General features: G+C 68.5%; 47 protein-coding genes (2 of these 47 running past the window's edge). 18 read left to right on the top strand and 29 right to left on the bottom strand.

Annotated elements, in window-relative coordinates; all coding sequences use genetic code 11:
* On the top strand, nucleotides 1-85 hold the end of the coding sequence (locus tag HLH27_RS10720) for an alpha/beta hydrolase family protein (RefSeq protein ID WP_182950016.1). The gene continues 830 nt to the left of window position 1, outside the view; the window shows 85 of its 915 coding nt (coding positions 831-915); its start codon lies beyond the left edge, outside the window; its stop codon occupies nucleotides 83-85.
* Nucleotides 86-115: 30 nt separating this feature from the next.
* Here the strand turns inward: HLH27_RS10720 and HLH27_RS10715 are convergent, their stop codons facing one another.
* From HLH27_RS10715 to HLH27_RS10700, 4 genes are all read right to left on the bottom strand, one after another.
* Entirely contained in the window at nucleotides 116-1,648 is a 1,533-nt protein-coding gene (locus HLH27_RS10715; RefSeq protein WP_275943905.1) for a globin-coupled sensor protein, read from the bottom strand.
* 440 nt (nucleotides 1,649-2,088) lie between these two features.
* Nucleotides 2,089-2,952 carry a polyphosphate kinase 2 gene (ppk2, locus tag HLH27_RS10710; RefSeq protein WP_408870830.1) on the bottom strand — a complete coding sequence of 288 codons (864 nt, stop codon included), beginning with the start codon at nucleotides 2,950-2,952 and terminating at the stop codon, nucleotides 2,089-2,091.
* Nucleotides 2,953-3,440: 488 nt separating this feature from the next.
* On the bottom strand, nucleotides 3,441-4,976 hold the full coding sequence (locus HLH27_RS10705; RefSeq protein ID WP_246375755.1) for a carbohydrate porin: 1,536 nt from the start codon (nucleotides 4,974-4,976) through the stop codon (nucleotides 3,441-3,443).
* Nucleotides 4,977-4,985: 9 nt separating this feature from the next.
* On the bottom strand, nucleotides 4,986-6,551 hold the full coding sequence (locus HLH27_RS10700) for an inorganic phosphate transporter (RefSeq protein WP_182950096.1): 1,566 nt from the start codon (nucleotides 6,549-6,551) through the stop codon (nucleotides 4,986-4,988).
* 215 nt (nucleotides 6,552-6,766) lie between these two features.
* Between HLH27_RS10700 and HLH27_RS10695 the strand changes: the two genes are divergently transcribed.
* Entirely contained in the window at nucleotides 6,767-7,297 is a 531-nt protein-coding gene (locus HLH27_RS10695; protein WP_182950013.1) for a GNAT family N-acetyltransferase, read from the top strand.
* A gap of 13 nt (nucleotides 7,298-7,310) precedes the next feature.
* Here the strand turns inward: HLH27_RS10695 and treY are convergent, their stop codons facing one another.
* The 6 genes from treY to glgA all read right to left on the bottom strand — a co-directional run bounded on the left by treY (nucleotide 7,311) and on the right by glgA (nucleotide 19,896).
* Nucleotides 7,311-10,010, bottom strand: a complete 2,700-nt coding sequence (gene treY, locus HLH27_RS10690) for a malto-oligosyltrehalose synthase (RefSeq protein WP_182950012.1) — start codon at nucleotides 10,008-10,010, stop codon at nucleotides 7,311-7,313.
* Nucleotides 10,007-12,043 (bottom strand): 4-alpha-glucanotransferase, encoded by a 2,037-nt coding sequence (gene malQ / locus HLH27_RS10685; protein WP_182950095.1) that lies wholly within the window; start codon nucleotides 12,041-12,043, stop codon nucleotides 10,007-10,009. The genes treY and malQ overlap by 4 nt, the downstream gene beginning before the upstream one ends.
* Entirely contained in the window at nucleotides 12,036-13,814 is a 1,779-nt protein-coding gene (treZ, locus tag HLH27_RS10680; protein ID WP_182950011.1) for a malto-oligosyltrehalose trehalohydrolase, read from the bottom strand. The genes malQ and treZ overlap by 8 nt, the downstream gene beginning before the upstream one ends.
* Nucleotides 13,807-15,936 (bottom strand): glycogen debranching protein GlgX, encoded by a 2,130-nt coding sequence (gene glgX / locus HLH27_RS10675; protein WP_408870828.1) that lies wholly within the window; start codon nucleotides 15,934-15,936, stop codon nucleotides 13,807-13,809. Before glgX ends, treZ begins: the two co-directional genes overlap by 8 nt.
* Before the next feature lie 3 nt (nucleotides 15,937-15,939).
* Nucleotides 15,940-18,162, bottom strand: coding sequence for a 1,4-alpha-glucan branching protein GlgB (glgB, locus tag HLH27_RS10670; RefSeq protein ID WP_182950010.1), 2,223 nt, complete (start codon nucleotides 18,160-18,162; stop codon nucleotides 15,940-15,942).
* Between the two features lie 102 nt (nucleotides 18,163-18,264).
* The gene (glgA, locus tag HLH27_RS10665) at nucleotides 18,265-19,896 is read right to left on the bottom strand and encodes a glycogen synthase GlgA (protein ID WP_182950009.1); all 1,632 of its coding nucleotides are present in this window, start codon (nucleotides 19,894-19,896) and stop codon (nucleotides 18,265-18,267) included.
* A gap of 290 nt (nucleotides 19,897-20,186) precedes the next feature.
* On the opposite strand from glgA, the gene HLH27_RS10660 reads away from it, so the two are divergent.
* Nucleotides 20,187-21,443 (top strand): MFS transporter, encoded by a 1,257-nt coding sequence (locus HLH27_RS10660; RefSeq protein ID WP_182950008.1) that lies wholly within the window; start codon nucleotides 20,187-20,189, stop codon nucleotides 21,441-21,443.
* A 237-nt stretch (nucleotides 21,444-21,680) separates the two neighbouring features.
* On the opposite strand, the gene acuI is transcribed toward HLH27_RS10660, so the two are convergent.
* Nucleotides 21,681-22,664, bottom strand: coding sequence for an acrylyl-CoA reductase (NADPH) (gene acuI, locus HLH27_RS10655; RefSeq protein WP_182950007.1), 984 nt, complete (start codon nucleotides 22,662-22,664; stop codon nucleotides 21,681-21,683).
* A gap of 29 nt (nucleotides 22,665-22,693) precedes the next feature.
* On the bottom strand, nucleotides 22,694-23,308 hold the full coding sequence (gene acuR / locus HLH27_RS10650) for an acrylate utilization transcriptional regulator AcuR (RefSeq protein WP_182950006.1): 615 nt from the start codon (nucleotides 23,306-23,308) through the stop codon (nucleotides 22,694-22,696).
* A gap of 154 nt (nucleotides 23,309-23,462) precedes the next feature.
* Here acuR and HLH27_RS10645 point away from each other — a divergent pair, with 154 nt between their 5' ends.
* Together HLH27_RS10645 and HLH27_RS10640 are read left to right on the top strand one after the other, a co-directional pair.
* Nucleotides 23,463-23,840 (top strand): hypothetical protein, encoded by a 378-nt coding sequence (locus HLH27_RS10645; protein WP_182950005.1) that lies wholly within the window; start codon nucleotides 23,463-23,465, stop codon nucleotides 23,838-23,840.
* The gene (locus tag HLH27_RS10640) at nucleotides 23,837-24,049 is read left to right on the top strand and encodes a helix-turn-helix domain-containing protein (RefSeq protein ID WP_182950004.1); all 213 of its coding nucleotides are present in this window, start codon (nucleotides 23,837-23,839) and stop codon (nucleotides 24,047-24,049) included. The genes HLH27_RS10645 and HLH27_RS10640 overlap by 4 nt, the downstream gene beginning before the upstream one ends.
* A 16-nt stretch (nucleotides 24,050-24,065) precedes the next feature.
* Here HLH27_RS10640 and HLH27_RS10635 read toward each other — a convergent pair whose 3' ends face one another.
* Nucleotides 24,066-24,956 (bottom strand): LysR family transcriptional regulator, encoded by an 891-nt coding sequence (locus tag HLH27_RS10635; protein WP_182950003.1) that lies wholly within the window; start codon nucleotides 24,954-24,956, stop codon nucleotides 24,066-24,068.
* 102 nt (nucleotides 24,957-25,058) lie between these two features.
* Here HLH27_RS10635 and HLH27_RS10630 point away from each other — a divergent pair, with 102 nt between their 5' ends.
* From HLH27_RS10630 to HLH27_RS10620, 3 genes are all read left to right on the top strand, one after another.
* Nucleotides 25,059-25,928 (top strand): SDR family oxidoreductase, encoded by an 870-nt coding sequence (locus HLH27_RS10630; RefSeq protein WP_182950002.1) that lies wholly within the window; start codon nucleotides 25,059-25,061, stop codon nucleotides 25,926-25,928.
* Between the two features lie 139 nt (nucleotides 25,929-26,067).
* Complete coding sequence (locus HLH27_RS10625; RefSeq protein ID WP_182950001.1) at nucleotides 26,068-26,322, top strand: type II toxin-antitoxin system HicA family toxin; 255 nt, start codon at nucleotides 26,068-26,070, stop codon at nucleotides 26,320-26,322.
* Nucleotides 26,319-26,666, top strand: coding sequence for a type II toxin-antitoxin system HicB family antitoxin (locus HLH27_RS10620; protein ID WP_182950000.1), 348 nt, complete (start codon nucleotides 26,319-26,321; stop codon nucleotides 26,664-26,666). Before HLH27_RS10625 ends, HLH27_RS10620 begins: the two co-directional genes overlap by 4 nt.
* Nucleotides 26,667-26,698: 32 nt before the next feature.
* Here the strand turns inward: HLH27_RS10620 and HLH27_RS10615 are convergent, their stop codons facing one another.
* Nucleotides 26,699-27,274, bottom strand: coding sequence for an SbtR family transcriptional regulator (locus HLH27_RS10615; RefSeq protein WP_182949999.1), 576 nt, complete (start codon nucleotides 27,272-27,274; stop codon nucleotides 26,699-26,701).
* A 92-nt stretch (nucleotides 27,275-27,366) separates the two neighbouring features.
* Here HLH27_RS10615 and HLH27_RS10610 point away from each other — a divergent pair, with 92 nt between their 5' ends.
* Entirely contained in the window at nucleotides 27,367-28,347 is a 981-nt protein-coding gene (locus HLH27_RS10610) for an SDR family NAD(P)-dependent oxidoreductase (protein WP_182950093.1), read from the top strand.
* Between the two features lie 226 nt (nucleotides 28,348-28,573).
* On the opposite strand, the gene HLH27_RS10605 is transcribed toward HLH27_RS10610, so the two are convergent.
* From HLH27_RS10605 to HLH27_RS10585, 5 genes are all read right to left on the bottom strand, one after another.
* A complete protein-coding gene (locus HLH27_RS10605; protein WP_182949998.1) occupies nucleotides 28,574-28,921 on the bottom strand; it encodes a hypothetical protein in 348 nt (115 codons plus the stop codon).
* A 63-nt stretch (nucleotides 28,922-28,984) separates the two neighbouring features.
* Complete coding sequence (locus HLH27_RS10600; RefSeq protein ID WP_182949997.1) at nucleotides 28,985-29,176, bottom strand: hypothetical protein; 192 nt, start codon at nucleotides 29,174-29,176, stop codon at nucleotides 28,985-28,987.
* A gap of 114 nt (nucleotides 29,177-29,290) precedes the next feature.
* The gene (locus tag HLH27_RS10595; protein ID WP_246375753.1) at nucleotides 29,291-29,971 is read right to left on the bottom strand and encodes a copper resistance protein B; all 681 of its coding nucleotides are present in this window, start codon (nucleotides 29,969-29,971) and stop codon (nucleotides 29,291-29,293) included.
* A gap of 158 nt (nucleotides 29,972-30,129) precedes the next feature.
* Nucleotides 30,130-31,941 carry a copper resistance system multicopper oxidase gene (locus HLH27_RS10590; RefSeq protein ID WP_182949996.1) on the bottom strand — a complete coding sequence of 604 codons (1,812 nt, stop codon included), beginning with the start codon at nucleotides 31,939-31,941 and terminating at the stop codon, nucleotides 30,130-30,132.
* A gap of 278 nt (nucleotides 31,942-32,219) precedes the next feature.
* Nucleotides 32,220-32,609, bottom strand: coding sequence for a hypothetical protein (locus tag HLH27_RS10585; RefSeq protein WP_182949995.1), 390 nt, complete (start codon nucleotides 32,607-32,609; stop codon nucleotides 32,220-32,222).
* A gap of 167 nt (nucleotides 32,610-32,776) precedes the next feature.
* Here HLH27_RS10585 and HLH27_RS10580 point away from each other — a divergent pair, with 167 nt between their 5' ends.
* On the top strand, nucleotides 32,777-33,487 hold the full coding sequence (locus HLH27_RS10580) for a CBS domain-containing protein (protein WP_182949994.1): 711 nt from the start codon (nucleotides 32,777-32,779) through the stop codon (nucleotides 33,485-33,487).
* Nucleotides 33,488-33,616: 129 nt separating this feature from the next.
* On the opposite strand, the gene HLH27_RS10575 is transcribed toward HLH27_RS10580, so the two are convergent.
* The 3 genes from HLH27_RS10575 to HLH27_RS10565 all read right to left on the bottom strand — a co-directional run bounded on the left by HLH27_RS10575 (nucleotide 33,617) and on the right by HLH27_RS10565 (nucleotide 37,870).
* Complete coding sequence (locus HLH27_RS10575; protein WP_182949993.1) at nucleotides 33,617-35,971, bottom strand: TonB-dependent receptor; 2,355 nt, start codon at nucleotides 35,969-35,971, stop codon at nucleotides 33,617-33,619.
* A gap of 151 nt (nucleotides 35,972-36,122) precedes the next feature.
* A complete protein-coding gene (locus HLH27_RS10570; protein WP_182949992.1) occupies nucleotides 36,123-36,935 on the bottom strand; it encodes a phosphate/phosphite/phosphonate ABC transporter substrate-binding protein in 813 nt (270 codons plus the stop codon).
* Nucleotides 36,932-37,870, bottom strand: a complete 939-nt coding sequence (locus tag HLH27_RS10565) for a fatty acid desaturase (protein WP_182949991.1) — start codon at nucleotides 37,868-37,870, stop codon at nucleotides 36,932-36,934. The genes HLH27_RS10570 and HLH27_RS10565 overlap by 4 nt, the downstream gene beginning before the upstream one ends.
* Nucleotides 37,871-37,973: 103 nt before the next feature.
* Between HLH27_RS10565 and HLH27_RS10560 the strand changes: the two genes are divergently transcribed.
* Entirely contained in the window at nucleotides 37,974-38,813 is an 840-nt protein-coding gene (locus HLH27_RS10560) for a helix-turn-helix domain-containing protein (protein WP_182949990.1), read from the top strand.
* Nucleotides 38,814-38,839: 26 nt separating this feature from the next.
* Nucleotides 38,840-40,084, top strand: coding sequence for an MFS transporter (locus HLH27_RS10555; RefSeq protein ID WP_182949989.1), 1,245 nt, complete (start codon nucleotides 38,840-38,842; stop codon nucleotides 40,082-40,084).
* 120 nt (nucleotides 40,085-40,204) lie between these two features.
* Here the strand turns inward: HLH27_RS10555 and HLH27_RS10550 are convergent, their stop codons facing one another.
* Nucleotides 40,205-40,576, bottom strand: coding sequence for a winged helix-turn-helix transcriptional regulator (locus tag HLH27_RS10550; RefSeq protein WP_182949988.1), 372 nt, complete (start codon nucleotides 40,574-40,576; stop codon nucleotides 40,205-40,207).
* A gap of 100 nt (nucleotides 40,577-40,676) precedes the next feature.
* Between HLH27_RS10550 and HLH27_RS10545 the strand changes: the two genes are divergently transcribed.
* The 3 genes from HLH27_RS10545 (at nucleotide 40,677) to HLH27_RS10535 (ending at nucleotide 45,970) form a co-directional block, all read left to right on the top strand.
* The gene (locus HLH27_RS10545) at nucleotides 40,677-41,798 is read left to right on the top strand and encodes an NADH:flavin oxidoreductase (protein WP_182949987.1); all 1,122 of its coding nucleotides are present in this window, start codon (nucleotides 40,677-40,679) and stop codon (nucleotides 41,796-41,798) included.
* 81 nt (nucleotides 41,799-41,879) lie between these two features.
* Nucleotides 41,880-42,386, top strand: coding sequence for a DUF523 domain-containing protein (locus HLH27_RS10540; protein WP_182949986.1), 507 nt, complete (start codon nucleotides 41,880-41,882; stop codon nucleotides 42,384-42,386).
* 257 nt (nucleotides 42,387-42,643) lie between these two features.
* The gene (locus HLH27_RS10535) at nucleotides 42,644-45,970 is read left to right on the top strand and encodes a GH92 family glycosyl hydrolase (RefSeq protein ID WP_182949985.1); all 3,327 of its coding nucleotides are present in this window, start codon (nucleotides 42,644-42,646) and stop codon (nucleotides 45,968-45,970) included.
* A 122-nt stretch (nucleotides 45,971-46,092) separates the two neighbouring features.
* Here the strand turns inward: HLH27_RS10535 and HLH27_RS10530 are convergent, their stop codons facing one another.
* The gene (locus HLH27_RS10530) at nucleotides 46,093-46,470 is read right to left on the bottom strand and encodes a PRC-barrel domain-containing protein (RefSeq protein WP_182949984.1); all 378 of its coding nucleotides are present in this window, start codon (nucleotides 46,468-46,470) and stop codon (nucleotides 46,093-46,095) included.
* Nucleotides 46,471-46,818: 348 nt separating this feature from the next.
* On the opposite strand from HLH27_RS10530, the gene HLH27_RS10525 reads away from it, so the two are divergent.
* Both HLH27_RS10525 and HLH27_RS10520 read left to right on the top strand, forming a co-directional pair.
* Nucleotides 46,819-47,667, top strand: a complete 849-nt coding sequence (locus tag HLH27_RS10525) for an aldo/keto reductase (protein WP_182949983.1) — start codon at nucleotides 46,819-46,821, stop codon at nucleotides 47,665-47,667.
* 70 nt (nucleotides 47,668-47,737) lie between these two features.
* The gene (locus tag HLH27_RS10520; protein ID WP_182949982.1) at nucleotides 47,738-48,214 is read left to right on the top strand and encodes a cupin domain-containing protein; all 477 of its coding nucleotides are present in this window, start codon (nucleotides 47,738-47,740) and stop codon (nucleotides 48,212-48,214) included.
* A gap of 244 nt (nucleotides 48,215-48,458) precedes the next feature.
* Here the strand turns inward: HLH27_RS10520 and HLH27_RS10515 are convergent, their stop codons facing one another.
* From HLH27_RS10515 to HLH27_RS10495, 5 genes are all read right to left on the bottom strand, one after another.
* A complete protein-coding gene (locus tag HLH27_RS10515; RefSeq protein ID WP_182949981.1) occupies nucleotides 48,459-48,623 on the bottom strand; it encodes a hypothetical protein in 165 nt (54 codons plus the stop codon).
* 240 nt (nucleotides 48,624-48,863) lie between these two features.
* Entirely contained in the window at nucleotides 48,864-50,015 is a 1,152-nt protein-coding gene (locus HLH27_RS10510; protein ID WP_182949980.1) for a PepSY domain-containing protein, read from the bottom strand.
* Nucleotides 50,016-50,177: 162 nt separating this feature from the next.
* A complete protein-coding gene (locus HLH27_RS10505; protein ID WP_182949979.1) occupies nucleotides 50,178-51,119 on the bottom strand; it encodes a helix-turn-helix domain-containing protein in 942 nt (313 codons plus the stop codon).
* A 766-nt stretch (nucleotides 51,120-51,885) separates the two neighbouring features.
* Nucleotides 51,886-52,779: a transporter gene (locus HLH27_RS10500; protein WP_182949978.1), complete on the bottom strand. Its 894-nt coding sequence runs from the start codon at nucleotides 52,777-52,779 to the stop codon at nucleotides 51,886-51,888.
* A 77-nt stretch (nucleotides 52,780-52,856) separates the two neighbouring features.
* Entirely contained in the window at nucleotides 52,857-55,310 is a 2,454-nt protein-coding gene (locus HLH27_RS10495) for a membrane-bound PQQ-dependent dehydrogenase, glucose/quinate/shikimate family (RefSeq protein WP_182949977.1), read from the bottom strand.
* 317 nt (nucleotides 55,311-55,627) lie between these two features.
* Between HLH27_RS10495 and HLH27_RS10490 the strand changes: the two genes are divergently transcribed.
* On the top strand, nucleotides 55,628-56,144 hold the 5' end (the start) of the coding sequence (locus HLH27_RS10490; RefSeq protein ID WP_182949976.1) for a Na+/H+ antiporter. 1,064 nt of this gene lie beyond the right edge of the window; only the first 517 of its 1,581 coding nucleotides appear in the window; its start codon is at nucleotides 55,628-55,630; the stop codon falls past the right edge of the window.

The following is a 56,144-nucleotide window of genomic DNA, read 5'->3' as shown; positions in this document are numbered from 1 at the left end:
GGGCTTCGACCGCGCCGCCTTCCAGCCCGTCATGGCCGAGGAGATCGGCGCCTTTCTGCACCGGACGATGGCCGGCCCCGCGTGAGGGGCGCGGGGGTGCCGCGCCGGGGGGCGTTCAATCGGTGTGGATCAGGGCCAGTTTGGGCTTCTTGCGTGCCGGTGTGGCCCGGCTGTCCCGGCCCGAGAGGGTGAAGCCCGCGACCATGCGCGTCAGCTCGTCGGAGGTTGCGACCAGGTTGCGCACCGCCGAGGCGCTCTGCTCGGCCACGATGGCGTTTTTCTGGGTCGTCTGTTCCAGGCCGCCCATGGCGATGTTCAGCTGGCTGATGCTGGCCGACTGTTCCTGCGTCGAGGCCGAGATGGTCGTCACCACGTCGTTGATCTGCATGACCTGCGACATGATGCGTTGCAGGGCCTCGCCGGCCTCGTGCACCAGTGCCACGCCGGACTTGACCTGGCCGCCCGAGAGGTTGATCAGCGCCGAGATTTCCCGCCCCGCATCGGCGGAGCGCTGCGCCAGGGCGCGGACCTCGCTGGCCACCACGGCGAAGCCGCGGCCGACGCTGCCGGCCCGCGCGGCCTCGACACTGGCATTGAGGGCCAGGATGTTGGTCTGGAACGAGATCTCGTTGATGATGCCGATGATGCCCGCCATTTCGCGGGAGGATTTCTCGATTTCCGCGATGGCCGCGATCGTGCCGTGGACGACGCTGCCCGCGTGCTCGGCATCGCTGCGGGCCATGTTGGCCATCTGGTCGGCCTTGCGCGTTTCCTCGGCCGTCCTGGTGACGCGCTGCGTGATCTGGCCCAGGGCGGCGGACATTTCCTCCTGCGTTGCGGCCTGCTGCTCGCTGCGGCGGGAGAGGTTTTCGGCGCCCTGGCGGATGCCGTCGGCGTTGACGACGATATCGCCCGCGTTGACCGCGATATTGCCCAGGCTGTGTTCCAGCGTTTCGGCCGTCTGGTTGAAATGCTGCTTGAGCGCGTGCAGGCGCTCGGGGATGCCGTCGCCCTCGATGCGATGGGTGAGGTCGCCCTTGGCCAGCGCCGTCAGGGCGTTGCCGATGGTTTCGATCACCGCGCGGTCTTCCTCGGCGCGGCGGTCCTGTTCCGCCTGCATCGCCAGGCGGGCCTTGTTGATGTCGTCCATGTAGGAGGACACCGTGAGGTCGATTTCGACCAGCACCGCCTTGCACAGGCTGCCGACCACGTCGGCCACGTTGCGCGCCGTGCGCGACGAGGTGCGCGACAGGAAGCCGCCGGACAGGAGGTCGCCGATGACGGAATGCAGCAGATGGTCGAGGATGATTCCGTAGCCGCCGATATAGGGGCTGGGTTCCAGCCCGATGCGGGCGTGGACGGAGCCGATCCCGCGGACCTTGTTGACGTATTCGTTATCGAAACGGGCGCTGGAGATGCGCTTCCAGTGCGTCTCCTGCGCGTGTTTCGCGTGGTCGATCTGGGTTTCGGAGGAAAAGAAGCCGCGTGTCCGCGGGCTGCGGCGGATCTGGGCGTAGAATTTATCCAGCGCCGCGGGCATTTCCCGGTCGATGAGAGCCTGAACAGATCGGAGGGCGCTACAGTCGCGTTCGCCCATTCCGATAAAATCTTGCCTGGATTTGAGGTCAGACAGATCGTGATTGTTCATAGTGAATCTCTCTTATACCTGACTGAGAGGTGCCGATGGGGGAGCATTTTTATTTTGGCTACCATAAATTTAATATTCGGATAATGAAAATTGCTTCGATGGCCTGTCGGCCGGATAGTAAACAAGAACCGTTCGCAGGAACTGTGCCCTGGCCGGCATCCGATTATGGCGGGTTGATCTTTCTGCCGGCTGGAAGGCACCCTTCCCTCCCCCGTTCATCGAGGACCCGCCATGTTATTGATTAATGGCTTTCTTCAAAACCCGTTCGTCTCAGGACCCTGTTCTGCATCCTGAAGGCAGCAGCCCCTGCCCCCAACGCCGGAGGGGCGCGGGTGGTTCGCCCGGTGCCGGGCGGAAGGCGGGCGTGGGGTGCCGGAGTGTCGGGGCCGGGGTGGCGGCCCCGTGGGCGCGGGGGCGCCGGGGGGCCGCGTGCGGCGCGGCTAATAGCGCGCGGGGACGATCATGGCATCCGGGGTCGGCTGCCGTTCGTAGTCGGGGTGGTGGACGCGGTCGGGCAGTACGACCTCGGGCCTGGGGACCGGGCCGTAGGGCACCAGCGAGAGCAGGTGGGCGATGCAGTTGAGGCGCGCGCGCTTCTTGTCGACGGCCTGCACCACCCACCAGGGGGCCTCGTCGATGCTGGAGCGTTCGAGCATCGTTTCCTTGGCGCGGGTATAGTCCTCCCACCTGCGGCGGCTTTCCAGGTCCATCGGGCTGAGCTTCCACTGTTTCAGCGGGTCTTCGATCCGCGCGCGGAAGCGGGCCTCCTGCTCGTCATCGGTGATGGAGAACCAGAACTTGACGATCTGGATGCCGCTGCGGGCGAGCATGCGTTCGAATTCGGGCACCGAGCGGAAGAATTCCTCGTATTCCGCTTCGGTGCAGAAGCCCATGACGCGTTCGACGCCGGCGCGGTTGTACCAGCTGCGGTCGAACAGGACGATTTCGCCGGCTGCCGGCAGGTGGGCCACGTAGCGCTGGAAATACCATTGCGTGCGCTCGCGGTCGTTGGGGGCCGGGAGGGCGGCGACGCGGCAGATGCGCGGGTTCAGCCGCTGGGTGATGCGCTTGATCGCGCCGCCCTTGCCGGCGGCGTCGCGGCCTTCGAAGATCACGACCAGGCGGTGGCCGGTTGCCTTGACCCAGTCCTGCAACTTGATCAGTTCGCCCTGGAGGCGGACCAGTTCGCGGAAATAGACGCGGCGGAATGCGCGGTCGGCGGCATCGAGCCTGCCGCCGATTGCTTCTTCCTCCAGGGAGAGTTCGAATTCCTCGTCCAGGTCGTCGATCAGTTCGCGGCGCATCTGCACGCGCTCGCGCTCTTCCGCCGACAGGCTGCCCAGATCCTCGTCATCCATCGTCGCACTCTCTCTCTTCCGCCCGCGCCCATGCGCCCACCGCCCGGAATAGGGTTTTCCAAAGCCCCGCGCCTTGAAATTTTCATGAAATCCCAGCCCGTGCCGCGATGAGCCTGTCCGGAAATGGGGGCTGGTGAGCGAGAGCGGCCCAACGGGCCGCGCCCGTCGTGTGTTCCCGAGCACCGGAGCGGAGCGGCCTGAATGGCCGTGAGCACCGGAGCACAGGGAACGCGCGTCGGATCGCCGCCAGCGCCCATTTACGGACAGGCGAGATGAGCCTGCCTGGAAATGGGGGTTGGTAAGCGAGAGTAGCCCGAAGGGCTGCGCCCGTCGTGTGTTCCCGAGCACCGGAGCGGAGCGGCCTATATGGCCGTGAGCACCGGAGCACAGGGAACGCGCGTCGGATCGCCACCAACGCCCATTTACAGGCAGGCTCAGAAGGTGGTGGTCAGGTTTAGGCCTAGCACGACACCGTTGGCGATGGGGTGGCCGGTCTGGGGGTCGAAACTGGTGCCGCCGACATGCCAGAAATACTGAAAATCGGGCTGGAGGATGAGGTAGGGGGTGACGGCGGCCTGGTAGGTGACTTCGACATGCTGTTCGGGCTTGAGCGCGCCGGCCAGGCTGGTGCCGAGGCGCATGGCGTCGCGCGCGTTTCCGATGGCGCGGCTGCCGTAGAAGCCGGTGCCCCAGGCGACGCCGATCGTGTCGTCGCCGCGGCCGGGGACCAGCCCGTCGAAGGTCACGCCGCCCTGGATTTCGGTCGCGAAGCGGTTGCGCGAGCCGTCGTTGGTGGTGGCGCGCATGAAGACATTGATGGTCTCGTTCGACCCTTTCGCGGCGCGCCAGATCATCTGGTCGGCCACCACGTACAGCATCCAGTTGTCGTGATGGTAGAGGGGCTGGCCCGTGCTGTCGGGGGAGGCCAGCAGGCCGCCGCGGCTGTCGTAGCGCTGGTCGGGGAAGCGGCCGGTGTCGTAGAGGCCGCCGACCTTCCATGTGCCGGGCAGGCTGGGGGCGTCCTTGCCGGCGGTCCAGCGGGCGACGTCGCCGGAGAACTGGGCCTCGCCGATGAAGAGGGTGCCGCCGCTGGTGGAGAAGGCGGTGCCCGAGGGGTCGCGCTGGGTGGGGGCGATGGTGCTGTAGAACGGGCCGCGCGTCGGGTTGTCGTCGGTGATGGCGCCCATCAGCACCAGCTGGTCGATGGGCATCCATTTCGCCCGGGCCCCCAGGGCCGAGAAGGGCCAGGACGGGCCGCCGGAATAGAGGTTGCTGGAGGTGGAGAGCGGCCAGCCGAAACTGGCATTGAGGAAGAACGAGGCGTTCTGGCTGACCAGGAATTCGGTATCGAGGTCGATCGACCCCACGCGGATATCCAGCCGGTCGTTGAAGAAGCCCTGGCCGTACCAGAGTTCGAACAGGCGGGTCGAGCGGCCGGCATCGTAGCCGCTGGCGGTGTTGAGGGCGCCGAGGCGCTCGCCCGTCAGGGAGCGGCCGCGGATCTGGAGCGCGCTGATGTTGAGCAGCCCGTCGCGCCAGCCCAGGCTGCGCTCGGTATCGACCATCAGGGTGACGGCCGTCATGCCGTCATAGGTGGGGCCGGGATGCAGGCCGCCGGCGGCGAGGCCCCAGAGTTCCTCGACATCCTGCACGTTGATGCGGATGCCGTGGCGCGCGAGCCACGGCCGGACGCCGCCGGCATTGCCCAGCAGTTCGGTGGTGGGGTCGTCGGAGGGCTGGACTTCCACCGGGGTCGGCGGGGGGAGCGGCACGCCGGAGGGCAGGATGTCGGTGACCTGCGGCGTGGTGGCGGACCGGGCGGCGCCGGGTGCCAGGGGGGAGAGCATGGCCAGGAGGGCCGCCGCCCGGCACAGGGCCCGGGCGGCATTGCGGGCCGTGGGGGCCGGGGCATGGAGGACATGCCCCGGGTCGCCGGCGGAGCGGCGTTGCGCACGGCTTTTCGCCGTCATGGCCTCGGATCAGAAGACATGCCTCAGGATAAAGAACAGCACGCCGCTGATCAACATCGCGGCCGGCAGGGTGATGACCCAGGCCATGGCCATGGTGCGCAGCGTGCGCCATTGCAGGCCCGAGCCCGCCGCCGCCATGGTGCCGGCCACGCCGCTGGAGAGGATATGGGTGGTGGAGACCGGCAGGCCGTAGCCCTCGGCCAGGCCGATCGTGCCCATTGCCACCAGTTCGGCCGAGGCGCCCTGGGCGTAGTTGAGGTGCGTCTTGCCGATTTTCTCGCCCACCGTGACGACGATGCGCTTCCAGCCCACCATCGTGCCCAGCCCCAGTGCCACCGCGACGGCGACCTTGACCCAGGTGGGGATGAAGCGCGTGCCGGCGTTCAGCTGCGCCATGAAATGCGTGAGGCCGGCGGCCTCGGTGCCTTCGAAGGCGCTGGTCTTGCCCAGCACGCGGATTGCGTCGGACACCAGGTACATGTCGGTGCGGACGTTGGGCACCTGGGCGGCGGGGATGGCGTCGAGGCTGCGATAGCCCTTGACCGCGCCCGCGATGTCGTCGGACAGCACGGCCAGCGCGGCGTAGACTTGGCCGTCGGCCACCTTGCGGTCGCGCAGGGCCGCCGTCACGCGCGCGCGGGCTGCCGCGACATCGTCGGTGCCGGGGCCCGTCATGTGATGGCGGAAGATGCCCGCCGCGTCGCCGGCCGACTGGACGAAGGCCGGCATGGCGGATTCCGGCATCGCGCGGTTGAGCGCGTAGGCGGTGGGGGCCGCGCCGATGAGGATGAGCATGATCAGGCCCATGCCCTTCTGCCCGTCATTGCCGCCGTGGAAATAGGAGACGCCGGTGCAGGTGCCGATCAGCAGGCCGCGAATCCATAGCGGCGGGGGGGTGTGGCCCTCGGGCGTTTCGAACAGGGTCCGGTTGCGCACCAGGACGCGGAACAGCCAGAACAGGGCCATGGACAGCACGAAGCCGCAGAGCGGGCTGAACAGCAGGGCGCTGAAGACCTTGGATACCTGCGACCAGTCGACGCCGTAGGTCGCGGCGCCGGCGGGGGCCATGAGCTGGTTGGCGATGCCCACCCCCATGATCGAGCCGATCAGGGCGTGCGAGGAGCTGTTGGGCACGCCCATGGCCCAGGTTGCGAGGTTCCAGACGATGGCGGCGACCAGCAGCGCGAAGATCATGGCGTAGCCCGCGCCGCTGCCGACCTGGAGGATGAGTTCGACCGGCAGCAGCGTGACCACGCTGTAGGCGACGGCGCCGGACGAGACCAGGACGCCCAGCAGGTTCCACAGGCCCGACCACACCACCGCCACCATGGGCGGCATGCTGTTGGTGTAGATCACGGTCGCGACGGCGTTGGCCGTGTCGTGGAAGCCGTTGACGAATTCGAAGCCCAGCGCGATCAGCAGCGCCAGCGCCAGCAGGGCGAACGCCCCGACGGCCAGCCCGTGCCCGCCCGCCGCCCGCAGGTCGGCCAGGACGCTGTAGCCGACGAAGCCCAGCGCGCAGGCCAGCACGGCCAGGAAGAAGATCCTGAACGCGGGGGTTCCCCCACTGTCCATTCTGGGGCGCAGAAAATGACTGCGCGGTGCGGTTGTGTCGGACAAGGTGATCCCCTTTTTGGCCGAAAGCGCCGTGATTGCGCGACATTCGGCGGAAAATCGGGGGCAGAAACAGTGAAGTTATTTTGAAAGGGGAACCCCCTGCCCGTGCCCGGTGCGGCCTTTCCGTGCAATATCCGCGGGATGATCGCCGCGTGCCGCATGGAAGGATGACGATGCCCGAGCCCTCCCGCCCCATGGTCGAGACCGACCGGCTGCGCCTAGCGCTGCACGAAAGCGCCGATTTCGGGCCGCTGGCCGAGATGTGGGCCGACCCGGCCGTGGTGCGCCATATCAGCGGCAAGCCGGCCACCGCGCAGGAAAGCTGGGCGCGGCTGCTGCGCTATCGCGGCCTGTGGGCGGTGCTGGGGTTTGGCTACTGGTGCGTGCGTACCCGCGACGGGGACCGGTATGTGGGCGATGTGGGGTTTGCCGATTTCAGGCGCGATACCGACCCGGTGCTGGGCGGCGTGCCCGAGGCCGGCTGGGTGCTGGCGCCGTGGGCCCATGGCCGGGGCTATGCGACCGAGGCCCTGCGCGGCGCGCTGGACTGGCTGGACCGCATGACGCCGCATCGGCGGGCGGTGTGCCTGGTGGACCCGGAGAACGGGCCCTCGCTCCGCGTGGCGGAGAAGACGGGGTTTCTGCCGGCCGGGCCGATCCGCGTGGGGGCGGAGCAGGCGCTGCTGCTGGAACGCCGGTGGTGAGGCCCCCGACAGGTCAGGCCGTGACGAGAACATCGAGCGGGGCGCTGCCGGCGAGCATGGCGAGGTCCAGTACTGCCGCGCGGTCGAGCGTGCGGCCGGGGTGGAGGAGCGAGCGCCAGGGGCCGGGGGGGGCGTCGGGCCAGTCCAGGGTCGTGCTGCGCCAGAGCATGGCGGGGCAGGACAGGTCGGTCGGGTCGGGCATCAGGGCGGCGGGGAGGCGCGGGGCGATGACCAGCATCGTGATGCCGGGCATGACGCGGGCGAAGGCGAGCAGGTGTTGGCGCCGTGTGCCCAGGACCCGGACGGGGCGGTAGGCGCCCGTCGCGAACAGGTCGGGGTGGGTGGCGCGAAAGCGCAGGATTGCGGCGATGAGGGCCTGTTTCACGCGGCCGTCGCGCCAGTGCGGGAGCAGCGTGCCGATATCCGCGCCCTGGGCCAGGGCCGCGATGCGGGCCGGGAAATCGACCGGGCGGCGATTGTCGGGGTCGACCAGGCTGAAATCCCAGAATTCGCAGCCCTGGTAGAGGTCGGGCATGCCGGGGCTGGTCAGGCGCAGCAGCGTTTGCGCCAGGCCGTTGAGCGCGCCGGGGGGGGCGATCCGGCCGGCGAAGGCGTCCATCATCCGGGGGAAGCGGTTTTCGGGGTCCGGGGAGAGCAGGCCGGCGAGGAAGGCGGCGCAGGCTTGCTCGTAGGCCGGGTTGGGGTCGATCCAGCTTGTGTGGCGCTTGGCCTCGCGCAGCGCCTTGAGCTGCCAGGCGGCCACGCGATCGTGGAAGTCCGGCGTCATACGCTGTTCCAGCGGGCGGTCCCCGACCGGCCAGGCGCCGAGCAGGGTCTGGTAGAGGATCAGCTCGTCGGCGCGGTCGGGGCTGGCGCGGTGGCGGAGCGGGGCGTTGAAATCGCGCCAGCGGGTGGCGACGCGCACCCATTCCTGCGCCAGTTCGGACAGGACGGCCAGGCGGGCGCGGGCGTCCTCGCCGCGCTTGTGGTCGTGGGTGGCGGTGGCGAGCATGGCGCGGGGCCAGTCGCGCCGGCGCGCGGCATTGGCGGCGTGGAAGGCGGCGACCGTGCCGCCGAACCGGCCGGGATGGGTGCCGACATCGTTGCGCGAGAGCAGGCGGCCATAGCGGTAGAAGCCCGTATCTTCCACCGCCTTTGCGGCCAGCGGGGCGGTGAGGTGCACGAGGCAGGCGATGGCCTGGGCCGGGCCGCCGGGGCCGAGCTGGCGCGCCAGCCAGTCCAGCACCGGCTGCTGGGCGGCCACCAGCGCGGGGCGGACGGACTGGCAGACCTCGTGCAGCAGCTTGCCGCCGTCATGGTCGTAGGTCCGGTAGACGGGAAACTGGATCAGGATGCGGCGCAGTACGCGGTCCAGCGCGGCGGGCGTGAAATCGCGGGCGTGCGGGTCGCGCCGGGCCACGCCGGACAGGACGTGGACCAGGCGGGCGAGGTCGGCGGCCAGCGTGCCGTCGAGCATGGCCGCGCGGGTGGCCTGTTCCTCGGCATGGAAGCTGGTGGCGCCGCCCGCGCCCCAGACCCACAGATCGTCCAGCGCGTCGGCGCCGCGCTGGTCGTGGAGCAGCACGTCGACCTGTTCGAGGAAATCGTAGCCGGTGGTGCCGTCGACGGGCCAGTCGGCGGGCAGGGTTTCGTCCGCCGCCAGGATCTTCTCGACATAGAGGGGCGCGCCCGGGGGGGCGTGGGGAGGACGGCGCGGGGCCGCGTCGGCCAGCGCGCGGTGCAGGCGGGTGCAGTAGGCGTGGGGATTGGTCAGCCCGTCGACATGGTCGACGCGCACGCCGTCGATCAGGCCCTCGGCATAGAGGGCGATGACGGTGCGGTGCACGGCGTCGAACACGTCCGGATGTTCGACGGCGAGGCCGGCCAGGCCGGTGATGTCGAAGAAGCGGCGCCAGTTGATCAGGTCCGAGGCCGTGCGCCACCAGGCCAGCCGGTAATGCTGGCGTTCCAGCAGCGCGTGCAGGCGGGCGCGGCCGGCGGGGTGGGCCGGGGCCATCCAGGCCAGGGCGCGGGCGATGGCGTCGGTGCCGTCGGGCGTGCGGGCCCAGCCGGCCAGCCGGGCCAGGGCGGGGGCCGCCGTATCGGGGGTGGCGGTGCGCAGTGCCTCCAGCAGGTCCGCGATCGGGGCGGGGGTGTCGTCGGGGTCGAAGAGGTCGGCATAGTGGCGGGGGCAGATCGGGAAGCGGTGTTCGTAATGCCAGCAGGCGAAGGTGCCGTCGGGCGCGTGCCGCAGTTCCAGCGTCCCGCCGTCCAGGCAGTCGCCATAGGGTTCGGCCAGGAAGGGCAGCAGCACGCGGTCGCGCAGGCTGTCGTCGGGCGGGGACCAGTCGATGTCGAACATATGGGCGCACGGGCTGGTGCGGCCCCAGGCCAGCACGTCCTCCCACCACGCATTGCCGCTGCCGCCGACCGCCATGTGGTTGGGGACGATATCGAGGATCAGCCCCATGCCGCGTGCGCGCAGGCGCGCCACCAGCCGGGCCAGGGCCGCGTGGCCGCCGAGTTCGGGGTTGATGCGGCTGTAGTCCAGCGTGTCGTAGCCGTGGGTCGAGCCCGGGCGGGCGGCCAGCAGCGGCGAGGCGTAGAGGTGGCTGACCCCCAGCGACGCGAAATAATCGACCAGCGGCACTGCGTCGTCCAGCGTGAAGCCGGCGTGGAATTGCAGGCGGACGGTGGCGCGCGGGCCGGTCATGCCGGGCCCCGCGCGGTGCGCAGCAGGTCGAGCCTGCGGGCGGCGTCGGGCCGCGAGAGCAGCGGCGGGCCGGCCGGATAGCGCTGCTGCCAGTTGGGGTGGCCGGAGGTCGTGCCCGGCAGGTTGGGCTGTTCGGCCAGGCCCAGCACGTCTTCCAGCGGCAGGATCGCCAGCGGGGATGCGGCGGCGGCGACGAAGCCGGTGGCCGCGTCGACCACCCTGGCCGCGCCCTCCGGCGTGACGGGGGGTGGGTCGGGTTCCCGGGGCGGGTGGACCGCCGCCCACAGGGCGTCGCGGTCGCGCGCGCGGGCGGCCAGCGCGTCTTCGGCGCGGGTGCCGCGGGCGAACTGGCGCAGGCTCCTGCGCCATGCGATGTCGGTGGCCTGCCACCAGCCGGCGACCGTGGGCAGGTCGTGGGTCGTCGTCATGGCCACGTCGTTGGTCCCCCATTTTTCGGGTGGCAGGAACGCGCCCTGGGCGTCGCGCTGGAACCACAGCACGTTCATGCCCATGATCGCGCGCCGGGCCGCGCGGGCGCGGAAGCCGGTGGGGACCGTGCCCAGGTCCTCGCCGATCACCACCGCCTGATGACGATGCGATTCCAGCGCCACCAGGCGCATCAGCTCCTGCCCCGGGAAGGAGAGATAGGCGCCGTCGGCGGCCGAGGCGCCCTCGGGGATCACCCACAGCCGTTCCAGCCCCATCACATGGTCGATGCGGATGCCGCCCTGCCGCGTGAGCGTGGCGCGCAGCGTGTCGAGGAAGGCGCGGTAGCCGTGGGCGCGCAGGGCCGAGGGGGAGAAGGTGGTCAGCCCCCAGTTCTGCCCCAGCGGGCCCAGCGGGTCGGGCGGGGCGCCGACCGAGCCGCCGATCAGGAAATCGTCCTGGCTGGTCCAGCACTGGCTGCCCGCCGGGTCGGTGCCCACGGCGAGGTCCGCGATCAGGCCGATGCGCATGCCGGCGTCGCGCGCGGCCTGGCCCGCGCCGTGCAGGCCGCGGGCCGCCAGCCATTGCAGGAACAGGTGGAAGCCGACCTCGTGATGGCGTTCGGCGGCGAAGCGGGCGACCTCGGGGCTGGCGGGGTTGCGCAGGGGGGCGGGCCAGGCGCGCCAGTTGCCGCCGCGCGGGCCGCGGGCGAGCTGGTGCGCCTGCAAGGCCTCGAACACCGCGTGGCAATGCAGGGCGCGGCCGTGCGCGGCGACGAAGGCCGTCAGCTCGGCCGGGGGGGTGGCGCGGATATGCTCGTCGTACAGGCCGCGCAGCATGCGCAGGCGCAGGGCGGCGGCCTGGGGCCAGTCGATCAGCGGCGCGTCCTCCAGCGCATGGGTGGCCTGGGGCTGGATGCGCAGGCGGCGCATCGCGGCCCCGATATCCTGGGTGGAAAACCAGCTGCGCATGTCGGCCAGCAGCACGTTGAGGAACAGGCGACTGGAGGGGGAATAGGGGCTGAACTGGGCGGTACGGGCGCTGAACATGGCGTGGACCGGGCTGATGGCCAGCGCGTCGGCCCCTGCCCCCGCCGCCTGGCGCGCCAGGTCGGCCAGCGCGCCGAAATGGCCGATGCCGCCATCGTGCCGGGCGCGCAGGCCCGGGATCTGGACCGCCAGGCCCCAGGCGCGCGCGCCGCCCGTGGCGTCGGCCACCGTGCGGCAGCGGGGCGGTGCGATGGCCAGCACCGTGCGCCGGCCCGCGATGTCCAGCCGGTGATAGCCCGGCTGCGCGATGGCGGGCAGGCGGACGGAGCCGTCGCGCGCGCGGGTGGCGTGGCCGGAGAGCGTGCCGCCATCCTCGTATTCCAGCCGGAAGGCCAACCGGTCGGAGGGGGCGCGCAGGGGCAGCAGCGTGGCCTGGCCCGCCTGCCCCACCACCATCGGCGGCAATGCACCCTCCCCCACGCCCGGGCCGCCTTCCAGCACCCGCAGCAGGCTGCGCAGCGTATCGACCCCGACGCGGTGCGAGACCCCGGCGGCGTCGCGCCATGCGGTGGACAGCCCCGCCTGGCGCGCCCGCGCGCGCAGGGTGCGGTCATCCACCATGGGCGGGCTCCGCCAGGTGGATCGTGACCGAATGGGGCGCCAGGAGGCCGCCCGTGCCGGCTGCCGGCGGGTCCTGGAACAGGACCGGGCCGGCGACCCAGTCCGGCAGGGCGACCGTTTCCGCCCCCAGGTTGAGGGCGAGCGACAGGATGGCGCCGTCGCCCATGCGCCAGCGCGCGGCCACGGCACCGGGGCCCGCGACCAGTGCCCCCAGCGACCGGGCGCCGCGCAGGCGGGGGGTGATGCGGGCATGGCGCAGGTGCAGCAGGGTGGCGGTGTAGGCCAGCCAGGCGCGGCCTTCGGTCGATGTGGCCTCCTGCGCATCGGGGATCGAGGCGGCGAACGTGTCGGGGTGGTTGGGGTCGGGGATCGTCTCGCGCCGGGCCGGGTCGCTGAAATGGGCGAAGGCCGCGAATTCGCGCCTGCGGCCGTCGCGCACGATGTCGCCCAGGATCGGCGGGTGGCTGGTGAAATAGAGGAACGGGCGGCGGGAGCCCCAGTCCTCGCCCATGAACAGCATCGGGATCTGCGGCGACAGCAGCAGGAGCGCGTAGGCCGCGCGCAGGGCCTGCCGGGGGGCCAGGACGCCGAGACGCTCGCCCATCGCGCGGTTGCCGATCTGGTCGTGATTTTGCAGGAACAGGACGAAGGCGCTGGGCGGCAGGCCGGCCGTCGGCATGCCGCGCGGGCGGCCCAGGGTGGGAAACTCTTCGCCCTGGAAGGCGAAGCCTTCGGCCAGCACGCGGGCCAGTTGCGTGGTGGGGTCGGGGGCGAAATTCGCGTAATAGCCCTCGCTCTCGCCCGTCAGCAGGACGTGCAGGGCGTTGTGGCCGTCATCGTTCCATTGCGCGTCGAAGCCCGCGCGGAGCAGGCCGGCATCGTTGTTCTCGTTTTCCAGGATCAAATGGATGTGGCGGCCGGGTTCGATGCGCGCGCGGACATGGGCGGCGAGGTCGACCAGCCAGTCGCGCTCGCCGATGGCCTGCACCGCGTCCAGCCTCAGCCCGTCGAAACGGTATTCCATGAGCCAGTACAGGGCATTTTCGGTGAAATAGGCCTGCACCGCCGGCTGGCGGAAATCGATGGCGTCGCCCCATGGGGTCGGGCGGCCGGCATGGAAGAACGGGGCGGCGTAGGCGGCGAGGAAATTGCCCTCCGGCCCGAAATGATTGTAGACGACATCGAGAAAGATCATCATGCCCAGCGCGTGGGCGTGGTCGACCAGCGCCTTCAGCTCGTCGGGCGTGCCGTAGGCGGATTCGGGCGCGTAGGGCAGCACGCCGTCATAGCCCCAGTTGCGGCCGCCGGGGAATTCGGACAGCGGCATCAGCTCGACCGCCGTGATGCCCATTGCCGCCAGCCGGGCCAGCTGGTCGCGCACGCCGCGAAACCCGCCGGCGGCGCCGACATGGATTTCGTAGATGACCGCCTGTTCCCACGGCAGGCCGCGCCAGTCATTGGCCTGCCAGTCGTACGCGCGGGGGTCGACCACCTGGCTGGGGCCGGACACGTCGTGCGGCTGGGCGCGGGAGGCCGGGTCGGGCACCGCCAGGTGGGGGTTGAGCCGGTAGCGGTAGAGCGCGCCCGCGCCGCAGGGGGCCGTGGCCTGGAACCAGCCGTCGGGGTGGCGGTCCATCGGTACCGGGGGCTGGCCCTCGATTTCCACTGCGACCGAGGACACGGAAGGCGCCCAGAAGCGGAAGCGTGTCTGGTGCGGCGCGACCAGGGTGGCGCCGAAACTGCCGGCGAACGCATGGGTCTTACGCATCGACCGTTCCCTTTGCATGCCGTGCGTCGGGGGTGAACCCCAGCAGGACGACGCCGTGGGCGCCGACCGTCCAGCGGGCCAGCCTGTCGGACAGCGCGCCGGTCCGGGCGGGGTCGACACTGTCGAGCAGCAGCGTCCATGCGCCGGGAATCGGCGGCAGGATGCAGTCCGTGTCGGTATCGCCCGCGTTCATGAGCAGATAGGTGGTATCGGCGGCGGCGCCGTCATCGGCGCAGGAGCGCAGGAGCCCCAATATTCTTCCATGTTCGTCGTTCCACGCATCGGATGTCATCGGGTGGCCCTCGGCGTCGTACCAGGCGATGTCGAGCACGCCGGGTACGGTTTCGCGCTTGCCGTACAGGTAGGTGCGGCCGCGCAGCGACGGGTGGGCGGCGCGCAGGGCGGCCAGGCGGGCGACATAGGCGATCATGGCCTGGCCCGCCGGGGAGGCCGCCAGCGGCCAGTCCAGCCAGGTCGTGGAATTGTCCTGGCAATAGGCGTTGTTGTTGCCGCCCTGGGTCTGGCCGAATTCGTCGCCCGCCAGCAGCATCGGCGTGCCCTGCGAGAAGAACAGGGTGGCCAGCATGGCGCGGCGCACCCGGTCGCGCACCGCCAGGATCGCCGGGTCGTCGGTCGGGCCTTCCGCCCCCCAGCCGGTGGCGAGGTTTTCGGAATGGCCGTCCTGCCCGTCCTCGCCATTCGCCAGGTTGTGCTTGTGGGTGTAGCTGACCAGGTCCATGAGCGTGAAACCGTCATGCGAGGTCACGAAATTGACCGAGGCCCAGGGCCTGCGCCCGCGCCGGTCGAACACGTCGGCCGAGCCGCTGAGGCGGGCCGCCATGTCGCCGCGCGTGAGCGCGTCGCCGCGCCAGAAGCGGCGCACCGTGTCGCGGTAGCGGTCGTTCCATTCCGCGAAGCCCGGCGGGTGGTTGCCGAGCTGGTAGCCGCCGGGCCCCGGGTCCCACGGTTCGGCGATCAGCTTGCGGGTGGACAGGACCGGGTCCTGGCGCAGCACGTCGAAGAAGCCGCAGAACGGGTCGAACCCGTAGCTTTCGCGCCCCAGGGCGGAGCACAGGTCGAAGCGGAAGCCGTCGATGCGGAAATCGACCGCCCAGTGGCGCAGGGAATCCATGACCATCTGCAACACGCGCGGGTGCGACAGGTTGAGCGTGTTGCCGCAGCCCGTGTCGTTGATGAGGTGGCGTTCGTCCTCCGGCACCAGCCGGTAATAGACGGCGTTGTCCAGCCCGCGATAGCACAGGGTGGGGCCGAGCTCGCTGCCCTCGCACGTATGGTTGTAGACCACGTCCAGGATCACCTCGATGCCCGCCGCGTGCAGGCGGCGGATGGCGGTGCGGATTTCGTGCGGCGAGCCCTCGGCCAGGTAGCCGGCCTGGGGGGCGAAGAAGGACAGCGTGTTGTAGCCCCAGTAGTTGGTCAATCCGCGTTCCAGCAGGAACCGGTCCTTGAGGAAGGAATGGACCGGCATGAGTTCCAGCGCCGTGACGCCCAGGCGCAGCAGGTGATCGATCAGCCGCGGGTCGGACAGGGCGCGGAAGGTGCCGCGTTCGACCGGCATCAGGTCGTTGCGGCGCATCGACAGGCCGCGCACATGGGCCTCCATGATCACCGTGCGGTCCCACGGCACGCGGGGGAGCCGGTCGTCGCCCCAGTTGAAGGCGTCGTTGGTGACGACGCTCTTGGGCATGGCGGGCGCGCTGTCGCGCCGGTCGATCGACAGGTCGCCGCGCGGCGAGTTGACGCGGTAGCCGAACAGCGAGTCCGACCAGCTGAGCGCCCCGTGCAGCGCGCGGGCGTAGGGATCGACCAGCAGCTTGTGCGGGTTGAAGCGGTGGCCGCGCAGCGGTTCGTAGGGGCCGTAGGCGCGGTAGCCGTACAGCAGGCCGGGCCGGGCGTCGGGCAGGTAGCCGTGCCAGACCTCGTCGGTGCGTTCGGGCAGTTCGAACCGTGCGACCTCGCGCCGGCCGGAGGGGTCGAACACGCACAGGTCGATCCGGTGCGCATTGGCCGAGAAGACCGCGAAATTGACGCCCAGACCGTCCCATGTCGCCCCCAGCGGGGCTGCGGTGCCGCGCATCAGCCGGGCGGGAAAGCGCATCACGATTCAGCCCCCATAGGCCCACTCCGGCGTGAGGTAGAGCACCGCGAGCGGCGGCAGGAGCAGCACGCACGAATGGTCGCAGCCGTGCGCGGGCTCGGGTTCGGCCTGCGCGCCGCCGCCATTGCCCATGCCCGACCCCGCATATTCGGCCCCGTCGGAATTGAGCAGTTCGCGCCAGTAGCCCCCGCACGGCACGCCCACGCGGTAGGCCGGGCGGGGCACCGGCGTCATGTTGCACACCACCAGCACCGGGGCGGCGTCGGGCGCCCGGCGCAGCCACACGAAGACCGCGTTGTCGATATCGTCGCCGATCAGCCAGTCGAACCCGTCGGGCGTGCAGTCGGCGCGGTGCAGGGCGGGGACGGCGCGGTGCAGGCGGTTGAGGTCGCGGACCAGGGCCTGCATGCCGCGCCCTTCCGGCTGGTCCAGCCGGTACCACGCGACCTCGCCATCCGCCCGCCATTCGTGCGGCTGGGCGAGTTCGCCGCCCATGAACAGGAGTTTCTTGCCCGGATGGGCCCACATGAAGGCGAAATAGGCGCGCAGGCCGGCATGTTTGCGCCAGCTATCGCCCGGCATGCGCTCCAGCAGCGAGCCCTTGCCGTGCACGACCTCGTCATGCGACAGGGGCAGGATGAAGCGTTCTGAAAAAGCGTAGTGCAGGCCGAACATGATTTCGGAATGATGGTAGCGGCGCCAGACCGGGTCGCGGCCCATATAGGCCAGCGTGTCGTGCATCCAGCCCATGTTCCATTTGTAGGCAAAGCCCAGCCCGCCATCGGCCACCGGCCAGCTGACGCCCGGCCAGGCGGTCGATTCCTCGGCGATCATCAGCGTGTGGGGACAGAGTTCGGCTATGGTCGCGTTGAGGTCGCGCACGAAGGCCACGGCCTCGAGATTCTCGCGCCCGCCATGGATGTTGGCCACCCATTCGCCCTCGCGCCGGCTGTAGTCGCGGTAGAGCATCGAGGCCACCGCATCGACGCGCAGCCCGTCGACATGGTAGCGCCGCAGCCAGGTCAGGGCGCTGCCGATCAGGAATCCCCGGATCTCGTTGCGGCCGAAATTGTAGATCAGCGTGTGCCAGTCGGGGTGGTAGCCCTCGCGCCGGTCCGCGTGCTCGTACAGGCACGAGCCGTCGAAATGGGCCAGGCCGTGGGCGTCGGCGGGGAAATGGGCGGGCACCCAGTCCAGGATCACGCCCACCCCGGCGCGGTGGCAGGCATCGACGAAGGCCGCGAACTGTTTCGGCGCCCCGAAGCGGGCGGAGGGCGCGTATAACCCCAGCGTCTGGTACCCCCATGAGCCGTCGAACGGATGTTCCATCACCGGCATCAGCTCGATATGGGTGAAGCCCATGTCGACGACGTAGGGGATCAGCGTCCGTTCCAGCTCCTCCCACCGCAGGATGCCGTGGGGGTCGCCCGCCGGGCGGCGCCAGGAGGCCAGATGGACCTCGTAGATCGACAGCGGCGCGGTGCTGTCCTGCCGGGCGGCGCGGCCGCGTGTCCAGTCCTCGTCGGTCCAGTGGAAGGGGGAGGTGTCGGCGACCACCGAGGCGGTGGCGGGGGGCTGTTCGGCCGCCAGCGCGTAGGGGTCGGCCTTGGGGGGGAGGAGGCGGCGCTCGGCGTCGATGATCTCGTATTTATAGCGCTCGCCCGGGCCGATGCGGGGGATGAACAATTCCCAGATTCCGGCGGCGTGGCGCAGGCGCATCGGGTGGCGGCGGCCGTCCCAGACATTGAAATCGCCGATGACCGAGACCCGGAACGCGTTGGGGGCCCATACCGCGAAGCGCACGCCGGCCACGCCGTCGATCACCATCGGCTGGGCGCCCATCACGCGGTCGAGGTCGCGATGTTCGCCGCGCGCGAACAGGTGCAGGTCGAGATCGCCCAGCAGCAGGCCGAAGGAATACGGGTCCTCGGTTTCCTCCCACCCGTCGGCCCAGCCGATCTTGAACCGGTAGCGCGCGCCGGCGGGGACGGTGCCGACATACAGGCCGCGTTCGTCCACCCGGCGCATCGGGCGCTCGACCGGGGCCGAGCGGGGGCGCTGCACCACCAGCCGCACCGCCCGCGCATCGGGGCAGAAGGCGCGCACGATGTCCGAGCGCCCGTGGGCCTGGCGCCCCAGTATGGCGAACGGGTCGGGGCAGGTGCCCCGCAGCAGGTCTTCGGTCTCCGGCGGAAGGATATAGGCGCTGTCGTGCGAAGCAACGTTCATGAGGCGGGATTCCGGCGGGCATGGAGCTTGGACGGGGAGCGCGGGCGGGCCGGACGGCCGGAGGCGGCCGGGCGCGGCGGGACGGCAGGCGGCGGCGGGCCGTCAGCCCGGCCGGCCGAACGGGTCGTTGGCGCGGACCCGCCCGCGCCGGGCCGCCTGGTAGGCCGCCCGCGCGCCGCGCGTGGACTGGGACAGGCCGGCCAGCGGCGGGCGGCGGCGCACCGAGGACTGGTCGAATTCGGCCATGCCGATTTCGGCCCGGCCGAGGACGCGGCGGAAAAGCCGGGCATATTCCTGCGCCTTGCGCCCCCACGAGACATCGTAGCGCGCGCCGTTGCGTTGCAGCCCCGCCCAGCGCGCCGGCTGGCGGAACAGGGTGGCCGCGCGGCGGATCGCGCCCGCCAGCGTGTCGCCGTCGACCGGGGAGAACAGGAAGCCGGTCGCCACGTCGCTGGTCATCGCGGCCTCGTTGGCGTCGATGATGGTATCGGCCAGGCCGCCGACGCGCGAGGCGATGGGCACGCAGCCATAGCGCACGGCGCAGAGCTGGGTCAGGCCGCAGGGTTCGAAGCGCGACGGCACCAGCAGGGCGTCGGCCGAGGCCTGGATCCGGTGGCCCAGCTGCTCGCTATAGCCGATATGGCAGGCCAGCCGGTCGGGATACTGGCGGGCCAGGCGGGCCAGCGCGCGTTCCATCGCGACATCGCCGCTGCCGACCACCACCAGCTGCGTGCGGTCGTCGAGGATGCGGGGGACGATGTCGGCCAGGATATCCACGCCCTTCTGCCCCGTCAGGCGGCTGACCAGCCCCAGCAGGAAGACGTCCGGATCCTGCCGCAGGCCGAATTCGGCCTGGAAGGCCCGCTTGTTGGGCTTGCGGCCGACCACGTCGCCCACCTGGTAGGGGAACAGCACCGCCGGGTCGGTTTCGGGATTCCAGTCGTTGGTGTCGATACCGTTGAGGATTCCGCGCAGGCGGTCGGCGCGGCCGCGCAGCAGCCCGTCGAGCCCCATGCCCCATTCGGGGGACTGGATTTCGCGCGCATAGGTCGGCGAGACGGTGACGATGCGCGCCGCGAAGAGCAGGCCGGCCTTGAGGAAGCCGACCGTGCCGTAGCATTCCACGCCCTCGACCGCGAAAGCATGGTGCGGGAGGCCGAACCGTTCGAGATCGGCCACCGGGAAGCGGCCCTGGAAGGCGAGATTGTGGATGGTCTGCACCACCGGCGCGGCCGGCCGGCCGTCGTAATGCAGGTAGGCCGCCGTGAGGCCGGCCTGCCAGTCATGCGCCATCACCAGGTCGGGGCACCTGCCCGGCACCTGGCCCTGTGCGAGGCTGGCCGCCACGCGCGACAGGCAGGCGAAGCGGACCCCGTTATCGGGCCAGTCGGTGCCGTCGGGCGCCAGGTAGGGGTTGCCCTTGCGCCGGAACAGATGCGGGCAATCGACCACCAGCAGGTGGTGGCCGGCCGCATGGCCTTCCAGCAGCGAGATCTCGACCCCCGGCAGGGGGGACATCGCGGCCACGCGCACCGCGCCTTCCAGCGCGTCGAGTACCGACGGGTAGCCGGGCAGCAGCGTCGTGACCAGCACGCCCTCGGTGCGCAGCGCCGCCGGCAGCGAGCCGACCACGTCGCCCAATCCCCCCGTCTTGACGAAGGGGAACATCTCCGACGCCACCGAGAGGACCCGGATCGGGCCCGACGGCTCCTGTTCCTGCTGGTGACGGTGCATGCCACGTACCCTTCATGATCAGGAGGAAAGGAAGATGCCGGGCTGGGGGGCCCTGAAAAAATCTAACGACGCCGAAGGGCTTGGGAACAACTATCACAGGAAAGTGATAGATTCGAAAGAATCCTGCCATTTCGGGAAGAAATTCGAACTTGTGATTCGAACTTTTGCCCTGCGCGCCGAACCTGACGGGGCGGGCGGCGGGGCTGTGTGGCCGCCCGTGGCGGGGCCCCCATGCCATCGGCGCCAGTTGCGGCTAGAACGGAGGAAAGCAACAAGGAACCGCCCCGACCATGACCCCCCTGCCCCCGACCGGCGCTGTCCCTCCCGTCCGCAGCCTGAGCGATGCCCGGCATATCATTGCCGCGTGCTTCCTGGGCTGGACGCTGGATGCCTGCGATTTCTTCATCGTCCTGTTCACGCTGGACAATGTGGCCCGCAGTTTCTCGACCTCGCTGGAGGCGATCCTGCTGGCGCCCACGCTGACGCTGATCAGCCGGCCGGTCGGGGCCTATCTGTTCGGCCGGGCCGCCGACCGGTACGGGCGGCGCCCGATCCTGATGGCCACCATCGTGACCTATTCGACCATCGAGCTGCTGTCGGCCTTTTCGCCCAACCTGACGGTGTTCCTGGCGCTGCGGCTGCTGTTCGGCGTGGCGCTGGGCGGGGAATGGGGGGTCGGGACCTCGCTGACCATGGAGACCGTGCCGCCGCACTGGCGGGGTACGGCGTCGGGGCTGCTCCAGGCCGGGTATCCGGCGGGGTACCTGCTGGCGTCGCTGATGTTCCTGCTGCTGCCGGCGCTGGGCTGGCAGGGGCTGTTCGTGCTGGGGGCCTCGACGGGGCTTTCGGTCATTTATGTCGCGCTGTACGTCAAGGAAAGCCCGGTTTGGCTGGCCCGGCAGCAGCAGGCGGCGGGGCCCCGTGCCGCCCGGCCGCCCATGCTGTCGGTCCTGCGGCGCTATCGCGGGCTGGTGGTGTATGCGGTGTGCCTGATGGCGGCGTTCAATTTCTTCAGCCACGGGTCGCAGGACCTGTTTCCGAAGATCTTCCTGGCGTTGCAGCGGCATCTGCCGCACCCGACCATTACCGTGATCGTGGTGCTGTACAACATCGCCGCCATTGTCGGCGGCCTGTGCTTCGGCGCGCTGTCGGAGCGGATCGGGCGGGCGCGGGCCATTGCGCTGGCCGCCGCGCTGGCGCTGCCGCTGCTGCCGCTATGGGCGCTGTCCACCACGCCGCTGTGGATTGCCGTGGGGGCGGTGCTGATCCAGTTCTGCATCCAGGGGGCGTGGGGGGTGGTGCCGGCCTATCTGAACGAGCTGTCGCCGGCCGATGTGCGCGCGACCTTTCCCGGTGTGGCCTATCAGTGCGGCAACCTGATCGCTGCCAGCACCGGGCTGATCCAGAACCGGATCGCGCTGGGCCTGGGCGGCGACCTGGCGCCGGCGCTGATGATCGTGGTGGGGGGCGCGGGGTGTGCGATCGCCCTGCTGTCCACGTTCGCCGGGCCACGCTTTCGCTCGCATCTGGATGGGGCGCCGGAGTGATGGCGCGGCTTTGGGTGAGCGGGCGCGCGCGGCGGGTGGCCGCCAGCGCGTTCTTGCCTTGAGCCTGGGCGGTTAGAGGCTGTTTCAAAAGCCCTGATAGTGAGCGGAAGCGTGGCGCCAGCCACGCGTCTGGCGGTGGTTTCCGAGCATCGGAGCGGAGCGGCCTTGATGGCCGTGAGCACCGAAGCGCAGGAAACCGCCGTCAGGCCGCCGCTAGCGGGGCTTTTGAACAGCCTCTCAGGGGATGCTGACGACGACGCGTCCTCTTACCTCGCCGTCCAGTAATGCTGCGGCTGTCTGGGGGACGTCGGTCAGGGGGATTTCGGTGACCATTGAATCCAGGCGCTGCGGGTCGGTCAGTTCGGCCAGGCGGCGCCAGGCTTCCACGCGGCGGGCGTGGGGGCACATGACGCTGTCGATGCCGACCAGCGTGACGCCGCGCAGGATGAAGGGGGCGACGGTGGCGGGGAAATCCATGCCGGCCGCCAGGCCGCAGGCCGTCACCACGCCTTCGGGCAGCATCGCCGCGCAGACATTGGCCAGCACCGCGCCGCCCGCGACATCGACCGCGCCGGCCCAGCGGGCTTTTTCCAGCGGGCGGCCCGGGGTGGAGAATCCCGCGCGCGGCAGGATTTCGGCGGCGCCCAGGGCGCGCAGGTACTCCTCTTCCTGCGGCCGGCCGGTGACGGCGGCGACGTGGTAGCCCAGGCGGGACAGCAGCATGACCGCGACGCTGCCCACCCCGCCCGCAGCCCCCGTGACCAGCACCGGGCCCTGCGCGGGGCTGAGCCCCTGCCGTTCCAGCGCCATCACGCACAGCATGGCGGTGTAGCCGGCGGTGCCGATGGCCATCGCCTGCCGCGTGGTGAACGTGTCGGGCAGTTGCACCAGCCACTCGCCCCTGACCCGTGCCCGGCCGGCCAGGCCGCCCCACCAGCGCTCGCCCACGCCCCAGCCGTTCAGCACCACCCGCGTGCCGGGGGGCAGGTCGGCGCGGGCCGAGCGTTCGACCGTGCCGGCGAAATCGACGCCCGGGATCATCGGGAATTGCCGCACGATGGGGCCGCGCCCGGTGATGGCCAGCGCATCCTTGTAATTCAGCGTCGACCATGCGACGCGCACCGTGACGTCGCCGTCGGGCAGGCGGGAATCGTCCACCGGGCCGACATGGACCGTCTGGGCGCCGTCGGCGGATTTTTCGATCATCACCGCATCGAACATCGTCTGATCTCCTTTCGGCAGGCGGGGCTTCAGCGCCCGGCCATGGCCGCGAATCCATCCATGAACAGGTGGAGCGGGCGGGCCGACCGCTCCAGCCGGGCGCGCAGTACCGCGCCCTCCCAGCCGGTCCAGAAGAAGGCAGCGTACCGGCGGGCGGTGACCTGCCCGTACTGGTCGGCCAGGCAGGTGGCGAGCCTTGCCTCCCATGACGCCAGCACCGCCGACAGCGCCTGGCGATAAGTCTGGGGCAGCACCGCCAGTTCCTGCCCCAGATTGCCGATAAGGCAGCCGCGCCGGAAATCGTGCCGGGCCATGCCGGCCGCCGCGTCGGCCACGAAATGCCGCAGCCGCTCCAGCGGGGGGACCTGCGCCTGCCCGAAGCTGCGATCGAGCCTGGCCGCGAAATAGGCGGCGTAGCGGTCGATCAGTTCCAGGCCGAATGCCTCCTTGCTGTCGAAATAATAATAGAACGAGCCTTTGGGGATGCCGGCGCCGCGCAGCAGGCCGTCGAGACCGGTGGCGGTGAACCCCTGCTCCGTCAGGGCCGCGACGCCCGCGCGGATCAGTTGCTCGCGCGTCTGCGCGTGGCTGTCGGGCGCGCGTGGGGGGCGGCCGCGCCGACGAGGGAGTGCGGTGGCTTCCATGGGGTGTTTTTAGACCGATCGTCTATTAAATCCCAGCGCGTGTGGCAGGGCGCGTGGTCACGAAACGGGGATCGCTTCGGATGTAAAGCGTGTTTGACATATCCGGTTGCCGGCCGATATATGTGTAAAGCGTGCTTTACATAGGGAGGGGTCGATGTCGAAAAAGCGTTATCTGATCGAGCTTGGCGTGTGCCTGGTGCTGTATGGGCTGGCCGTGCTGGTTGCGATGCCGTTGCTGAACCGTGGGATTGTGACCGGCATCGGCAAGCCGGTCGTGGCGCTGTTTCCGATGGTGCCGGGGATGGGGGTCTGCTGGGTGATGATGCGCCAGTTCGGCCGGATGGATGAATTGCAGCGCCGCATCCAGTTCGAGGCGCTGGGCTTTGCCTTTGCCGGCACCGCGATCGTGACCTTTTCCTACGGGTTTCTGGAAACCGCCGGTTTTGAAAAGATCTCGATGTTTTCGGTGTGGCCCGTCATGGCCGTGCTGTGGTCGCTGGGGATGGCCGTGGCCACGCGGCGCTACCGGTGAAAAACGATATTCGCGCCCTGCGCACGGCACGGGGCCTGTCGCAGGAAGCGCTCGGCACCGCGCTGGACGTGTCGCGCCAGACCATCAATGCCATCGAGGCCGGGCGCTATGACCCCAGCCTGCCGCTGGCCTTCAGGCTGGCCCGCTTCTTCGCGCTGCCGATCGAGGAGATTTTCGACGACGGCGCGGGCGAGAAGGCCGGGTCGTAGGGCCCGGTGCGACGGGTTACGCGAGGAAGCGTGACAGTTCGTCGGAGGTGCCGGTCGGGAAGGCGTCGCGCAGGCAGTCGAGGAAGGCTGCGACGCGGGCGTTGAGCAGGCGGCGGGCGGTGTAGAGGGCCCAGATTTCCACCTCGCCGCCCGCCAGGTCGCCCCAGCGGGCCAGGCGGCCGGACGCGATGTCGTGCGCGACCATCGACAGCGGCAGCACGGCGGCGCCGATGCCGGTGTGGACGGCGTCGCGCACCATGATCAGCGACGACAGTTTCAGGATCGGCTTCGGCGTGATCTCGGCGAGGCCCTCCGCGCCCTGGATGCGCCATGGGCGGGTGGGGGCGGCGCCGGCGCGCAGGATGGCCGGGACGGGTTCGCCCGCCGCCGGGCGCGGGCGGGTGGGAACCGCGACCAGTACCAGGCGATCATGCAGGAAGCAGCGGCCGGTCAGGTCGTCGTCGGGGCGCGGGTTGACGCGGATGACGAGGTCGTAGGCGTCCTCGACCAGGTCGACGGTGCGGTCTTCAGCCGTGACCTCCAGCTGCACGTCCGGATGACGGAGGGCGAAATGCGCGCTCAGCCGGCCCATTGCCACGTGTGCGAAGACCTGCGGCGCGCTGATGCGCAGCCGGCCGCGCGGGCGGGCCGCGCCGGCGCCGATGGCGGCCGCCACATCGTCGATTTCGCCCAGCAGGATGGCGGTGCGTTCGTGGAGGGCGCGGCCTTCCTCGGTCAGTTTCAGGGTGCGCGCGCCGCGTTCGAACAGGCGGCAGCCCAGGCTTTCCTCCAGTTCCGCCACACGGCGCGACAGGGTGGCCTTGGGGCGGGCGGTCGCGCGGGCGGCGCGGCCGACGCCGCCATGGCGGGCGACCAGGTTGAAATCCGCGAGCGCCAGAAGATCCATGACCGTTCCACCCGTGAGACTGACTGTTCAGATATAGCGCCTACCGGGCCGTATGTGGATCGGTAACGTGATGGGCGTGTCCTTGAACCATGGAGCATTCTCATGACCATTCTCGTTACCGGTGCGACCGGCACCGTCGGTACGCAGGTCGTGGCCCAGCTGGCCCGGCGCGGGGCCGATATCCGCGCCCTGGTGCGCGACCCCGCCAAGGCGAAGCTGCCCGCCGGCGTGGCCGTGGCGCAGGGGGAGATGCTGGACGTCGATTCCATGCGCGCGGCGCTGGCGGGCGTGGACACGCTGTTTCTGCTGAATGCCGTCGTGCCCGACGAATTCACGCAGGCGCTGGTGACGCTGAACCTGGCGCGGGAAGCTGGGATCGGGCGGATCGTCTACCTGTCGGTGATCCATAGCGATGTTTATGCCGATGTTCCGCATTTTGCCGGCAAGCATGCGGTGGAGCGGATGATCGAGCAGACGGGGCTGCATGCGACCGTGCTGCGGCCGGCCTATTTCATGAACAACGATGTCGGCGTGAAGGATGCGGTGTTCGGCCATGGGGTCTATCCGATGCCGGTGGGCGACAGGGGGCTGGCCATGGTGGATGTGCGCGATATCGGGGAGATCGCCGCCCTCGCGCTGCTGAAGCGTGCGCGGGCGCCGGCGCCGCTGCCGTTCGAGCGGTTCAACCTGGTCGGGCCCGACCTGCTGACCGGCGGGGCCATCGCCGGGATCTGGAGCGATGTGCTGGGGCGGCCGGTCGTGCATGCGGGCAATGATACCGCCGCCTTCGAACAGACGCTGCGGCGCTTTGCCCCGGCCTGGATGGCCTACGACATGCGCAAGATGGCCGACCGGTTCCAGAGCGACGGGATGGTGCCGGAGGCGGGGGATGTGGAACGACTGACGGGGATGCTGGGGCGGCCTTTGCGGTCTTATCGGGATCTGGCCCGGGAGGTGGTGGCCGGGGGGTGAGGACGGGCTTCTTTTTCTGAAGAAAAAGAAGCAAAAAGACTTTTATTCGTTTGGGTTAGGGATTGCGGGAGTGTCTGTCAATTCGGTGATATAGCTATCGTTTTTTGCTTGCATTGTGTCGTTGCTTGCGTATGCTTGCATGAACCGCAAGCAACGCGCTGTCCTCGCCGCGATCTTCGCCCGACCTGCGGGCGCCACGCTGGCGTGGATGGAGATCGAGGCGTTGCTGACGGCGCTGGGGTGCGTGGCGATCGAGGGAAGCGGGTCTCGCGTCAAGTTTGTCCGCAATGGGCGCATCCTTGCGATCCACCGGCCGCATCCCCGCAAGGAAGCAAGGCAGTATCAGGTGCGGGCCGTGCGGGATTATCTGGAAGGAATGGGAATCACGCCATGAGCACGATGACCTACAAGGGCTATCATGCCCGCGTCGCCTTCGAGGCCGAGGATTGCGTGTTCGCGGGACGGATCGCCGGCATCAACGACGTGGTGACGTTCGAGGGTGAAAGCGTCGGCGAATTGCGGGCCGCTTTCGAAGATGCCGTGGACGATTACCTCGCCACCTGCGCAGAGGTGGGGAAGAGCCCCGAGAAACCCTATAGCGGCAAGATCATGTTCCGCGTCGCGCCGGAAGTGCATGCGCGGGCGGCGCTGGCGGCCGAACTGTCGGGCGTGAGCCTGAACCAGTGGGCGGAGCGTGCCCTGGACGATGCGGCCAGGGCGAGCCTGCCGGTGCGCTGAGGGCGTCGTCCCTCCCCCGCCGATCGGATAGGCTAGACCGGGCGTGAGCCGGCGATGAGGATGTCGACCAGGCGGCGGGCGCTGGCGGACCAGCCTGGGGCGGCGGCGACGTTGGAGACGCCGACCAGGGCGCGCAGGAAATCGAGCGGGTCGAGGTCCGGGCGGATGTCGCCGGTTGCGACCGCGCGGGCCACCAGCGTGTCGATCGTGCCCTTGATGATGTCGGCGGAGGCCGCGTAGAGGGCGCCAGTTTCGCACATCAGGCTGTTCAGCGCCGGGGCGATCACCTGCTTGGCGGCGATATAGTCCACGAACAGCAGCATCCATGCGCGCAGGGCCTCGACCGGCGGGTGGGCGCTTGCCAGGTCGGTGGCGGCGGCGGCGAGGCGGTCCAGCTCGTTGCGGTAGATGGCCTCGATCAGCGCATCGCGGTTGGCGAAATGGCGGTAGAGCGTGCCGATCCCGACATCGGCGCGGCGGGCGACCTCGTCCAGCGGGATGTCGGTTTCCCCTGCCTGGAACGCGGCCTTTGCGACTTCCAGCAGGCGCTGCCGGTTGCGCTGGCCGTCGCTGCGCGGCTTGCGGCGCGATAATTTTTCCCCGTCCACCCTCTTGCCCTCTTGTTAAACGGAGGAATCCTCCGCATATCTGTAAGCGGAGCATGCTTCCACATAACTCCCTTTTCGGCTGGAGGCCAATGATGGCACAGGTTTTTGGTGCGACATCCACGACTGACGATGTTCTTTCCGGTGTTTCGCTTGCGGGGCGGCGCGTGCTGGTGACCGGGGTTTCGGCCGGGCTTGGGGTCGAGACGGCGCGGGCTCTCGCGGCGCATGGCGCGCATGTGGTGGGGGCCGCGCGCGACCTGGACAAGGCGGAGCGGGCGACGGCGCAGGTGCGGGCCGATGCGCAGCGCGGCGGGGGTGCGCTGGAGCTGGTCGCGCTGGACCTGGCCGACCTGGCCAGCGTGCGGGCCTGCGCCGATGCGCTGAATGCGGCCGCCCTGCCCTTCGACCTGGTGATTGCCAATGCCGGCGTGATGGCCACGCCGCTGGGCCACACGAAGGATGGGTTCGAGACGCAGTTCGGCACCAATCATCTGGGGCATTTCGTGCTGGTCAACCGGATTGCCGGGCTGATGGGTGCCGGGGCGCGGCTGGTCAGCCTGGCCTCGTCCGGTCATCGTTTTTCCGATATCGACCTCGACGATCCGAATTTCGAACGGACGCCGTACGATCCGTTCCAGGCCTATGGGCGGTCCAAGACCGCCAACATCCTGTTTGCCGTCGCCTTCGATGCGCAGCACCGGGCGCGGGGGGTGCGGGCGACGGCGGTGCATCCCGGCGGGATCGTGACCGAGCTGGCCCGGCATATGGGGCCCGGGCAGATCGAGGCCATGGTGGCGCAGATCAACGAACGCGCCGCCGCCGAGGGCAAGCCGCCTTTCCGGTTCAAGACCGTTCCGCAGGGGGCCGCGACCTCGGTCTGGGCCGGGGTGGTGGCGAAGGCCGATGCCGTGGGCGGGCATTATTGCGAGGATTGCCATGTCGCCCCCGTGGTGCCCGACGACCGGCCGATCAGCCTGATCGATGGCGGGGTAAGGGCCTATGCCGTCGATCCCGCGCGCGCCGAGGCGCTGTGGGCGGAGAGCGAGGAGATGGTCGGCGAACGGTTCGGCTGATCGCGGCCGGCGCACGGACAGGCGCCGGGTCGTCCGGGCGCGGGTTTGCCTCCGCGCCTCTCGGGAGCCCGGGCGTACATGTGGACTGGTGAGCGAGAGCGGGCCGCCGGGCCACGCCCGTCGTGTGTCCGCGAGCACCGGAGCGGAGCGGCCTTGATGGCTGTGAGCCTCGGCGCACAGCGGACACGCGTCGGATCGCCACCAGCGCGCATTTACGGTCAGGCTCTCACCGTTCGCGCACGGCCTCGGGCATGGTTTCGGGGATCGCGGTGCCCGGGGCGATGCAGCCCGAGGCGGCGGCGGACCCGCCCGTGGTGGCGCGGCAATCGGCCTGCGGGGTCTTGGCCGGCTTTCGGCCGGGTTGGCGGGCATGGCCGGGCGGCTGCATGCCGGGCATGGTTTCCATCGGGCCCTGCATGCTCATGGAGGCATGGTCCATGCCCGACATGTCCATGCCCGCCATGCCGGACATGCCCTGCGCCGTGCCGCTTTTCTGCGCGGCGGCGGGGAGGATGGGAAGCGTGGCCAGCAGGGCGGCGAGCGGGAGCGTTGTTCTGAAAAGGTTCGGGATCATCGAGGTTGTTCTTGCTTTTCTGCTGTTTTCCGGCGGGGTGGGCAGGGGATCGGAACGCGTGTTCTATTTCTTTTTCGACGCCCTGTAGTTCAGGTAGCCGCCCAGGAGGGCTGTCAGGGAGCCGGCCAGCATGAGGGACGAGAAGAGGACCTCCATCGTATCTCCGTCATGCAGCCGGGAGAAGGTGGCGAGCGAGAGGAGAAAAGACGTGCCTGTGACGATGAGGATCGTCTCCGGTTTTTTTGCCGGTCGCATGATTGCCCTCCATGAGGATGGTTATTTCCCTTGACCCGTGCCGGGATGTACATCGCCCGCGCCGGGTTTCATGTTTCTGGACGGTCGGTCCATCGTCAACGGATTTGTTCGGGATCAGAACCATAGCCGGAGTCCGGCCGTGACGGTCAGCGCGTGGACCTGCCGGCCGCGTGTGCGGGCCATGCTGGCGGCCTGGTCGAAGCTGCTGGTGTAGGTGACGCCCAGGTAGGGGGCGATCTTGCGGTGCCATTCGTAGCGCAGGCGCAGGCCGGTATCGATGTCCGACAGGCCGCGCCCGTTGCCGCGGGCGCGGTCGTTGGTGGAGTAGACATTCATCTCCACCTGGGGCTGGAGGATCAGCCGGTTGGTCAGCAGCAGGTCGTACGATCCCTGCAACCGGGCCGCCGCGCCGCGATCGCTGAAATAGGTCGTGGCCTCCAGCTGGAAGAAATAGAGCGCCAGGCCTTCCACCCCCACCGCGCCCCAGGCGCGGGTGGGGCCGTTATCGAGGTCGACCCGCACGCCGGATTGCACGTCGAAATAGCGCGAGATGGCGTGGTCGTACAGGGCCTCGTGGTCGCCGTCGCCGAAGCGGCCGTCGGTGCCGACCGTGCCTTCGGATTTCAGCCACAGCTTGTCGTAGTCGGTGCCGAACCAGGCCTGGCCGTCATAGCGGAACTGGCCGCCATGGCCGTCGGCGCGGGCCTCGAATTCGTCCAGCAGCGCGTGGCTGTAGATCATGTGGTCCATGACCGGCGGCATGCCGCCGACATAGGCGATCGGAGCCTGTTCCATGCCGGGATCGGCCGCGTTGGCCGTTTGGGGGGCCTGGGCTGATTGGGTTGTTTGGGCGGCTTGAGCTGTCTGGGCTGTTTGCGTTGTTTGAGCTGCCTGGGCTGCCTGGGCGGTGCCCATGCACAGGATCAGGGCCAGCGTGCGGGGGATCCGGGGCCTCATGCCACCACCACGGTGCGGAACATGCCGACCTCCATGTGATAGAGCAGATGACAGTGATAGGCCCATAATCCGGGCTCGTCGGCCGTGACCAGGTAGCTGAGTCTTTCGCCCGGTTTGACGATGATCGTGTGTTTGTAAGGCTGGAACGTGCCCTGGCCGTTTTCCAGCTCGCTCCAGAGTCCGTGCAAATGGATCGGGTGTTCCATCATCGTGTCGTTGACCAGCACGAAGCGCACGCGTTCGCCCACGCGCAGGCGGATCGGCGGGGCTTCGGAGAATTTGCGGCCGTCGAACCCCCAGATGAAGCGCTGCATGTTGCCGGTGAGGCGCAGCGTGATCTCGCGCGTCGGCGGGCGCGGGTCGGCGCCGGGGATGGTGGCGCGCAGATCGGCATAGGTGAGGACGCGCCGGCCGTTGCCCTCCAGCCCCGCGCCGGGTTCCGCCAGCCTGTTGGCAGGCATTTTCGCGATGTTCTGCATTTCCACGCCCAGCGGGGGGGCGGGTGGAAGTGTCGAGGGGGTGGGCGCGGGCTTGGGGGTGGGCGGGGCGTCCATTTTCATGTTGCCCATGTCCATGTTGCCCATGTCCATGTCGGGCATGTTCATGCCGGGCATATCGTCTTTCTTCGCGGCGGGTGCGGGCATGTTTCCCATTGCCGGCATGGCCATGCCCATGTCCGCCATCGTGCGCAGGGGGCGCGGGTCCATCGGCGGGATCGGGCCGGCCTGGCCCGGGCTGGTGGCCAGGGTGCCGCGCGCGTAGCCGGTGCGGTCTTCGGACTGGGCGAAGATGGTGTAGGGGCCGGGGCCGGTCGGGGTGACGATGACGTCGTAGGTTTCGGCGGGGGCAATGCGGAATTCGTCGACCGGGACCGGTTCGACATCGTTGCCGTCGGCCTGCACCACCTGCATCGTCAGGCCGGGAATCCGCACGTCGAACAATGTCATGGAGGCGGCGTTGACGACGCGCAGGCGCACGCGCTCGCCGGGCCGGAACAGGCCGGTCCAGTTGGCGGCGGGGGCCTGGCCGTTGAGCAGGTAGGTGTAGATGATGCCCGAGACATCGGAAATATCGGTGGGCGCCATGTTCATCGCCCCCCAGCGCAGCCGGTCGGCGATGGCCGGGCCCAGCCCCTGCCGGGCCGCGTCGTGCACGAAGGTGCCCACCGTGCGCTGGCGGAAATTGTAATAGTCGCTCTGGAACTTGAGGTTCGAGACGATCTCGGCCGGGTCCACGTCCGTCCAGTCGGACAGGACGATCACGTATTCGCGGTCGAAGGGCTGGGCGTAGCCGGCCCTGGGGTCGACGATCAGGGCGCCGTAAAGGCCGATCTGTTCCTGGAAGCCGGAATGGCTGTGGTACCAGTAGGTGCCGCTTTGATGCAGGCGGAACTGGTAGGTGAAATGGCCGCCTGGCGGGATGCCGGCGAAGCTGAGGCCCGGCACGCCGTCCATGTCGGACGGCAGGCGGATGCCGTGCCAGTGGATCGAGCTGGGCTCGGCCAACTGGTTCGTTACCCTGAGTTCGACCGTGTCGCCCTGTCGCCAGCGCAGGATCGGGGCCGGGGTGGTGCCGTTGATGCCGATGCCCCGCGCCGGGCGGCCGGTGACGTTGACCCCGACCGGGCCGATCGCGAGGTCGAACCGCGTGTCGGGGCGTGCCGGGGGGATGCCCGAGGCGGGTGGCGAGGACATGGAAGATGCCGCCTGCGCGGTCGCGCGCCAGGGTGCCGTGCCCGCCAGGGCGGTGCCGATGACGAAGCGGCGGCGCGTCAGCGCCCGCTGTCGCGCGGGGGGATGGGGAATCATGGTCTGGTCGTCCGCCGGAAAGAACGATTCGAAAACCGGCGCGGGGCGCGCGGTCTCCAGGGGTCGGATGTCTTTCGGTCCCCTGCCCCGCCTGTGGCGTGGAACGGGGGCCGGCGAGCCGGGCTGGCGGACATGGCGCTGGTGAGCGGTAGCGGCCACAGGGCCGCGTGTGCCGTGTGTTTCCGGGCGCCGGAGCGGAGCGGCCCTGATGGCCGGTCGTCACGGAGCGGGAAACGCGCGTCGGGTCGCTGCCAGCGCGCCTGTCCAGCCGGGCTCTGTCAGGTGGTTAATCTGGGGGGCCTTGGTCCGGGGGCGAAGGTGCGGCCGGCCAGCGGGGTGGCGCGCAGGGGTGGCATCGCGGCCGTGCGGCGCAGGGCGGGTGGGGCCTGGGCCGTCGGGGCGGGAAGCCACGCGGCGGTACAGTCGGTCTGCGTGCAGCAGGATTCGCCCGCATGGCCAGTGTGGTGGTGGCCGGGCGGGTGGCAGGAGACCTGGCTTTGGGGTGCGGTGGCGTCGCAGCCCATGGTCATGCCCGGCATCGCGGCCATGGTGGTCATGGCGGCACGGACCGGGGCCGCGTGGGACAGGGACGGGGGCAGGATCAGCCCGGCCAGCAGCAGCAGGCTGGCCAGCATCCGTCCCATCGCTGTCGACACGAACCGCTGCATTGTCTCCGTCCCGTTACCGGCGTGCATGGCCGCACCATCCACGGAACGCGGGGCCTCGTCCAGCCCTTTCCCCGCATGCGGGGTGGTGTTCACAAAATCAGGACCGCGATTGCGGCGCCGGGGGGGCGTGCCCACCATCGGTATGTCTCTAGCAAAGGCGATACGCCATGAAAGTCCGGGACATCATGACATCACCGGTGGTCTGCGTCGAACCGGCGCAGGGCATCTCCGAGGCGATCCAGCTGATGCTGGAGCGCAGAATCAGTGGATTGCCCGTTACCACCCCGCAGGGCGAACTGATCGGCATCGTGACCGAGGGCGACCTGTTGCGCCGGCACGAGCTGGGGTCGGTGGGGGCGCATTCCTGGCTGAAGGATCTGTTTCTCTCGCCTGGGCGGCGGGCCGAGGAATATGTGCATACCCATGGCCGCAAGGTCGCCAACGTCATGACCGACCAGCCGGTCACGATCGAGCCCGATGCGCGGCTGTCGGACGCCATCGACATGATGACCGTGCATCATGTACGGCGGCTGCCCGTGATCGAGAATGGGCGGGTGATCGGCATCCTCGCCCGGGCCGATGTGCTGCGGGCCCTGCTGCCCCTGGCATCGGAGCCGCCCGACGCCAGCGATGACGGGGCGATCCGCGAGGCGGTCGAGGCCGCGCTGGACCGGGCGCTGGGGACCGGGATGCGGGAGACGATGACCGTGGAGACCTATCGCGGGGCCGTCATCCTGAGCGGGGCCGTGACCGACGAGCGGCTGATACCGGCCGCGCAGGTGGCGGCGGAGAACACGCCGGGCGTGGTTTCCGTGACCAACCAGCTGATCGTCGTGGGGCCGTTCGTGGGGGCCAGCGTGCCGGCGCCGCCGTTCTAGTTTCTGTTCTTTTTTGAAAAAAAGAACCAAAAAACTTTGATTCGTTCGGGAGTTTTTTGCCGGGACAGGCGAGGCTCCTGAACGGATCAAAGTCTTTTTGCTTCTTCTTCGGAAGACAAAAGAAGGTTCCTAAAAGTTCGCGCTGATGGTGCCGAAGAACTGGCGCGGGGCGCCCATCAGGAAATAATTGTAGCCGGTGTCGACGAAATTGTTTCCCAGTTCGTTGGTGGTGGCGACGTATGTCTTGTTTGCCAGATTGTAGATATTGAAACTGGCTGTGACGCCCTTGAGGAATCCCACCGGTCCGAAATCGTAGCGGGCGCCGAAATTGGCCAGGAAATAGCCGGGGACGTGCAAATCGTTGGTGTAGGTCAGCTGGCGGCTGGAGAGGTAGCTGCCGTCGACATGCACGGCGAAGCGGCCGATGCTGTAGGTGATGTTTCCCTTGTACATGAACTGCGGATAATTGGGCACCAGCTTGCCGCGGATGGGCTGTACGATGCCGCCGCTGGTGACGTTCTGGTCGTAGGTGGAATGGGCGTAGGAAAAGGAATTGTAGATCGACAGCCCGTCGAGCGGGCGAATGGTCACGCTGGCTTCGGCGCCGTTGGTGGTGACGCCGCCGACATTCTGTACCGCCGTGATGGGGTTGATGCCGGCCTGGCTGGTGATGAGTTGCAGGCGGTTGGAGAAATTGATCCGGTAGAGCGAGGCCAGGGCGCTGATGAAGGGCGAGGTGAAGCGATAGCCGCCCTCGTACACCCAGTCGGTTTCGGGGCGGAGCGTGTTCTTGGTGTTCTGGAATGCGCTCTGCGAGGCGGTCCAGGGGGTTGCGGAGACGTTGGTGCCGTACCCGTCTTCGGGGAAGGCGCGCATGTTGTGCGACACGTCGAAGAACAGTTCGTTATGCGGCAAGAAACGCCAGTTGGCCGAGACCTGCGGCAGGAAGGCGTTCGAGGCCTCCAGCCGGCCCTGCGCGACCGGGCCGCCATTGATGGACGGGTCCTGCGTGGAGACATTGTTGCCTGCGTTCACGATCATGGATTTGAAGCCGGCATTGACCGTGAGCGTGTCGGTGATGCGATAGGTATCCTGCAGGTGGAAGACGAAAGTGTTCGACGAGAAGGCTTCCTGCCAGGGGTGGGCGAAGATCTTGTCGCCGGGGAAGCCGTTGGTGGGGTTGCCCAGCGTGCCCTGGCCGAGCAGGGGAGCTTCGGTAAAATAGCGGCCTTCGTTGAAATTTCCGTATTCGTACCAGACGCCGGCATTGATGGTGTTGCGGGCGATCGTGTAGCTCAGCGCCGTCTGGAAGCCGCCCCGGGCGACCTGGGGGGTCTGGACGCGCTGCGAGAACGGCGCGCCGTTGGGTGACGGCATGTAGGGGGTGGTCCAGGTGCTGTAGCCGGTATCGGCGTGGCCGTAGAGCGTGGTCTTCCAGTTGAGGCGGTCGGTCAGGTTTTCGTCCAGCGTCAGGCCGCCCAGGTAATCGACGCGGTTGGCGGTGCCGGCGTAATAGGCGGCGTCGAACGGGTCGTTGGTGGCCAGGAAGGACGCGGGATAGGTACCTTGCGCGGCCCTGTAGGCGGCCGTGTAGTCCGGATAGTAGTTTGCCAGCTTCGGCCCGACCGTGTGCAGGTAGTTGGTCGTCATGTCCTGGTAGTCGAATTGCTGCGTCGAGCTCCAGTCGAAGAAGAGTTTGAGCGAGGAGTGGCGGGCCAGCGGCTGGACGAGCTTGGCGTTGACCTGGTCGGAATAATCGTAGCCGCCGCCTTTCCACAGGTTCATGTCGGTGCGGGCGTAGGCGATGTAGAAGCGGGTGCCGGTCCTGTTGAGGTCGCCGCTTTCCAGCCGGACATAGGTGCGCTTGGCGGAATTGCTGCCGAAGGTCTGGCCGACCGTGCCGCCGCGCGTGTGGGACGGGTCGATGGAATGGATCTGGATCGCGCCGCCGAGATTGCTGGTGGAGGCGACGTCGATCGCCCCCGCGCCCTGCGAGACGTCCACGCCGCCGACATTGTCGGAGATGATCGAGCGGGTCACGCTGAGGCCGTTGTAATTGTTGAACTGCTGGTCGCCCAGCGGAATGTCGTCGAGCGTGAAGCCGAGCTGCGACTGGCTGAAGCCGCGCATGAAGATCTGGCTGGAATATTCATAGGCGCCGAACGGGTCGGCCGACTGGTACACCACGCCGGGAAGCTGGCTGAGGACCTTCAGCGGCGAGGTGCCGGGGACGCTCTGCTGCATCATGGCGCGGGTGATGCTGGTCATCTGCCGGGTGGAACCGTGGCCGAAGACGGCGATTTCCTCGTTTTTGACCGGCGGGGGAGACGTTTTGGCGGCGGGCTTCCGCGCGTGCGCCGGGTGGTGGGTCGCGGCCTGGGTGGGCGTGTCGGCAGCGCGCGCGGCATGGTTCGGCAGGAGGACCGGGAACAGGATGGCGCCGCCCAGGACCGTCGAACGTGCAAGAGTCTGTCGTGTCGTCATGAGTCTGTGTCTCTTTGGAGGAAGATCGTGAGGTCCGCTTGGGCGGTGGAACGCGCGACGGCGGGGCGGCGATGCGGGCGTGGCCGGTCGAAAGCCCATCGTGCCCCGGAAGTGTCACGCAAACAGCACAGCTTCGGTCGCGTGGAAACGGTCAGGAGGTGGAGGGTTGCCGACATCGCGCGGCGTCGGCGATGGCGTGCCGCATGCCCTGGGGCAGGTGCGCCGAGCAGATGAAGGGCAGGCCGGTGGCGGGGCTGGTCCAGCCGGTGACGCGCAGCCGGGCCGTCAGGGACGGGTGATGGCGGCGGGCCAGGGCCCAGCTTCGGCAGTCGATTGCCGCCAGGTCGGCCTCGCCTGCCGCCAGCCGGTGCAGGGAGGCCAGGTGGCTGCCGGTCTGGATCGTGCTGGAGAAGAGGGCCATGGAATCCCCCCTCGCCCGCAGGTCGCGCTCCAGCGCCAGGTAGCCGGAGCGGGAGTCCGGTGCGTTGAAGGCGAAGCGTCGGCCGGCCAGCGGTGGCAGGCGGGGGACGCCGCTGGGGTCGGGCGGGACGTCGGGTTCCTCGCCCCTGTGGCGGGGGGCGACGAGTGCGCTGCGGTAGAGGGGGCCGTTGCCGCCGGTCAGCCCGTCATAGCTGTTCTGGCCGACGACGTGGACGAAGGGTTTCAGGCCCCGGTCGAGCGGGCCCCAGCAGGTTTCGCCCCACAGCAGGGCCGGGTGGCGCCAGAGGGTGTGCAGGTCGAGCGCGTCGGGCGGCAATGTTGCCGGGTCGGGCGCGATGAGGGTGCCGGCCGTGTCGCGGATTCCGCCGGGGATGGGCGGGAGGTCGGCGTTGCGGCGGGCCAGTGTTTGCGGCGCGGGAATGCCGCGTTGGCGCAGCGCGTCGCGCAATTGGCGCCAGGTGGCGTCGACGGCGGTGCGTTCCTCCGGCGGGTCGTACATCGGCATGGCGGCGATGAAGTTCATGGCCGGGAGCCGGCCGGAGGGTGCAGCAGGGGTTCCTTGGGGCGGAGGAAATGGCGGCGGATAATCGTGCGGTAGCCGCGATAGACGTAGCCGCGATTGCGGGCCTGCCAGGTTTCGCGGTCCTGCGCGTAGAGGCGGGGCATGCGGAACCAGGGTTCGGCGGGGCGGGCGTGATGGACGACGTGCAGGTTGTTGTAGAGGAACAGCAGGGACAGCCATGAGCCTTCCACGATGATGGTGCGGCCGTCGGGCGCGTCGTGCCACTGGTGCTCGCAATACGAGCGCAGGCCGATCAGCGCGTTGCCGGCATAGGCGGGGCCCAGCGCGTACAGCCAGAAGGGCATGTGGAAGCCGCGCGTGACGATGGCGGCGACGGCGAGGACCGACAGGGCGTGGATGGCCCAGGCCGCGCCGATCGTACCGTCCCCTGCCCCGATGCGGCGCAGATCGTGAACGAAGAAGCGCAGGCTGCCCACCAGCGGGCCCAGCAGCAGGCGGCCCAGCACCGTGTTGTTCGCGGTGAGCAGCAGGCGGCGGGCGCGGCCCAGGCGGGACCAGGCTTCGCGGTCCCAGTAATAGCTTTCCGGGTCGCCGTGGGGGTCGGTCAGCGTTTCGTCGCGGTGATGGCGCAGATGGGTCGTGCGGTAGCGGCGATAGGGGTAGGCCAGGCCCAGCGGCAGGCCGACCAGCAGTTCGTTGCACAGGGCGGACGGGGTGGGGTGGCCGTGAATGGCCTCGTGCTGAAGGGAGGAATGGAAGGCCACCGCCACGGCCATGCCCGCCAGCGCCGGCAGCGGGTGGGCGGGATAGAGCAGGCCACCGAGCAGGAACCAGGCCGCGTAGCAGAGCAGGATGGCCGCCCATGTGGGCCATTCCGCCGCTGCCTGTGCGATAAAACCACTATTTCTTGTCGTTTTATATGAAACGTCACTCATAAATATCATTAGTAATCGTCAAAACGACCTTTTCAATGTGTATGTTGTAAAATATGTTCACTTTTGTCACGCATATCACTATTGACGATGTGAATAATCCGCCATGAGCAAGCGCCTGATATCGCAGATCTTTCAGCAGCGCGTGCTCGCGCTGATCCAGGCGTCGTCGCGCAGCCGCTCGGCCTTTGCCGAGGAGATCGGGATCGACCGGTCGGCGCTGAGCCAGTTGCTGGCCGAGGATGCGGTGCGCCTGCCGCGGGCCGACACGCTGGTGCGGATCGCCCGGCGCTACAACGTGTCGGTGGACTGGCTGCTGGGGCTGGCGGAGCGGGCCGACGCGACCGGGGGGCGGACGACGGAAGTGGCGGACAACCCGGATTACTACAATATTCCGCTTCTGACCCGGTGGCATACCGAGGCGGAGGGGATGAAGATCCGCTATGTGCCCTATCGCCTGCCGGATATCCTGCGTATGTCCGAGATCGTGGCGTGGGAGCTGGGGCCGGACCATGACGACCCCGAGGCGATCGAGACCATCGTCGGCAACCTGAACTACAACCGGGGGCCGGGCACGGACATGGAGATCTGCCTGGCGACCCAGACGGTCACGAGCCTGATCGACGGGGTCTTTCCGTGGGACGGGCTGCCGGTTTCGGTGCGCCGGGCCCAGATCGAACATATGGCGGAGCGGGTGGAGGCGCTGTATCCGTCGTTGCGCATCTTCCTGTTCGACGGGCGCCGGCACCATACGGTGCCCTATACGATCTTCGGCACGCAGCGGGCGGCGATCTATGCCGGGAGCCAGTATATCGTCTTCAACGACCAGGCGACCATCCTGCGGATGCAGCGCCATTTCGACAGTCTGATCCGCCAGTCCGTCACCCAGCCCCACGATGTTTCCCGCTGGTTGCGGCAGGCGGCCACGGCGATAGGAAACCGTTAGGGTTTATCGAGGATCTTATACCCCGCATGCAGTCTTCCGACCGGCGCGCACGGCAGCGCATCACGCTTCTTCTGCTGGTTGGTGCCGGCTGCATCAATTATGTCGATCGGGCGACGCTGGCCGTGGGCAATACCGCGATCATGGCGGAGATGCACCTGTCCTATGCCACCATGGGCTGGCTGCTGTCCGCGCTGGACTGGAGCTACATGATCAGCCAGGTGCCGATGGGCCTGCTGGCGGACCGGCTGGGGGGACGGGCGTTTCTGGGCGGCGCGCTGCTGCTGTGTGCCTGCGCCGAAATCGGTTTTGGACTTGTCGGCGGCGCGACGAGCATTTTCTGGACCCGGGCGCTGCTGGGGATGGGGGAGGCGCCGCTGTTCCTGGCCGGGACGCGGGTGCTGGTGCACTGGTATTCGGCGGAAGAACGGGGTGGGGCGATCGGGCTGTTCAACGGCTCGGCCTCGCTGGGGCCGGCGCTGGGGCCGCCGCTGCTGCTGGCGGTGATGGCGTGGTGGGGCTGGCGCGACATGTCGGTGGTGGGCGGGTTGGTCAACCTGCTGCTGGCCGTTGGGTGGATCGTGTATTACCGCGATCCGCTGCCGGGCGAGTCCGCGGCCGAGCCGGCGCGGGTGCATCATGACAAGGCGCCTGTCCGCTCCGCTTTGCGGGACGATCTGGGGTATCTGCTGGGGCGGCGCGATACGTGGGCGGCGACGGCGGGGTTTACCGGGGTCGTCTATCTGAGCTCGCTTTATATCACCTGGCTGCCGGCCTGGCTGGAGAAAACGGAGAGCCTGTCGGAGATCCAGGCCGGGCTGCTTTCGGCTTTTCCGCAGATCTTCAGTTTTGCCGGGTGCCTGGGCGGGGGAAAGCTGGTCGACATGGTCAGCCGGCGCGGGGTGGCGCCGCTGGCGGCATGCCGGCGGACCGTCGTGCTGTCCATGCTGGCCTGTGCGGTGCTGACCGCCCTGCTGGCCGTGCAGCCGGGGCGGGCGGCGGCGCTGACGCTGCTGGCGCTGGCGCTGTTTGCCAACGGGGTGGCGGTGAGCTGCGGCTGGACGCTGGGCACGCTGATCACCACCGAGGACCGGGTGGCGACGCTGGAGGCGATCCAGAATACCGGGGCCTCGCTGGGGGGTGCGCTGGCGCCCATCCTGACCGGAATCCTGGCCACGCGGTCCGGGTCGTTCGCCCCCGCCTTTCTGCTGGCCGGGGGGATCGGGCTGCTGAGCACCGCGATCTATCACCGGGGCTTCGCCACACGCCGCTGACAACCGAGCGGTTTCCAAAGGCGCCGCCTTTGGCGGGGCGCGGGGCAGAGCCCCGCAGCACGCGAAGGACAACAGACCGGAAGTCTTTTTGCTTCTTTTCGGAAGACAAAAGAAGGTTCTTCATTTCCCGTTTCGCCGGTCGAAGGCTTCCCGTGCCCGCTCCACTTCCGGCAGGTTGATGTATGTCCAGCCGTACAGGGCTTTCAGCGGTTGCTGGAGCGTGCGGCCCAGGGGCGTGATTTCGTATTCTACGGCCACGGGGGAGGTTGTGATGACGCGGCGGGCGACCAGGCCGTTGCGTTCCAGCCGGCGCAGGCACTGGGTCAGGGCCTTCTGGGTCACGCCCTCCAGCAGGCGGCGGATGGCGTTGAAGCGCAGGGGGGCGGGGTGGAGGACCGCCAGCACCATCATCGACCATTTGTCCGCGATCTGGTCGAACAGCACGCGGCTGGGGCAGTCGCCGGCGAAGCGTTGGGGGTCGCATTGCGTCATGGGTGGTTTCCCTGCGTATACCTGGGCGACTTCAGGTGCCTTATTGACGCCAGGTCTACGGTGTATACCGTCCGGCGCCAGTTCACAACGGAGCCTGTCGATGTCCGATATCGCAAACAGCGTGCTTTTTCGCCCCTTCCAGCTCAAGGGGCTCGACCTCCGGAACCGGATCGTCATGGCGCCCATGACCCGGATGTTCGCGCCCGATGGCGTGCCCGGGGAGGCCAATGCCGCCTATTATCGCCGCCGCGCGGCGGCCGAGGTGGGGCTGATCCTGTCGGAAGGGACGGTGATCGACCGGCCGACCGCGCGCAACGAGGCCACGATCCCGTTCTTTCACGGCGAGGCGGCGCTTGCGGGGTGGAAGCAGGTGATCGATTCCGTGCATGCCGCCGGGGGGCGCATGGGGCCGCAGATCTGGCACACCGGGTCCCTGCCCGGCATGACCGGCTGGCAGCCCGAGACCCCGGTCGAAAGCCCATCGGGCCTGGTGGCCCCCGGTGCGCCGCGTGGCGAGGCGATGAGCGAGGAGGCGATTGCCGACACGGTGGCGGCGTTCGCGAAGGCCGCCGTGGCGGCCCGGGCGCTGGGCTTCGATACGCTGGAGTTGCATGGGGCGCATGGGTATCTGATCGACCAGTTCTTCTGGTCCGGCACCAATGGGCGGACCGATCGCTATGGCGGGGCCAGCATCCGCGAGCGCGCGCGCTTTGCCGGCGAGGTGGTCGCGGCGGTGCGGCGGGCGGTGGGGGACGATTTTCCCATCATCCTGCGCGTCAGCCAGTGGAAGCAGCAGGATTTCGCGGTGCGGCTGGCGGAGACGCCCGCGCTGATGGAAGACTGGCTGGTGCCGCTGGTCGAGGCCGGGGTGGACATTCTGCATTGTTCGCAGCGGCGGTTCTGGGAGCCGGAATTTCCGGAGATCGATGGCGAGAACGGGCTGAATTTCGCCGGGTGGGCGAAGAAGCTGACCGGGGCCGCGACCATCAGCGTGGGCTCGGTGGGGCTGTCGAGCGATTTCGTCTCGGCCTTCCAGCGGGGGGAAGGCGCGGAGGCGACCGGGATCGAGCCGCTGATCGCGCGGATGGAGCGCGGCGAGTTCGACCTGATCGCGGTCGGGCGCGCGCTGCTGAGCGATGCCGACTGGGTGGTGAAGGTGAAGGCGGGCAGGCAGGACACGCTGAAGGGCTTCGACCGCGCGGCGCTGGCCGAGCTGGTCTGACGCCCTGTGCTGCGCGCGGCGGCGTGGAAACATGCCGGCGCGCGGGGCGCGATCGGGAACGGGCGGGATCGGGCGGCTTCCATGGTATGGGGGGCCATGGAAAACGCGAAGATCCTGATCAGTGCCTGCCTGCTGGGCCAGCCCGTGCGCTATGACGGGGGTGCCCGCCCTGCCCTGCACCCGGCCCTGGACCGGTGGCGGGAGCAAGGCCGGCTGGTCGTGGTCTGCCCCGAGCTTGCCGCCGGTTTCGGGGTGCCGCGTCCGCCGGCGGAAATCGCCGAAGGCCAGTCCGGCCCGGCGGTGCTGGCGGGGACGGCCCGGGTGATCGAGGCCGGGGGTGGCGATGTGTCCGCCCCCTATGTCGCCGGGGCCGAGGCCGCGCTGGCCCTGGCGCGGGCGCATGGGTGCGCGTTCGCGATCCTGACCGATGGCAGCCCCTCCTGTGGCAGCGCCTTCATTTACGATGGCAGTTTCGGGGGGCGGCGGCATGCGGGCATGGGCGTGACGGCGGCGCTGCTGCGGGCCCATGGCGTGGAGGTTTTTGCGGAAAGCGGGATCGACGCGCTGGTGGTGCGCCTTGGGGCGTGAAGGAAGGCCAGGGCGCTGCCCTGGACCCGCCAAAGGGCAGTCGCCCTTTGGAAACCCGTTCGTTATCAAATGATTGGGGTGCAGGGCTTCAAGCCCTGCCGGGTCCGGGCAGAGCCCGGATTCCTGCCGACTGTTTGAAAAAAACACGCGAAGCCGTGCCGAGGGGCAATGCCTCCGGCGCGCGCGCATGGCGCTGGTTGCCAAACCGGTATGGCCTGATTAGTGCTCGTGCGATCCCATTCGCAGGATAGTCGAGAATGAAACGCCATTTTGGGGCGGGGTGTGCCGCGCTGATCGCTCTTTCTTCCGCGTTCGGCGGGGTTTCGGCCGCGTGGGGGGCGCCGGGGTTTTCCGAGCGGTTCGATGGTGCGGATGGTTTCCCTGCCCGGTCGGGCGCGGGATGGACGGCTGCGCTGGTGCCCGGGCCGGGGCGGGACGAGGTGGTGACCGCACGGGCCGGGAGCGGTTTTACGGGCCTGCATGCGATGCGGTTCGATGCGCATGGGGAGGCGGTGCGGGCGGTGGTGGAGACCGTGCCGGCTGCCGGGCCGGTGACGGTCGGGCCGGAGAGCGTGCTGCGCTACATGATCTTTCCCGTCGACGATCCGCTGTCGCTGGAGGACCCGGCGACGGGGACGGCGCTGGATGTGGTCTTCGCGGATGGGACGCGGGCGTCGGTGCTGGGGGCGCGCGATAGCGCGGGGGCGCCCCTGACCCCGCAGGGACAGGCGCGGGGGCTGTATCCGAACCAGTGGAACGACGTCGAAGTGCCGCTGGGGGCCATTGCGCCGCACAAGCGGGTTGCGGCGATCGAAGTGCAGGCGGGGCGGCCCGGTGGGGCGGCGTATCATGTGTATTTCGACGATATTTCCATCGGGGATGCGGCCGGCATGGCGGGAGCCACGCCGGCGGACCTGGTGGATACGCGGCGGGGGAGCAATGCGAACGGGCGCTATTCGCGCGGCAATAATTTCCCTGCCGTTGCGGTGCCGCATGGATTCAATTTCTGGACGCCGGTGACGCGCGGGGATTCCAACTGGCTTTATCAGTACCAGGAGCGGAACGACGCGGAGAACAGGCCGCGGCTTGAGGCGATCTCGCTGAGTCATGAGCCCAGCCCGTGGATGGGGGACCGGCAGACCTTCCAGGTCATGCCCGTGCCGGGGGGCGCGCCGCCGGCCGCCGACCGGGCGGCGCGGTCGGCATCGTTCGATCATGCGCATGAGCAGGCCCTGCCCTATCGCTATCGTGTCGCGCTGGATAACGGGATTGTCGCGGAGGTGGCGCCGACGGACCATGCGGCGATCATGCGTTTTGCCTATCCGGGCGATGGGGGGCAGATCGCGTTCGACAATCTCAATGACCATGGCCACGTCGCGATCGCGCCGGACGGGCTGAGTGCCGATGGCTATACGGATGTGGCCAGTGGCCTGTCGACCGGGGCGACGCGCATGTTCGTGCATATCGTCTTCGACCGGCCTGCCCGGGCGCAGGGGCGCATGAGCGGGCAGAAGCGCGACGATGTGCAGGCGTGGGCGGCGTTCGATACCGCCGGTGGTCGGCCGGTGACGGTGCGGATTGCGACGTCGCTGATCGGCATCGCGCAGGCGCGACGCAACATGGCGATGGAATTGCCGGCGACGATGGATTTCGACGCCGTGGCGCAGGCGGCGAAGGCCCAGTGGAACGACCGGCTGGGACGGGTGGCGATTCCCGGTGCGCCCCTGGACGAGCGAAAGACGCTGTACGGGAATCTTTACCGCCTGTATCTCTATCCGAACGAAGCGCATGAAAATGCGGGGAGCGTGCGGGAGCCGTCCCTGGTGCATGCCAGCCCGTTCGTGCCGGCGGCCGGGCCAGACAGCGACACGCAGACCGGTGCGCGGATCGTGCCGGGGACGCTGTATGTGAATAACGGGTTCTGGGACACGTATCGTACGGCGTGGCCGGCCTATGCGCTGCTGACCGGTGGCGAGGCGGGGACGCTGATCGACGGGTTCGTGCAGCAATATCGCGAGGGCGGGTGGATCGCGCGCTGGTCTTCGCCGGGCTATGCGGACCTGATGACGGGGACGAGCGCCGATGTCGCGTTTGCCGATGCCTGGGGCAAGGGTGTGCGCAATTTCGATGTCTCCGGTTTTTATCGGGCGGCATTGAAGGATGCGACCGTGGTGCCGGACGACCCCGGGGTGGGGCGCAAGGGATTGGCGCGTGCCATCTTCCGTGGCTACACCGACACCGATACGGAAGAGGCGCTTTCGTGGTCCAGTGCCTCCACGCTGAATGATTTCGCGATCGGGGTGATGGCGGACAAGCTGGCGGGGGCGGCCCGGGCGGGGTCGCCGGAGCGGGCGGACCTGGAGGCCGAGGCCTGGTACCTGAAGAATCGGGCGCTGAACTATGTCGATCTGTTCGACCGGTCGGTGGGGTTCTTTGTCGGGCGGCGGCCGGACGGGGCGTGGCGGGTCGGGGCGGAAGGGTTCGACCCGCTGGCCTGGGGCGGCGATTATACGGAGACGAATGCGTGGACGATGGCGTTCGACCCGGTGCAGGACGGCCAGGGGCTGGGCAATCTGTATGGCGGGCGGGCGGGGCTGGCGCGCAAGCTGGACGCCTATTTCGCGACGCCGGGCGTGTACCATGTCGGCGCGTATGACGGCGTGATCCATGAGATGCGCGAGATGCACGATGTGCGCATGGGGCAATACAGCCACAGCAACCAGCCTGCCCATCATATCCTCTATCTGTACGATGTCGCCGGGCAGCCGTGGAAGGCGCAGGACAAGATCCGCGACGCAATGGACCGGCTGTATCGCGGGAGCGCCATCGGGCAGGGGTATCCCGGCGACGAGGATAATGGCGAGATGTCGGCCTGGTGGATTTTCAGTGCCGCCGGGTTTTATCCTTTGCGGGTCGGCACGCCGACCTATGCGATCGGGGCGCCGCGTTTCGAGACCATGCGGCTGGCATTCGACAATGGGCATACCCTGGCCATCGAGGCGCCGGGGGTGAGCGACCGGATGCGGTTTATCCAGTCCGTCACGCTGAACGGCAGGCCGCTGACGCGGTGGTGGCTGACCCATGACGAGATTACGGCCGGCGGGACGCTGCATTTCACGATGGGCGCCCGCCCCTCTGCCTGGGGGACGGGGGTGGAGGCCGCCCTGCCCTCGCTGACCCGTGGGGATGCCATGCCCGAGCCGGCCAGGGACCTGATCGACGGGGCGAAGGTGCGGACGGAGGGGCCGGCCGCGCTGTTCGACAATGATGCGATGACCGGTGCGCCGGTGCCGAGCGACGGAGTGAAGGTGACGCTGCCGGCGGCCGCGACCGTGCTGGCCTATACGGTGACGTCGGGCGCCGACGCGGGGGAAGCCGCGCAGGGATGGGAGCTGGCCGCGTCGGACGATGGTGTGAACTGGGGGGTGATCGACCGGCGGGATGGGCAGCATTTCGCGTGGAAGCGGCAGACGCGGCCGTTCCTGATCGCCGCGCCGCGCCCGCATCGTTTCTATCGCTGGCGGCCCGTGGGGGCGCGGCCGGCGATTGTGGGCGAGTTGGAGCTGCTGGGGCGTTCCGGGTGATGGGCCCGGTGGGGCGCCGGTTCGTGCGTGCTGTCTGGTCCTGCGGTTTTTTTGACGCAGGAACAGCATCGCGGCGTGGCAGGGGGTGCCACGCCGCGATGCGTCTGAGGCCCGGGAGGGTTTTAACGCCCGAGGGTCCCTTCGTAATATTCGTCGATCCGATGACCGTAGAGCTGGTCGCTCCAGTTCGGCATGGTGTCCGACGTGTAGCTGGGCGCCCCCTTCAGCTGGTCCGGGGTCAGGTCGACGACATAGCCCTGACGATTGACGTCGTAGGTCAGGGCCCGCCACGGGAGCGGGTGGTAGCTGTTGCCCATGCCGAGAAAGCCGCCGAAGCTCATGACCGCATAGGCGACGTGGCCGGTCTGTTTATCGACCATGAAATGGCTGATCGTTCCCAGCTTTTCATCGGCCGGGGAATAGACCGCCGTGCCTTCGACCTTGTCGGAGGCGATGAGTTCGTGCGTCTCGTCGAGTCTCTCGATTGTGGTGTCCGCCATGATGGCCTCCTGTTGCTTGGACCACGATGGGTTAGGTCGGCACGATCGGCCGCCGGGCAAGGGGGGGATGGATTTTTTTGCACACGATCTCTTGAGGCGGCGCGGACGGGTGGGTTGAAAACGGAAAAATGCTGCTTTCGCCGTGAAATGTGGCAACGCAGGCGGGGCGTTCCGGCGGGTTTGGGGGGTGGTGGAACCCGGTTCCCCGGGCGGCGTTGAGTCGGCGGTGGGCCTGCGGGAGCGCCGTGAGGCGGCGACCGGGCCCTTCTGGCTGTTTTGCGATATTTTCTGCCTTGCCAAGGAAGGATATTGTTTTCCTTGTGGGTTCGGCATGAAGAGAGAGGGAAGATGAGCGGCACCGATGCGCCTGCGTCCCGGCCTGGGGAGGTTCTCCAGCCGCGTATTCGGCTGGATGACGGTACCATCATGCCGCAACTGGGTCTGGGCGTGTGGCGGACGCCGGCCGGGGAGACGGCGGACATCGTGCGCCATGCGGTCGCGGCGGGGTATCTGGCCGTGGATACTGCTGCGATCTATGGAAACGAGGAGGGTGTGGGGGACGGCCTGTCGGATCGGCCCGATATCCATGTCACGACCAAGCTGTGGAACGACGACCAGGGATATGACGCGACGCTGCGGGCGTGCGATGCCAGCCTGCGCAAGCTGCGCCGCGAGACGCTCGATCTGTACCTGATCCACTGGCCGAAGCCGGCGATGGGGCGGTTTGTCGAGACCTGGAAGGCGATGGTGGCCCTGCGTCAGGATGGGCGGGTCAAATCGATCGGGGTTTCGAATTTCCGCGCCGAGGATCTGGATCGCATCATCGGGGAGACCGGGGTGGTGCCGGCTGTGAACCAGATCGAGCTGCACCCGTATTTTCAGCAGCATGCGCTGCGTGCCTATAACGAAAAGCACGGGATCAGGACGGAATCGTGGAGCCCGCTGGGCCAGGGACAGGTGCTGGCCGATCCGGCGATCGGGGAGATTGCCCGGAAGCATGGCAAGACGCCGGCGCAGGTGATTATCCGCTGGCACCTCGACAGCGGGTTGATCGTCATTCCCAAGTCGGCCACGCCGAAGCGGATCGACGAGAATATCGCGGTGTTCGATTTTGCGCTGGAGGCGGAGGATATGCGGCGGATCGCCGGGCTGGACCGGCCGGACGGGCGGATCGGGCCGGACCCGGCGGCGTTTTGAGGGGCGATTGCCGCAATCGGCCGGGTGGGCAGGGTTTTTTCATGGGCTTCTGAACCGAAGGACGCACGAAATGTCGAGACGTACCCTGCTTGCCCTGTCGATTGCGGCCGGCCTGGCCGGCGTGGCCCCGGCTGCGCGGGCCGACGATGCGGCGGTCATTTATACGCCGGCGGAGATCCATTGGGTGGCGGCGCCGGCGGATTTTCCCAAAGGTGTCGAGATTGCCTATGTCTATGGGAAGGTGGACCGTCCGGGCCCGTTCGTCATCCGGGTGAGGATGCCGGCGCATGCGCAGATTGCGCCGCATACCCATAATATGGACGAGACGCTGACCGTTCTTTCCGGGCATTTTACCCATTTTGTGGGTGACAGTTTTGCCGATGCGCAGAAAAACGAACTGGGAGCCGGGGGATTTGTCCATCTGCCGAAGGATACGCCGCATGCCCTGCGGACGGCGAATGGGCCGGTCGTCATGGAAATCTCGGGCGTGGGGCCATTCGGCATGACCTACGTCAACCCGGCGGACGATCCGTCGAAGGCCAGATGAGAGCGGCGTATCAGAAGCATATGCCCAGGGTGCAGCCGGTGGAGACCGGGGTATAATGGCCGTATATATAGTAGATTGCGGCGGAAATGATGAAAACGGCTGAGACCAGCGTGATGAGTTCCGGTTTTTTCACGCCTTTGTCTCCGTCTTTTGTCCGTGGGGTCGAGGGGCCCTTCTTGTTATAACATACCGGATGGCGGGGGGAAACGGGGCGGCGGTGGGTAGGGATTTTGCCGGCGTGCGGTTAGCGCGTGGGGGTGGCCTTGAGCGTCTTGTAGAGGAATATGGAGATATTCAGGGCCGACCAGATGGTGATCGCGACCAGGCTGGCTTCGTAATTGATCTTGTGATTGTTGACGACGAAGGAAAATGTGAGGCCGACCAGTGAGAAAACGGCAATTCTTATCAAGACATTTTTAAATGTCCATTGCATTTCCGGGCCTCTCGTGACTGTGGATGCTGCGTCGATAGAGAATGGACTCTCCGGGCATCGTTCGGGGTCATGAGCTTGTCACCGGGAAAAGACCGGAGCAAGCCTTGGGAGGTGGGGCCACGAAAGAGGCGCAAGGCCGGCTGCCGTCATCCAACGACTGGTTTCCAAAGGCGACTGCCTTTGGCGGGGTGCGGGGCAGCGCCCCGCCGCTTCCCGCTAGACGGTACGGGACGGTTCCGGGACCGCGGCCACGCGGGCCTTGCGGGTGGCGGCGCCGCGGCGGCGGAGGAGCCACATGATACCGCCGGAGATGGAGAAGAAGAACAGGGCGGCGCCGGCGATGCCGACGGCGGTGCGCCACAGGCCGGCGATGACGGAGGGGCCGGCCAGTTTGGCCTCGTGCAGTGTGTGGAGCCACATGAAGGTCAGTTCGCCCGTGCGCTGTTTGGCCGGGTCGCGGGTGAGGCTGACCGTTTCGGCGTCGGTGTCGTAGCGCACCGTGGCCGGGCGGTTGGGGCCGTAGGCGGGGAGGATGACGGTGAAGGATTGCTCGGCCGGGCGGGTACCGAGGCGGGCGGAGGTGAGGACCGCGTCGGGCATCTGGGTGTGGAGCGCGGCCAGGGCGGTGTCCAGCCCCTGCTCGCCCGGGATGGCGGGGGCGTGGTCGGCATGGTGGGCGCGGCCGTGGGCCGGGCGGTCGCCACCCTGGACGCCGAATAGCGGGCGGGCGAAGGGGAAGGCCAGGACCGTGCCGCTGAGGGCCAGGAACAGCAGGATCCCCAAGGTCCAGAAGCCCAGGCTGATATGGGTTTCGCGCCACAGGCGGTAGCCGCGCGCCCTGGGCGAGACCATGATCGTGCGCCGCCATTTGCCCGAGGCCCACAGGGCCGGGTGGGGCCACCACAGGATCAGCCCGGTGACGGCCATGACGCTGAGCAGCACACCCATGACGCCGGTTGCGTTCTGGCCGTAGGGCAGCAGCAGCAGGTCGGCGTGCAGATTGTGCAGCACGCGCAGCAGGTGCGGCACGACATGCGTGTGCAGGACCGTGGCGTGGGTGGGGTCGACCATCACCTCGAATTCCGGGTGGCGCTCGCCGGCCGGGCCGAAGGCGACGACCGCGCTGTCGCCCGGCCAGCGCGCGGGATCGAAGCGCAGGGGGAGCGTGCCGGCGGGGGCCACGGCGCGCGCGGCGGCGACCATGGCCTCGGCCCCCATCGCGGGGCCGGTTGCGGGCCCGGTTGGCGGGACGGCGGGGCGGCCCCCCAGCACCAGCGGCAGAACGACCAGCAGCAGCCCGGTCAGGCCCTGCAACGCGAACGGCAGAATCAGGGCCAGCCCGATCCAGCGATGAATTTTCCGAAGCACGCGCCACCACGATAATAAGAATTATTCGCACATTACCGAACAGGCAACGTTTGCGCAAGATGGGCGGGCAAGCGCGGGCCGGCCGCGCGCCGGGCGGTAAGTGCAGGATACCAGGGCAGAATACGGAATGCCGGGGGCCGGCGGGGGTTCTGAAACAGTTTCTTACGCGATGGCGAGCTGGCGCATCTTGCGATAGAGGGTGGCCCGGCTGATGCCCAGGCCGCGTGCCGCGCGGGTGACGTTGCCCTGGGTGGCGGCGAGGGCAGCGTGGATGACGCTTTCCTCCGCCTTGCGGAAACTGGGGGAATCGTCGCCTTCCAGCGCCGAGAGCAGGTTGGGCTGCTCGCGGATCATCTCGTCCGTCCAGTGCATCAGGGTGCGTGCGGCGCGGGTGGCGCCGACCACCTGGCCGTCATCGTCGATCGCGACCAGGGGGGTGGAGCAGCCATCGGCCGTGTCCAGCAGCAGGACCTTGCGCCCGTCATAGCGGGTGCGGAACAGATGTTCCTCGATGCGGCGGCCGGCCTGGATGAGGGTGTCCATCAGCAGGGGGGCGGCGTGGCGCGAGGAATCGCCGTGGAATGCGGCGAGGTTGAGTGCGCCGACCATCTGGCCCTGGGCGTCGTAGATCGGGGTGGCGAAGCTGGCCAGCAGCGACAGGCAGAAGCGCCAGTGCTCGCCCTGGCCGAGAAAGAGCGGGTCGCCGTCGCGGACGCAGGTGCCGACGCCGTTGGTGCCGGCGATGGCTTCGTCCCAGATCGCGCCCTGTTGCAGGCACATCCTGCGGCAATGGGCCGACTGGCTTTCATCCGCGCAGCGGGCCAGCAGCATGGCGTCGGTATCGGCCAGCAGGACCAGCAGGCCCAGCGGGTGGACCAGGTCGAACAGGCGCCGCATTTCCGGCTGGGCCGCGCGCATGAGGGGAACGGAGCGCCCGCTGACATGGCGGAATTCCGCGCCGCTGAGAATGTCGGCCGCCCAGCCCTGGGCCGGGTCGACATGGTGGGACGCGGCGCAGCGCTGCCACGACCGTTCCACCCTGATGGCATCGGCGCCGTTATGCGCCCTGCCCGTGCCGCCTTTATGCGGACCTGCCCATTCCATCGTTCGCCGCCGCGCCCGTAATCGCTTCACAACACGTTCTGGAGCGCCGTCCCTGGCCGGATCGGGTCGGGGGTGGCGCCTGCCAGGGTCTTCGGGACGTTCCGTCCCTTAATTTACATATAACATATATACAGCTTCTGGCTGCTGCCACGTCAATGCCCTGTGGGGGGTGCGGCGGCAAGAAGTCGTGATGAGGCAGGCGGCGATCGGAGGGGAATGGCGGCCGTTTCGAAATAATGTGATGCGGGCAGGAAAAACGCGCGGGACACGGCCCGCGCCGGGTTTCCGGCAGGGTGGCTTTGTGAACTGCCCGATCCCGACTGGAAAGTCGGCTTTCCGAGTGAGAGTGCCGCGAAAGCAGCATGGCCGGCGTGGGTTTTTGAGCATCGGAGTGCAGGACACGCGCGGAGGACACGCCGGCAGGGTGGCTTTGTGGGCCGCCGGATTCTGCCTGAAAAGTCGGCCTGCCGAGTGGGAGTGCCGCGCAGCGGCACGGCCGGCGTGGGTTTCCGAGCATCGGAGCGGAGCGGCCTTATCGGCCGTGAGCACCGAAGCGCAGGAAACGCGCGCCGGATCGCCGGCAGGGCGGCTTTGCGAGCCACCGGATTCTGCCTGAAAAGTCGGCCTGCCGAGTGAGAATGCCGCGAAAGCGGCACGGCCGGCGTGGGTTTTTGAGCATCGGAGCGGAGCGGCCTTGTGGGCCGTGAGCACCGAAGCGCAGGAAACGCGCGCCGGATCGCCGGCAGGGCGGCTTTGCAGGCAGAATCTACCAGAGGTAGACGAGTTTTATGTAGTAGGCGTTGCTTTCGGGCGTGTTTCGGCCTTCGACCGAATGGGTGTAGCGGGTGGTGAAGGAGAAGTTCTTGGCGATGTTGAACATCATGCCGACGCCCAGCGCGACCTCGCGGCTGCTGGAATCCTTTACGTAGGAACGGCGCGTGTTGTTGTAGGTGCCGGTCACGTTCTGCCAGTCCAGCGCGAAGAACGGTTCGAGCAGCTTGGTTGCCTTCCAGCTCCAGCGCAGGTTGGAGTAGAAGACGATTCCGGGAAAATAGCTGTTCTGGCCGCGTATGTGCTTGGTGGAGCCGACCACCGTGCCCGCGTCGCCGTCGAAGCTGAAATGTTTCCATTCATAGTCGAAGATGAAGCTGGAGATGTTGGACCAGTAATTGGGCGAAGTGGCGTCGCGCGTGCCGTCGGGCGTCTGCATGAAGGTCTGGAAGCCGAAGGTGCTGTGGGCGTTCGGCTTGAACCATGCGGCGGGGCCGACGATGGTGGGGCCGAAGCCGCCATAGTTCTTGCCGTTGGCCAGGGTGAAGCTTTCGCCCTGGATCAGCTCGAACGCGAAGCCGACATGGGGAATGGCCTCGAAACTGCGGAAATGGACGTATTTGGTCAGGCCCGACCAGGTGTGGCTGCCCTGCCCCGGCGTGCGCTGGCCCGAGCCGTTGTAATAGGAGCCGGCGGCATTGCCGTCGCCGTACTGCACCAGCACGTTGAAGGGCTGGAAGTCGACCGGGAGATCGTATTCGTGGGGGCCGATGATGCCCAGCGTGACGTCCGAGGCATGGGCCGCCGGGGCGGCACCGAGCAGGACGATGCCGGGGATGGAAAAGCGGACCAGGGTCCGAAGCCATGCCGGCTGTTCTGTCAAACGCATTGGTTTGATTCCGTTGGGGGCGATACCGGGCGCGCTGGGCGCGCCCGGTATGCTTGTTACCTGTTATTATTGTTTATTTATTGGACGGTCGCGCCTGCTGCCTGCGTGCCGTCAAGCGTGTAGGCGATGATGTAGTCGCCGCTGCGCGTGCCCAGGCCGCCATGGCCGCCGGCCGCGATCAGGACATATTGCTTGCCGCCGATCTCGTAGGACATCGGGGTGGCCTGGCCGCCCGCCGGCAGGCGGTCGCGCCAGAGCACCTTGCCCGTCGCGAGGTCGAAGGCGCGCAGGTAGTCGTCGGCGGTGGCGCCCATGAAGACCACGCCGCCCTTGGTCACGATGTTGCCGCCGATATTATACATGCCGGTGGGCAGGGGCAGGTTGTCGTGCGTCCGGAACGGGCCGGTGTCGCGGGTGGTACCGACCGGGTGCTGCCAGATGATCTTCTTCGTCACCAGGTCGATTGCCGTCATCGTGCCCCAGACCGGGCCCTTGCAGGGAATCTGCAGCGGGTTCAGCCAGGGATTGGTGTAGGCGATATAGGGCGTGCCGTAATCGGGCGAGACCGACAGCGCGTCGCCCTTGGCCGCGGGCTCTTCACCCTGGCCGTTCCATTTCGGCAGGGTGCCGGGGCCTTCCAGCGTCTGGCGATGGTCGAGCTTGATGCGGAACGGCAGGTAGCTTGCGTTCGCCAGCATGATCTTGCGCTGCGGGTCGATCGTGATGCCCTGCCAGTCCACGATGCCGTAGAAGGCCGGGTAGACGATCGTGGTCTTGCCGACATGCGGCGGGGTGAACTGGCCCTCATAAGCCGACTGGCGGTACTGGATGCGGCAGATCATCTGATCGAGCAGCGTCGCGCCCCACATGTCGGTCTCCTTCAGGTCCGGCGGCGTGACCGAGGGCATTGCGGCCGGGAAGGGCTGGGTCGGCGACACGCGGTCGTCGGGCGCCACGCCGGCGGTGGGCACCGGACGTTCCTCGACCGGGTAGCCGGGGACCGGCTGGCCGGTGCGGCGGTCGAGCACGAAGAATTCGCCGCGCTTGGTGCTCTGCACCAGTGCCGGGATCATCTCGCCGCCCGGGCCGGGCAGGTCGACCATCGACGGGCCGGCGGGGATGTCCATGTCCCACAGGTCATGATGCACGGTCTGGTAGGTCCAGCGGCGTTCGCCGGTCACGATGTCCAGCGCGATCGTCGCGGACGAGGTCGCGTCGTCGAACGGACGGCGCGAGCCGCCCCAATTGTCCGGCGGGGAGTTGCCGGTGGGGATGTAGACCAGGCCCAGGTCGGGGTCGGCCGTATACACGCCCCAGGCGTTGGGGGTGTCGCGCGTCAGCACGTCGTCGGGGCCGGGGGTCCAGGTTTCCGGCGTGTGGCCGGCGTCCCATGCCCAGGCGATGGCGCCGGTGGTGGCGTCGAAGCCGCGGACCGCGCCCGAGGGTTCGAAATTGGCCTGGTTGTCGAAGATCCAGCCGCCGGTGATCAGGCGGTTTTTCGCCACCAGCGGCGGCGAGGTGACGAAGTGGAACCCGTGGGGCACGTGGCCCAGATACTGGCGCAGGGAGATGAAGCCGTGATCGCCGAAATCGTCGCAGGGCTTGCCGGTCTCGGCATCCAGCGCCACGATCCGGACGTCGGCCACCGGCGAGTAGATGCGCGTGCGGCAGCTGGTCTGGATTTCGTCCGGGATCCTGTAATAGGTCACGCCGCGGCAGGAGAGATAGACGTTCTTGGCCTGGTCGGCCGCCGCGGGGTGCGGATCGAACGTCCATTTGACCTTGCCGGTCGCCGCGTCCAGCGCCATCACCCAGCTATGGGGCGTGCACATGTACAGCGTGTCGCCGACCTTGATCGGCGTGACTTCCAGGTTGAATTCATGCCCCTGGTCGGGGCCCGCGACCGTGCCTTCGCCGACCTGCTGGACGTCGCCCGTGCGTGTGAGCCACGCGCGCTTCAGATGGCCGACATTGGCCGTCGTGATCTGCGCCAGCGGCGAGTATCGGTCGCCGCCCATGGTGCGGCCATAGGCCTGCCAGTCGGCGGCGGGGATGCCGTCGGCGGCGGAATCGGCCGTGTCCTGCGCCGCCATCCGGTCGGCCGGCACCGTGCCGTCGATCGAATAGGAGGTGAAGCAGCTGACGACCAGCGCCAGGGCGCCGACGCTGACGGCGCCCAGCATCTCGCGCTTGTCGGCCAGCCAGCTTCCGCCCAGGCGCCAGACCCAGGGCAGCAGCATCCAGGCGCCGATGCCGACCAGCGTGAGCAGGCGGACTTCGAGGTTCCAGATGTTGAACCCGGCCTCGAAGAGCGCCCACACCGTGGCGAGGAGCAGCAGCCCGGCATAGAGCCGCAGCGCGAGCCGGGGCGATTTGAACGCCGCCGCCGCCGCGCCGATCATGACGGCGCCCGCGAGGACGTAGAACAGGGACCCGCCGATGGCGGCCAGGTATCCACCGCCCAGCAGGAGAAAAAGCCCGACAAGGGCGAGCAGGATCGAGGTGACGATCGAGAACACACTCGTAATCATCTCGCGTATGTTCCTTATTCTTGTTGATGTTTCCGTGATATGGGACAATTGGCGAGGCCGGGGCCCCGTGGCTGTTGCCGACCAGCCCGCTTATCGGCAGGAAGGTTTTCGGATCGCTACGATCCCGTAAGCTCTCTCACACGAACGTGTCCCGCCCCCTGGCGACTGTCGCAAAGCTGAGACAATAGTGACCGGCGGCGGGGGCGCCCGGCAGAGGTACCGGGAGCCGTGGGGGCGGGCCGCCATGACCGCGCCGCCCATATGATGTATGCATGGGGTGTATCCGACCCATACGCCCCCTTGCGGATTCCCCCCCCATGTCCGACGTCGCCCGCTACGAGTATTTCCTGTTCCTGCTGCTGGTGATCCTGGCGCTGGAGCGCCTGGCGCGGTGGCTGAGGCTGCCGCCGGCGGCGGCCTTTATCCTGGGCGGGACCGGGCTGGCGCTGCTGCCGGGCACGCCGGAGCTGACGATCGACCCCGACCTGGTCATGGTCGTGTTTCTGCCGCCGTTGCTGATGAGCAGCGCCTGGTTTACGGCCTGGCACGAATTTCGCCGCAACCTGCGCGGCATCCTGGCGCTGGCGGTGGGGACCACGCTGTTTACCACCCTGGCGGTGGGCATTGCGGCGCGGCTGGCGGTGCCCGCGCTGCCCTGGGCGGTGTGCTTCACGCTGGGGGCCATCGTCTCGCCGCCCGATGCGGTGGCCGCCGAGGCGGCGATGGAGCGGCTGAGCCTGCCGGGGCGCCTGACCTCGCTGCTGCTGGGGGAGAGCCTGCTGAACGATGCCACCGGGCTGGTGCTGTTTCGCTTTGCGCTGGCGGCCGCGCTGA

Origin of the sequence: Gluconacetobacter takamatsuzukensis, from assembly GCF_014174275.1 — a bacterium.
GTDB lineage: Bacteria > Pseudomonadota > Alphaproteobacteria > Acetobacterales > Acetobacteraceae > Gluconacetobacter > Gluconacetobacter takamatsuzukensis.
Note: the sequence above shows the minus strand (reverse complement) of the source record. Positions and strands in the feature narration are given on the sequence as shown.

What these genes read in the sequence shown, in the direction of transcription:
- HLH27_RS10570 (WP_182949992.1), bottom strand. Translation starts at nt 36,935, where the DNA reads ATGAACTTCATCGCCGCCATGCCGATGTACGACCCGCCGGAGGAACGC.
- glgB (WP_182950010.1), bottom strand. Translation starts at nt 18,162, where the DNA reads ATGAACGTTGCTTCGCACGACAGCGCCTATATCCTTCCGCCGGAGACC.
- HLH27_RS10505 (WP_182949979.1), bottom strand. Translation starts at nt 51,119, where the DNA reads ATGGAATGGGCAGGTCCGCATAAAGGCGGCACGGGCAGGGCGCATAAC.
- HLH27_RS10595 (WP_246375753.1), bottom strand. Translation starts at nt 29,971, where the DNA reads ATGGAACAGGCTCCGATCGCCTATGTCGGCGGCATGCCGCCGGTCATG.
- HLH27_RS10495 (WP_182949977.1), bottom strand. Translation starts at nt 55,310, where the DNA reads ATGATTACGAGTGTGTTCTCGATCGTCACCTCGATCCTGCTCGCCCTT.
- acuI (WP_182950007.1), bottom strand. Translation starts at nt 22,664, where the DNA reads ATGTTCGATGCGGTGATGATCGAAAAATCCGCCGACGGCGCCCAGACG.
- ppk2 (WP_408870830.1), bottom strand. Translation starts at nt 2,952, where the DNA reads ATGCGCCGCGAACTGATCGACGACCTGGACGAGGAATTCGAACTCTCC.
- HLH27_RS10575 (WP_182949993.1), bottom strand. Translation starts at nt 35,971, where the DNA reads ATGACGACACGACAGACTCTTGCACGTTCGACGGTCCTGGGCGGCGCC.
- HLH27_RS10705 (WP_246375755.1), bottom strand. Translation starts at nt 4,976, where the DNA reads ATGACGGCGAAAAGCCGTGCGCAACGCCGCTCCGCCGGCGACCCGGGG.
- HLH27_RS10540 (WP_182949986.1), top strand. Translation starts at nt 41,880, where the DNA reads ATGGTATGGGGGGCCATGGAAAACGCGAAGATCCTGATCAGTGCCTGC.
- HLH27_RS10550 (WP_182949988.1), bottom strand. Translation starts at nt 40,576, where the DNA reads ATGACGCAATGCGACCCCCAACGCTTCGCCGGCGACTGCCCCAGCCGC.
- HLH27_RS10625 (WP_182950001.1), top strand. Translation starts at nt 26,068, where the DNA reads ATGAACCGCAAGCAACGCGCTGTCCTCGCCGCGATCTTCGCCCGACCT.
- HLH27_RS10500 (WP_182949978.1), bottom strand. Translation starts at nt 52,779, where the DNA reads ATGCGTTTGACAGAACAGCCGGCATGGCTTCGGACCCTGGTCCGCTTT.
- HLH27_RS10695 (WP_182950013.1), top strand. Translation starts at nt 6,767, where the DNA reads ATGCCCGAGCCCTCCCGCCCCATGGTCGAGACCGACCGGCTGCGCCTA.
- HLH27_RS10535 (WP_182949985.1), top strand. Translation starts at nt 42,644, where the DNA reads ATGAAACGCCATTTTGGGGCGGGGTGTGCCGCGCTGATCGCTCTTTCT.
- glgA (WP_182950009.1), bottom strand. Translation starts at nt 19,896, where the DNA reads ATGCACCGTCACCAGCAGGAACAGGAGCCGTCGGGCCCGATCCGGGTC.
- HLH27_RS10610 (WP_182950093.1), top strand. Translation starts at nt 27,367, where the DNA reads ATGGCACAGGTTTTTGGTGCGACATCCACGACTGACGATGTTCTTTCC.
- HLH27_RS10715 (WP_275943905.1), bottom strand. Translation starts at nt 1,648, where the DNA reads ATGAACAATCACGATCTGTCTGACCTCAAATCCAGGCAAGATTTTATC.
- HLH27_RS10545 (WP_182949987.1), top strand. Translation starts at nt 40,677, where the DNA reads ATGTCCGATATCGCAAACAGCGTGCTTTTTCGCCCCTTCCAGCTCAAG.
- HLH27_RS10580 (WP_182949994.1), top strand. Translation starts at nt 32,777, where the DNA reads ATGAAAGTCCGGGACATCATGACATCACCGGTGGTCTGCGTCGAACCG.
- HLH27_RS10525 (WP_182949983.1), top strand. Translation starts at nt 46,819, where the DNA reads ATGAGCGGCACCGATGCGCCTGCGTCCCGGCCTGGGGAGGTTCTCCAG.
- HLH27_RS10520 (WP_182949982.1), top strand. Translation starts at nt 47,738, where the DNA reads ATGTCGAGACGTACCCTGCTTGCCCTGTCGATTGCGGCCGGCCTGGCC.
- HLH27_RS10565 (WP_182949991.1), bottom strand. Translation starts at nt 37,870, where the DNA reads ATGAGTGACGTTTCATATAAAACGACAAGAAATAGTGGTTTTATCGCA.
- acuR (WP_182950006.1), bottom strand. Translation starts at nt 23,308, where the DNA reads ATGGAAGCCACCGCACTCCCTCGTCGGCGCGGCCGCCCCCCACGCGCG.
- HLH27_RS10530 (WP_182949984.1), bottom strand. Translation starts at nt 46,470, where the DNA reads ATGGCGGACACCACAATCGAGAGACTCGACGAGACGCACGAACTCATC.
- HLH27_RS10585 (WP_182949995.1), bottom strand. Translation starts at nt 32,609, where the DNA reads ATGCAGCGGTTCGTGTCGACAGCGATGGGACGGATGCTGGCCAGCCTG.
- HLH27_RS10605 (WP_182949998.1), bottom strand. Translation starts at nt 28,921, where the DNA reads ATGATCCCGAACCTTTTCAGAACAACGCTCCCGCTCGCCGCCCTGCTG.
- HLH27_RS10560 (WP_182949990.1), top strand. Translation starts at nt 37,974, where the DNA reads ATGAGCAAGCGCCTGATATCGCAGATCTTTCAGCAGCGCGTGCTCGCG.
- HLH27_RS10620 (WP_182950000.1), top strand. Translation starts at nt 26,319, where the DNA reads ATGAGCACGATGACCTACAAGGGCTATCATGCCCGCGTCGCCTTCGAG.
- HLH27_RS10555 (WP_182949989.1), top strand. Translation starts at nt 38,840, where the DNA reads ATGCAGTCTTCCGACCGGCGCGCACGGCAGCGCATCACGCTTCTTCTG.
- HLH27_RS10630 (WP_182950002.1), top strand. Translation starts at nt 25,059, where the DNA reads ATGACCATTCTCGTTACCGGTGCGACCGGCACCGTCGGTACGCAGGTC.
- HLH27_RS10635 (WP_182950003.1), bottom strand. Translation starts at nt 24,956, where the DNA reads ATGGATCTTCTGGCGCTCGCGGATTTCAACCTGGTCGCCCGCCATGGC.
- HLH27_RS10660 (WP_182950008.1), top strand. Translation starts at nt 20,187, where the DNA reads ATGACCCCCCTGCCCCCGACCGGCGCTGTCCCTCCCGTCCGCAGCCTG.
- treZ (WP_182950011.1), bottom strand. Translation starts at nt 13,814, where the DNA reads ATGCGTAAGACCCATGCGTTCGCCGGCAGTTTCGGCGCCACCCTGGTC.
- HLH27_RS10700 (WP_182950096.1), bottom strand. Translation starts at nt 6,551, where the DNA reads ATGGACAGTGGGGGAACCCCCGCGTTCAGGATCTTCTTCCTGGCCGTG.
- HLH27_RS10645 (WP_182950005.1), top strand. Translation starts at nt 23,463, where the DNA reads ATGTCGAAAAAGCGTTATCTGATCGAGCTTGGCGTGTGCCTGGTGCTG.
- HLH27_RS10590 (WP_182949996.1), bottom strand. Translation starts at nt 31,941, where the DNA reads ATGATTCCCCATCCCCCCGCGCGACAGCGGGCGCTGACGCGCCGCCGC.
- treY (WP_182950012.1), bottom strand. Translation starts at nt 10,010, where the DNA reads ATGACCGGCCCGCGCGCCACCGTCCGCCTGCAATTCCACGCCGGCTTC.
- HLH27_RS10600 (WP_182949997.1), bottom strand. Translation starts at nt 29,176, where the DNA reads ATGCGACCGGCAAAAAAACCGGAGACGATCCTCATCGTCACAGGCACG.